This is a genomic window from Nonomuraea cavernae (assembly GCF_014646355.1).
GTDB classification, from domain to species: Bacteria; Actinomycetota; Actinomycetes; order Streptosporangiales; family Streptosporangiaceae; genus Nonomuraea; species Nonomuraea cavernae.
Genome location: NZ_BMNH01000029.1, coordinates 1 through 54,679 on the forward strand (window position 1 = coordinate 1; position 54,679 = coordinate 54,679).

The window sequence follows — 54,679 nt, forward strand, 5'->3', positions numbered from 1 at the left end:
TGGCATGGCCACCCGCTATGACAAGCTCGCCGTCCGCTACGAGGCCACACTCACCATCGCCGCCATCAACCAGTGGCTCCGCGCCTTATGAAACACGGCCTAGGCGCTGGGCCCGCCGCACACAGCGGGGAGGAGGACAGCAATGAACGTTGGCGCAGGTAACGGCGCTGACCGAGGAAATGTTCCGAGTGTCGTACACCTCATTTCCGCATTCTGAAGTCTCGGAATTCGGCGAGGACGTCGAACCCGGCCAGACCGACCCGGCCCAGACCTTGTGGGTCGACTCCGGGCACCTCACGCTGGGACACCTGTCGGCCGTCCACATGGAAGGTGTAGGTCGAGCCCTTCCTGGTCACCTTGAGCGTGTGGAAGTCATCGGGGTCGAAGCCGAAGGGCCATGGGATGCGCTCCGCGCTGAACGCCCCCTTCTCCATCACCAGGACGGTGAGCTTGCCCCCTGCGGTGAGCGGTTCGACGTAGTAGCCGATGTCGTTGCCCGGCTCCGTGTTGGAGAACAGCAAGCCGTACTTCGGAGTCTCGTCCCGGCGGCCGTACTCGAGCAAGCGCGCGCGGACCGAGAGCGTGAAGCTGGTGCTCATCGGCCGCTTCGTCCACATCAGGAGCCCCCAGCCGGGGCCTGTGGGTCCTTCGGGGTACCGGATCAACTTGGCGCTGTGTGGACCGGTGATGTCCCACTCTGACACGTCACCCTTCGTATCCCAGCGTCCAGACACTGCAGGGCGTCGTGTGGGGGTTGTCGTCGGGGTGGGGGTTGGAGTGGTGGCCGACGAAGGGGTCGGGCTTGTGCTCGGAGTGGCCTTCCGGGCGGAGGCCGGCGGGGTCGTGCCGGTTGGCGTGGCAGACGTTGGCGTGGCAGACATTGGCGTGGGAGGAGCCGGCGTGGCTGAGGCCGGCTGGCCGAGCGTGGTGGTGACCGCTGGGTCTGCGACTGCGGGCGGGCTGGTTGAGGGCGCGGGCCACAGGATGTAGGCCGCACTCACCGTCACCACCGCCACCGCCACCGCCACCGCCACCGCAGGCCGTCCCCACGAGGAGGTACGGCGGGCAGCATGCTCTCGTCCAGGCGACGCCGGTGTGGTGTCACGGCGAGCCTCAGCAGGTCCGTTGTCCCTGCGAGAGTCGCCGCCGGGCACGCTGTCCGGGGGAGGTGTCACGGGTACGGCGGCTGGGGAGCCATCCATCAGCGCGTTCCAGGCCGTCTGGGCGTCAGGGCGCAGCGCGGGATCCTTCTGAAGACACGCCGCCAGCACGTCATGCAGCGGCTCACCGATGGCCCGGAGGTCAGGCTCGATGTTGAGCACCCGATGCATGACCGCAGGGATGGAGTCAAGGCCGAACGCGGGCGAACCGGTGGCGGCATAGACCATCGTCCCGGCCCACGAGAACAGATCCGAGGCGGACCCGATCCGCTCGCCCCGAATCTGCTCGGGCGACATGTAGCCGGGCGAGCCCACCACACTGCTGGCGGTGACGGAGGAGGCGTCCAGCGCCCTGGCGATGCCGAAGTCGATCGTCCTAGGCCCGTCAGCGGCCAGTAACACGTTGGAAGGCTTGAAATCGCGGTGTACGATGCCCGCCCGGTGGATGGAGATCAGAGCGGTCATGGTCCCCACCGCGAGCCGTACCAGATCGTCGCCGGTCAAGGGGCCACGCGTGCGTACGGCCTGCTGGAGGGAGACGCCCTCGACCAGTTCGGAGACGATGTACGGCACGGCGCCCGCGAATCCGACGTCGAGCACGCGTGCCGTACAGAATTGGGCCACCCGGCGGGCCAGCTCGACCTCACGCTGGAAGCGCTGTACGGCGGCGGTGTCACCGGCGAAGCGGGCGTGCAGGACCTTGGCCGCGATCGCGGTGCCGTCGGGTGCCCGCCCGGCGAAGACGGCGCCCTGCCCGCCCTCACCGAGGAAACCGAGAAGAATGTAGGGGCCCAGCGCTGTCGGATCCCCGGGGCGCAGTGGCTGCATGAAGGGGATCTTAGGGTGATCCAGGCGCGAACCAGCACCCGAATCCCTGACGGAACCGACATTTCCAGCAGATCACGCAACTCGTCGGGATAGTCGGTGACGATTCAGGTCACGCGACAGTACTCTCTATCGACACACCACCGGTTCCTGTCAATCCCCTCAAAGTGTGGAGACGTCCTACGCCACAGCGGTCCTCAGCAGGACCGTTGGTGCTTGCCGCTTCTCGATCATCTGACGCTCGAATGTGACAGGCGGCAGTGCGCCGCTGGCACTGTGCCTGCGCTTGCTGTTGCAGAAGTCCGCGATCCAGGTCGCGATCTTCAGTCGTGCCTCGGCGCGGGTACGGAAGCGCTGCCGATGTACGAACTCGACCTTCAGGGTGCTGTTGAACGCCTCCGAAGCGGCGTTGTCGAGCGCGCACCCGACCCGGCCCATCGACTGCACCACCCCGTGCTTGCGGCATTCAGCCTGATAGCGGGCAGCTGTATATTCCGAGCCGCGATCGGAGTGGAAGATCACGCCGTCCACGTCACCACCACGCGCGACCACGGCCATCTGCAGCGAGGCGACCGTCAGCGCCGCGTCATGGTGTTCCGACACGGAAACAGATCTTGTGGGGGGACGCCGAACTCGGTCCTCTGGGACTCGATGAACTCCACCACGGTTATCGGTTCAGCGAGTCCTTGACCCATAGGACCACGGATCGTTTGAGGACGTCATCACGCTCGTCCTCCAGCTCCGCGCGCTCCTTCTCCCAGGCGGCCTTCTCTTTGGCGTGCTGCTTGACCAGTTCGGCCTTCTCCCGCCGCAGCCGCTCCAGCTCCTCCTGCTCGGACTCCTTCAGCTTGCCGCCTCCGTTGCCGTCACGCCCGGCCTGCCCCGTTGCGTGCCGGTCCATCTGCACCGAGTTGTACAGCGGTACTCGTTGATACCCAGGTCCCGCGCGAGGTGCGCGACGGGTTTGCCGGTCTCCTTGACGATACGCACGCCCCAGCCCGGAACTCCGGATCAAAGCGCCGCCTCGTGGCTCCTGCCACGACCAAACCTCTCCTGGTTCAGTCTCCACGTTACGAGGGGAAGCTCAGTGACGGATCATCCCGGGGGTCAGATCGGGGTCAGACGATCAAAAAGGCCGAGCCCCGATCTCGGAGCTCGGCCTCTGACCTGCTACAACGTGGTGGGCGATACTGGGATCGAACCAGTGACCTCTTCGGTGTGAACGAAGCGCTCTCCCGCTGAGCTAATCGCCCGCCCTGCGGCTCCGTGCGGCGCCGACGGGAAAACCATACCGCACTCTGGCACCCTCTGGCGAAGCGCGATCGCCCTCGAGTGAGGCGGCGGGCGGCGGAGGGTAGGGATTCGAGTGAAAGGCGGTGGTTGCCCATCGGCGTAGGGGCTCGTTGGCATACCATCGAGCTGTTCCGGTAGGCACCCATCGTGATCCTTTCTCCAGAAACGTTCACGAAGGGGCCGCCCGGGACTGGCTCGACAACTCGCAAAACCCTCGCAAATACAACCCGATTGATGCCGTTTAGCCAGGTAGATGCCTAAATGTCCAGCTGTGATATGCGTTACAGAAGGCCTCAGTAGCGGAATCTTTCCTACGGGTTTCTTCGTTCCGCGTCATAGCTCAGGACGAAGTCCGTCAGAGCAGTGAAAGCCCCGAAGAGGGGACCTTCGACGAAAAGGTTTGGCTGACGATGAACAGCACCACCGTCTCCGCCGAGCTTGGCCTTCGGCTTGTGGTCCCCGACCGTACAACCGTCCCCCTGCTCGCCGGACTGAGTTACACAGCCGACGACCCGTACGCCATCCGCATGGCCTTCCACGTAGGGAACGACGAACCGGTCGAGTGGATCTTCGCCCGCGAGCTCCTCACCGTGGGCATCGTGCGACGCGTAGGCGACGGCGACGTGCAGGTCTGGCCCGCACGCGCCGACGGCGAGCGCACCCTGCACATCAGCCTGACGTCACCGTTCGGCCAGGCGCTCTTCGAGGTGCCGCTCGCCCCCCTCACCGAGTTCCTGCATCGCACGTACGAGAAGGTGCCGGCGGGGCGCGAGGTCGACTTCATGGACCTCGACGCCGAGCTGACGAACATGCTCTGGCCGTCCTGACGGCCTATCCCGGAAGCGCGTCCAGCACCCTGCGCATCCGGGCGATCTCGATGCTCTGACCCGAGGAGACGTCTGCGGCCAGCCGCCGCATGTCCGGGTCGCGGCCGCCGGTCAGCTGCTCCCCCGCCATCTTCAGCGCGCCCTCGTGGTGCCTGATCATGAGCTCCAGGAACATCCGGTCGAAGGCCGTGCCCCGGGCCGCACGCAGCGCGTTCATCTCCTCCAGCGTGGCCATGCCGTATCCGGCCGGGCCGTGCGCGTGCTCGGCGGGGATCGGGCGGCCGAGGGCCGACAGCCAGGACGACATGAGGCTGATCTCGGGACGCTGGGCCATCGCGATCTGCTCGGCGAAGCGCCGCACGCCGGCGTCGGTCGTCCGCTCGGCCACCAGGCCGGTCATCTCCAGCGCCTGACGATGATGCGGGATCATGCCTTCGGCGAAGCGGACATCGGCCGCCTCCGGCCGCGCGTCCCCCTGCCCGATGCGTTCGCCGGGCGTGGCCGTGCGTGCCGGAGTTCCCGGACCCTGTGGGACGATCACCGGTGCGTCGGTGCCGATGGGGGACGGCTGGTCCGGCTCCTCAGCGCAACCGGCCAGTACGAAAGCCGCCACAATCGTGACAATCAACGTGCGCGAGCGGAATCGTACTGACATAGCTTCCATACTGAGTCACAAGACTAGGGGTGCGGGCGTGATCTCTGTGAGGGTACGGGGGGCGGCGTTGTGCGCGGTCTTCCTGTTGGTGGCGGCATGTGGCGCGGGGCCGGGCACGGCCGGGCCCGAGTCGCCGGGCCCGGGCCGGGCACCTGAGACGAGCGCTCCCCCGTCGGGCGACGTGCTGACGAGCGACAACGTCAAGCTGGTCGCCAACGTGCCGCGCACCGCCCCGCTCGACAAGGAGATGGACTGGAACACCGACCTCGCGTTCCAGGGCGACTACGCGTTCGTGGGCAACTTCGGCGGGTTCTCGATCTACGACATCAGCGACCCGACGGCGCCCAAGACGGTCAGCCAGGTCGCCTGTCCGGCGCAGCAGAACGACATCTCGGTCCACGGTGACCTGCTGATCCTGTCGGTCGACCAGCCGCGCAGCGGTGAGAGCTGCGACTCGGACGACAGGACGCGGACCTGGGAAGGGCTGCGCATCTTCGACATCAGCGACAAGAAGAACCCGCAGTACGTCTCGGCGGTGCGTACCGACTGCGGTTCGCACACCCACACGATGGTCCCGCAGGGCGAGACGCTCTACGTGTACGTGTCCTCCCCCGGCCCCGAGCCGGACTCGACGACCTGCCCCGAGCCGCACGAGGTCATTCAGGTCGTGAAGATCCCGACGGACGATCCCAAGTCGGCGGCGATCGTGTCCAAGCCGGACATCTTCCCCGATCGGCAGCTGGGCGCGGGCGGCTGTCACGACATCACCGCCTACCCGGAGAAGAAGCTGGCCGCGGCCGCCTGCTTCGGTGACGGCGTGCTGCTCGACATCTCCGATCCGGTCAGCCCCAAGGTGCTGCAGCAGATCCGCGACGAGGCCAACTTCCAGATCTGGCACTCGGCGACGTTCAACAACGACGCGACCAAGGTGGTCTTCGGCGACGAGCTGGGCGGCGGTTCGATGCCGACCTGCGACGGCGACACGCCGCAGACCAAGGGCGCCAACGCGATCTACGACATCGTCGACGGCAAGCTGGAGCGGCGCGGCTACTTCAAGATGCCCCGCCAGCAGCAGAAGACCGAGAACTGCGTGGCCCACAACGGCTCGCTGATCCCGGTGCCCGGCAAGGACGTCATGGTCCAGGCGTGGTACCAGGGAGGCGTGTCGATCTGGGACTTCACCGACTCGTCCGCGCCCAAGGAGATCGGCTACTTCGAGCGCGGGCCCTTCGAGGAGGAGGGTGTGGCCGGATCCTGGTCGGCCTACTACTACAACGGCTACATCTACTCCGCCGACATCCGTAAGGGCCTGGACGTCATCTCCATCGACGATCCCCTGACGGATCCCGCCAAGAAGGTCACGATGAAGGACTTCAACGTGCAGACGCAGCGGGCCTACTGAGGCGCCTCGATCGTCCCCGGCCGCCACTTGCCGTAGGTGGTCGTGAACGACGAGGTGACGCGGGTGTTGGAGTTGAGCGCACGCCAGGCGAAGTCGAACCGGACCGGCCTGTCGTGCGCGTCCAGCCGCAGCTTCCAGGTGATCTGGCTGTCGCCGAGCTCCTCCGAGGTCCACCCGCCGGTGATCTCGGACAGCTTGTCCCGCACGACCGCGGGCGCTTTGTCGGCGACCAGGGACCCGGAGTAGTCGCGCCCCGCTCCGTTCACCCGGGGCGTGAGGTTGACCAGGTCCAGCAGGACGCCGATCCCGCCGGTCACCGGCACCATGGTGGCGAAGGCGAGCGCGGCCGAGTCCGGCTCCCCGGTCACCCGCCGTCCGTTGAGGTAGGTCAGGTCGTCCTCCTCCGTCCTGATGAACACCACCTGGGCGGTCTCGCCTTCGGAGGAGGCCCGCATGCTGAAGTCGGTCGCGCTCCCGCCCAGGGTCCCGTAGGCGAGCCGGCCCTTGGCCGTGCCGTAGAAGGCGCTCTGGCTCAGCCCGCCGTCGTAGGAGAAGTCGGCCATGGAGGTCACGGTGACCGCGGCCTCCACCGCGGCGACCAGCTCCGACGATCGGGTGGGCGGCGGGCCGGCGGACGGTTGTCGCGACTCGGTCGCGGATGGGCGTGACGTCCGCGCGGAGGAACTCGACGTGGTCGAGGGCGGCTGGCTGGTCGCGGTGCCCGCCGGGGAGCCGTCGGAGGCGCCGGCGACGATCCGGCGCCACAGCAGCCCGCCGGTCACCGCCGTCGCCGCGGTGACGGCGCCGGCGCCGAGAAGCACGTGCCGGCGCGAGAGGCGCGGCGAGCCGGCCGCCACCGCGCCCTGCTCGAGCACGTCCATCTCGCCGGCCGGCCGCCTCTCGCCGAGCAGGTCGAGCAGCAGGTCACGGGCCGTGGGCCGGGCCGCCGGGTCCTTGGCCAGGGTGCGCGCGACGACCTCGCGCAGGGGCTGGGCGAGCCCGGTCAGGTCGGGTTCGGCGCTCATGATCCGGTAGGCCACCGCCGCGATCGTGTCGGCGAGGAACGGCGGGCGGCCGGTGGCGGCGAACACCATGGTCGAGCCCCAGGCGAACACGTCGGCGGCCGGGCCGGTCGGCCCGTCGCCGAACTGCTCCGGAGCCATGTACGGCGGCGTGCCGGCGAGCGCGCCTCGGGTGGCGGTGAGCCCGGTCAGCCGGGCGATGCCGAAGTCGATGACGCGCGGCCCGCCGGGCGCCATCAGCACATTGGCGGGCTTGAAGTCCCGGTGCACCACGCCCGCACCGTGGATCGCGGTGAGCGCGGTGGCCGTGCCGATGGCCAGCCGGGTCAGGGCCGCGCCGCCCAGCGGGGCGACGTCTGACAGCGGCGGGCCGTCGACGTACTCGCTGACGATGTACGGAGGGTCGTGGTCGAGGTCGGCGGCGATCACCCGGGCGGTGCAGAACTCGGCGACCTGGCGGGCCGCGGCGAGCTCCCGGGCGAAGGAGCGGTCGATGCCGCCCGTCATGACCTTGATCGCCACCCGCTCGCCGCCGGGAGCCTCAGCCAGGTAGACCACGCCCTGGCCGCCCTCACCGAGCCTGCCCACGATGGCGTGCTCGCCTAAGCGCTCGGGATCTCCCGGGCGCAGCGCACCAGCGACCACCCAGACCTCACCTCTCGCACGAGTGCTGCCACGCTATCTCAGGGGTTGAGGTCGGCGGCGGCGCGTTCGGCGAAGATCCGCATCGCCTTGGCGGTGATCGGGCCGGGCGCGATCGGCAGCTCGGTCTCGTCGACCAGCCTGATCGGCTGGACGTCGCGGGTGGTGGAGGTGAGGAACGCCTCCTCGGCGGTGTAGAGCTCGGCCAGGGGCACGTCGACCTCCTCGCCGCCGCACCATTCGAGCACCAGGGCCCTCGTCACGCCGGCCAGGCAGCCGGACGCGAGCGTCGGGGTGAGCAGCCGCCCGCCGCGGACGACGAAGATGTTGGAGCCGGTGCCCTCGCAGAGGTCGCCCGCCAGGTTGCCGAAGATCGCCTCGCCGCCGCCGCGCGCCTTGGCGTGGGCCAGGGCCTTGGCGTTGTCGCCGTAGGAGGTGCTCTTGACGCCGGACAGGGCGCCGCGCTCGTTGCGCGGCCAGGGGACCACGGTGACGGCGGCCGCGGCGGGGAACGGCTTCTGTTCGTCGACGATCACCACGGAGGTGGTGCCCTGGTCGCCCCGGTCGGAGCCGAGCGGGCCCGGGCCGCTGGTGTAGGTGATGCGGATGCGGCCGAGCGGCCAGTCGGGCGCTGCGGCCAGGCACTGGTCGATGCCGTCGGCGATGGCCTCGACGTCGGGCTCGGGCAGGTCCATGCGCTGGGCCGACAGCTTGAGCCGGTCGAGATGCCGGGTGAGCGCGAACGACCGGCCGTGAACGATCTTCACGGTCTCGAACACGCCGTCACCGACCATCAGTCCGTGATCGAACACCGAGACGGTGGCCCGCGAGGGGTCGATCAGGTCCCCGTTGACCCAGACAGGGATAGTCATCAAGTGCCTCCTGAGGATGCCAATGAGATGAGCCTGGACGCTTTCAGCTCGGTCTCCAGCCATTCACGCGCGGGATCGCTGCCCCACGTGATGCCCGCGCCCGTGCCGAACCGGATCTCGCTCGCGGAGATCCAGAACGTGCGGATGCCCACGGCCAGCGCCGCCCGGCGACGGTCGGCGTCGACCCAGCCCACCGCACCACAGTACGGCCCCCGGGGCTCGGCTTCGAGCCGGTTGATGATGCGCGACGCGGACGACCTGGGCGCGCCGGTGACCGAGCCCGGCGGGAACGTGGCCGCGAACAGCTCAGGCCAGCCCACTCCCGGCGCCGGCTTCGCGCGCACCGTCGAGACGAGGTGGACCAGGCCCGGATGCTCCTCCACCACGCACAGCTCCGGCACCTCGACGGAGCCGACGGCCGCGACCCTGCCGAGGTCGTTGCGGACCAGGTCGACGATCATGACGTTCTCGGCGTAGTCCTTGTCCAGCAGGTCGGCCGCGGTGACGCCGGTGCCCTTGATCGGCCTGGATTCGACCACGTCGCCGTCGCGTGACAGGTAGAGCTCGGGCGAGGCCGACACCACGCTGAGCCCCGGCACCTGGATCACGGCGGAGTAGGGGGCCGGGTTGCCGGTGGCCAGGCGGGCGGCGAGCGCCAGCGGGTCGGCGTCGCCGGGGACGGGCGCGGTCAGCACGCGGCACAGGTTGGCCTGGTAGACCTCGCCTCGCTCGATCTCGTCGCGGATGGCCTGGACGCCGCGCTCGTAGGCGGCCCGGTCGAGCGAGCTGCGCCACTGCTCGGGGCGGGGGCCGTGCCAGGGCCGCCGGGGCGCGGGCAGCGGCGCGGGACGTACGCGATCGAAGCGGGCGCAGGTCGCCTTGCCCTCGAAGTCGACCACGACAGCCCACCAGCCCTCGCCGTCGAGGGCGGCGAGGTCGGTCGTGACGTCGCGCAGGCCCGTGGCGAGAAGACCGGCTACGTGGGCGAAACCATCGTGCACGTCTCCCATTCTCCCAGCAACCGGACGAACTCCAGCGCCGCCGGAAGCGGGGTCCGGGGCAGGGCCGCGTAGACCCGGCGGGCGGGCGCCTGCCCCCGCAGTGGCCGCAGCACCAGGTCGGCGGGCACGGCCCGCGCCGCCAGCTCGGGGACCAGCGTCACCCCGAGCCCGGCGGCGACGAACCCGAACTTGCCCGTCCACTCGGCCACCCGCAGCCCGCTGCGCGGCGTGAACCCGGCGGCGGCGCACGCGGTCAGCAGGAGGGTCGGCTGCCCGCCCGGCGCGGCCTCGATCCAGGTCTCCTGGGCCAGGTCGCGCAGGTCGACGGTGTCGTCACCGGCCAGCCGGTGCGTACGCGGCAGCGCGACCAGGAGCCGGTCGTCGCGCAGCGGCACGATCTCGCCGCCCTCGACGGGCAGGCCCGACGGGTAGTCGCTGATCACCGCGACGTCGAGGGCGCCGGCGTCCAGCCGGTCCATCAGCCGCCCGGTCAGCCCTTCGACCAGCCGCAGCTCGACGCCCGGATGCGTTTCGGCGAAGCGCCGCAGCGCGCCCGGCACCAGATCGACGTTGGCCGTGGCGAACGCGCCGATCCGCAGGGTGCCGGCGTTGCCGCCATGGATGGCGGCCAGCTCCTCTCCCGCGCGTTCGAGCCGGTCGAGGACGGCCACGGCATGCCGGTGCAGCGACACCCCGGCGGGTGTCAGGCGTACGCCTCGGGCCAGGCGCTCGAAGAGCGGACCTCCGGCGGCGCGCTCCAGCGCGGCGATGCGCCGGGAGACCGCCGACTGGGTGTAGCCGAGCAGCTCGGCGGCGGCGGTGAACGATCCGCTCCTGGCGACCTCGTCGAAGAGGCGGAGCGCGGTGGCGTCAAAGGCATGCGTGTTCATCATGGCTGGCATGCAATCTAGTCGTTGGTGGAATACTTCGCATCCCTGTTCAATGAGCCACGTGATTGCATTTCTTGGACAGGGACGCATGGGCGTCCCCATGGCCCGGCGGCTCCACGAAGCCGGGCACGAGGTGACGGTGTGGCGGCGCGGCACGGGGGTCTCCGCCGCCGAGGCGGTGGACGGGGCCGAGCTGGTGATCACCATGCTGCGCGATCCGGCCGCGGTGCGCGAGGTGCTGGCGGCGGCGCGGCCGGGGCTGCGGCCGGGGGCGACGGTGGTGGAGATGTCGACGATCGGCCCCGAGGCCGTGCGCGAGCTGCGCGAGCTGCTGCCCGCCGAGGTCGGGCTGGTCGACGCGCCGGTGCTGGGCAGCGTCGGGCCGGCCGCCGACGGCACCCTGACCGTGCTGGCCGGAGGCGACCTGACGGAGTGCCGGAAGGTGCTGTCGGTGTTCGGCACGGTACGCGAGACGGGTCCGGTCGGGTCGGGCGCGGCACTGAAACTCGCCGTCATGAGCGCGCTCGTCCCGGCCCAGGTGCTGCTCGCGGAGACCTTCGCGTACGGCGAGGCCCACGGCGTGTCCCCTGAGGCGCTGGCGGACGTGCTCTCGGGCACCCCGCTGGGCGGCCTGGCGGACCGGCTGCGGGCTCCCGCGGCGGAGACCCGCTACGCGCTCGGCCTGGCGGCCAAGGACCTCGCGCTCGCCGCGTGGGACGGCGCGTCGCTGGCCACGGCCGCCAGGAAGCGGCTGCGGGAGGCCGAGACGGCCGGGCTGGGCGACCGCGACCTGACGGCGATCGCCCGCCACGTCATGGACCGGCCCGCGCGCCGGACCGTGCCGCTCAACCCGGCGACCGTGCCCGCGACCAACGGCGCCTACTCCCACGCCGTGCGGGTCGGCGACATGCTCTACGTCGCCGGGCAGGCCGCGATCGGCGAGCGGGGGGAGGTGGTCGGCGAGGGCGACATGGCCGCCCAGTCGGAGCACATCTTCCAGAACCTCTCGCGGATCCTCGCCGACCAAGGGGCGACGTTCGAGGACATCGCCTTCGTCCGGACGTACATCACGGACATGGACCGGTTGATGGAGTACGGCGCGGTGCGCCGGAGGTATCTCACCGGCACTCCCCCGGCCAGCACCACCGTGGAGGTGTCGCGGCTGTTCCGGCCGGGGCTGCTGCTGGAGGTGGACCTGATCGTGGCCCTGCGCTGACCCCCCGGGACGGGAGATCGGGGCCGGCGGGTCAGGCGAGCGGGCCGGTGACCGACTCGGCCGCCGCGACCACCGAGCCGTCCGCGACCAGACGGACGGCCGACTCGATCTCCGGGGCGAGGAACCGGTCGGGCCCCGGGCCGGGGACCGCCTCACGCAGCGCCCTCACCACCGCCGCCGTCGCCGGGGCGGCCTGCAGCGGGGCGCGCAGGTCGAGCGCCCGGGCGGCGGTGAGCACCTCGACGGCCAGCACGCGGGTCAGCCCGTCGACCGATCTGCGCAGCTTGCGGGCCGCCGACCAGCCCATCGACACGTGGTCCTCCTGCATCGCCGAGCTGGGGATCGAGTCGACGCTGGCCGGCACGGCCAGCCGCTTCATCTCGGAGACGATGGCCGCCTGGGTGTACTGGGCGATCATGTGGCCGGAGTCGACTCCGGGGTCGTCGGCCAGGAAGGCGGGGAGCCCGTGGTTGCGGGCCACGTCGAGGAAGCGGTCGGTGCGGCGCTCGGACATCGAGGCGACGTCGGCGGCCACGATCGCGAGGAAGTCCAGCACGTACGCGAGGGGAGCGCCGTGGAAGTTGCCGTTGGACTCGACGCGGCCGTCGGCGAGCACCGCCGGGTTGTCGACGGCGCTGGCGAGCTCCCAGCGGGCGACGTTCGCGGCGTGCGCGATCGTGTCGCGGGCGGCGCCGGCCACCTGGGGCGCGCAGCGCAGGGAGTAGGCGTCCTGGACGCGGGTGCACGCCTCGGGGTCGCGATGGCTCTCCATCACGCCGGAGTTTTGCAGAATTTTCACCATGTTGGCGGCCGACAGGGCCTGGCCCGGCTGCGGCCTGAGCGCCTGTAGCTCAGGGGCGAACACCCGGTCGGTGCCGAGCAGGGCCTCGACGCTCATCGCGGCGCTGACGTCGGCGGTCCGGATGAGCCCGGTCAGGTCGTCGATGGCCAGGATGAGCATGCCCAGCATGCCGTCCGTGCCGTTGATCAGCGCCAGGCCCTCCTTGGCGGCCAGCTCGACGGGCTCGATCCCGGCCTGTTTGAGCGCCTCGGCCGCCGAGGTGAGCTCTCCGGAGGCGTCGCGGACGACGCCCTCACCCATCAGGGCGAGCGCCGCGTGCGCCAGTGGCGCCAGGTCACCGGAGCAGCCCAGGCTCCCGTACTCGTGGACGACCGGCGTGATCCCCGCGCTGATCAGCGCGGCCAGGGTCTTGGCGGTGACCGGCCGGATGCCGGTGTGGCCGGTCGCGAGCGTGTGCAGGCGCAGCAGCATGAGCGCGCGGATCACCTCGGTCTCGACCTCCGGCCCGTTGCCGGCCGCGTGCGAGCGCACCAGCGAGCGCTGCAACTGGGCGCGCAGCGCCGGGTCGATGTGCCGGGTGGCGAGCGCGCCGAACCCGGTGGAGATGCCGTAGGCGGGCGTATCGCTCTCGGCCAGCTCGTCGACCCGCTGGCGCGCCGCCGAGACCGCCGCCATGGCGTCGTCGGTCAGCCGCACGGCGGCGCCGTGGCGGGCCACCCGGATGACGTCGTCGAAGGTGAGGGGTTCCGGACCGACGTTCACGACCTCGTTGTCGCCCATGAGCTTCACTCCTGCTTAGGTAACTGGCGTATGCGATGTTAGCTCCTTACCGGAGAACAACTCCGCCAGCCCTCCCCTGCCCGCGTCGGTCAGGACCACCGCTCTCGGCACCGTCCCCCTGACGTACCAGCCGCGTTCGAGGAACACGCTGGTCAGCGCGGCGCCGAGGGCTCCGCCGAGATGGGCCCGGCGTTCGGTCCAGTCGAGGCATTCGGGCGCGAAGCGCCGTCTGGCCGCGCGGGCCGCCGCCACGTCCACGCCGATCCCGGACAGCGACCGCTCCCCTTCGGGGGTCAACTCGCCGTCCCGCCAGTGGCCGCCCTCCCTGAGCCGGTCGAGCAGCAGCACGCCGGCCCGCCCGGCCAGGTGGTCGTAGCAGGTGCGGGCCTCCTCCAGCAGCCGCGCCTGCCGCGACTGGCGCAGGGACCGTACGGGAGGCCGGGCGCTCATCCGGGCCAGCACCTCCAGCACCTCGGCGACCTCGTGCCCGGCCAGCCGGTAGTAGCGATGGCGGCCCTGCCGTACGACGTCCACGAGCCGTCCGTCGAGCAGGCGGGACAGGTGGGCGCTGGCGGTGGCGGCGCTGACGCCGGCGAGCCTGGCGAGCTCACCGGCGGCGAGCGCCCGGCCGCCGAGCAGGGCGGTCAGGATGGCGGCCCTGGTGGGGTCGGCGATGAGCGCGGCCACCGGGGCGATGTCGGCGTCGCGTGCGACGTGCTCGGCTCCCATGCTCCGACGCTAGCCCACGGACGTTTCGCCACGTGTCTAAGCATTTCTTGACACGCAACCAAAAGGTTGCTTATATGTCGACATGCATCCGTACGGTTGCCTGAGGCGGTGAGAGACATGGACGCGGTGTTCAAGGCCCTGGCCGACGCCAGCCGCCGAGAGCTGCTCGACAGCCTCAACCGGCGCAACGGCCAGACCCTGCGCGAGCTGTGCGCGGGGCTCGACATGACCCGGCAGGCCGTGACCAAGCACCTGTCCGTGCTGGAGGCGGCCGGGCTGGTGGCGACGGCCAGGCGCGGCAGGGAGAAGCTCCACTACCTCAACTCCGCGCCCATCAACGAGATCGCCGAGCGATGGATCGACCGCTACGACCGCGAGCGGGCGCGCGCGCTCGCGGACCTGAAACACGCACTGGAGGGCACGGCCATGTCCGAGACCACGTTCGTCTACGTCACCTACATCAAGACCACCCCCGACCGGCTGTGGGAGGCGCTGACCACCCCGGCCTTCATCAGCCGCTACTTCGACGACTCGGGCCCGCGCTCCGAGTGGACGCCGGGCGCCCCGATCGCCTGGAAGGCCGACACGGGCCGCGAGTTCAGGGACTGGGGCCAGCGGGTGCTGGAGGCCGAGCCCGGCAAGCGCCTCTCCTACACCTGGCACAACTACGAGCAGGAGCTGGCCGACATGTTCGGCTGGAGCGACGAGAAGCTCGCCGAGCTCAGGAAGGAGCCGATCTCGACGGTCACCTTCGAGATCGAGCCGGCCGGCGAGGGCACGGTCAAGCTGACCGTGACCCACGACGGCTTCGCCCCGGGCAGCGAGATGCTGAAGGGCGTCAGCCAGGGCTGGCCGGCCATCCTGTCCAACCTCAAGACTCTGCTGGAGTCGGACCAGACCCTGGCCTTCGGCTAGAGGAACGGATCAGTTGGGTCCGCGGGGCCCGGTGCTGGTGGTCAGGACTGCGACGCCGCAGTGAGCTTTGCGAAATCAGGGGCGTAGACAGTCATCCAGTGCGGATGCAGCCGGTAGTAGACGACCTCGTCGTCCCAGTCGAAGGCGTCATCGCCATAGAAGTCCTTGAAGTAGGCGAGCAGGTCTGGCCAGTCTGGGGCCGGCACGCCGCCCTGAGGGTTGAGGATCTCCACCGTGCCGTGCGTGAACACGCCCAGATCCTCCCCGCGCATGTGCGCGACGCTGGCGGCGGGGCGAGCGGCGAGGTGGCGGGCCTTGGCGGCGCTGCGCGCCGTGCCGAAGTACCACTTTCCGTGCAGGAAGTGTCCGTCCACACCGCTGATCCGCGGCTCGCCCTTCGCCGTCACGGTGGACAGGGCAAGAGTGCACATCCCGGTCAGAATCTGGGTGAGTTGCTCCGCGGTCAGGGTGCGCTCGGTGACGATCGAGCGGAGGTGCGAGGTGGAGCGGGAGAGGGAGGCGTCGAGGAGGGCTTGGAGCTCTCTGAGCTCTTCTGGCGTGTCACGCATGTAGATCCTTATCTATCCGTAGGCCCGGCCCAGGTCCGTCAACGTTCGCAACCTGACCAGACCTTCCGGGAAGACGATCTGCGGCTACGGCGAAGTACGGGGGACAGGCAATTCTCCCGGACAGCGACTGAACGGTCGATGTTCTTCGTCGACGCTGAGAACGATCGCCGCCGCTCGTTCCGGATCAAGATCGTTCGTCCTCCGCTCGACGTCACCACCTGCGGGGGATTCCAGGCGCTAGGCTCCCTGGGCGACAGGGCGATCGAGCGGAGGTCTTCCGATGGCAGCAGACGGCGTGGCCCTCGTGACCGGCGCGTCCCGCGGCCTGGGCGCCGTGATCGCGCGGCGACTGGCGGCCGACGGGTGGGCCGTGGCGGTCAACTACCACTCCGACGTCGAGGGCGCCCAGCGCGTGGTCGCGGACATCCGTGAGGCCGGCGGCACCGCCGAGGCGTTCGGCGCCGACGTCACCGACGAGGCCGCGACGACCGAGCTGGTCGCTCAGGTCGCCGCCCGGCTCGGGCCGGTGAAGGCGCTGGTGCTCAACGCGACCGGCCCGCAACCGGCCATCGCGGTCGAGGACGTCAGCTGGGACGACCACCTCGACCAGCTGCGTTTCTTCGTCAAGAGCCCCACCTTGCTGGTTCAGGCCGCCCTGCCCGGGATGAAGGCACTCGGCGGCGGCCGGGTGATCCAGATCGGCTCCGACATCGTCGACCGGCTCGTGCCCGGCATGTCGGCCTACGTCGCGGCCAAGGCGGCGCAGTTCGGGCTCACCCGGTCGTGGTCGCGCGAGCTCGGCCCGCACGGCATCACCGTCAACCTCGTCGCCCCGGGCTGGATCCCCGTCGAACGGCACGCCGGCGCCGCCCAGGACGAGCTCGACGTCTACCGGTCCGAGGTGCCGCTGCGCCGGATGGGCACCCCGGACGACATCGCCGCCACCGTCTCGTTCGTCGCCTCCGACGCGGCCGCCTTCATCACCGGCGAACGCATCACCGTCAACGGCGGCCACAGCTAGAACGCCTGACCGCACCGCCATGCTTCGACGCTCGCCCGAACGTTTCGGGGCCACCATCGGCACATGACAGACAATCCCGCACACCTCATCACCGAAGCCATCGACCGCTGCCTCGCGCTCGCCGCCACCTGGCCGGCCTGGGACGGCAGGCCGATCATGACCGACGGGGCCAACGTGTGGACCCCGTCGAAGGCGGCCCGTCGCGTCCAGGACCACCTGGTCGACCACCTGGCCGAGGTGGAGGCGCTGCTCGCCGGCGCCGTCCCGCAGCCCGACGCCTGGCACGGCCGGATGGTGACGCTGGAGTCCGACTGGGCCCGCTTCACCGAGCTCGACCTCGACGAGGCCCGCTCCCGCTGGACCCGGCTCGGCCAGGCGTACCTGAACCGCTACGCGACGGCGCCCGACGCGTGGGACGTGCCCCGCGATCCCAACTGGACCCTGCGCCAGATCGCCGAGCACGTCGCCGGGATCACCTGGTACGCCGAACAGGTCGGCGAACTCCGGTTTGGGGACTCGGCCAGGATTCGCTAGAGTTCTCTCGTCACCACAATCTCGGTGGCGACGCGGAAGTGGCTCAGTGGTAGAGCATCACCTTGCCAAGGTGAGGGTCGCGGGTTCGAATCCCGTCTTCCGCTCGGAGCTTCCGGCACGGTGGAGTGGCCGAGAGGCGAGGCAGCGGCCTGCAAAGCCGTCTACACGGGTTCAAATCCCGTCTCCACCTCCAAGGACGATTAGCTCAGCGGGAGAGCGCTTCCCTGACACGGAAGAGGTCACTGGTTCAATCCCAGTATCGTCCACCATGGTGTCTCACCAGGACCTTTGGCCGCAGAGCGCATGTTCCTGGTCGCCTTCTTCGCGGGCTTCCCTTACTGATCATCTGGACGGTCCGCTACACCACGGCCGTCAACGACGGCAGCGCGTACGGCCGATCAGGGCGCTGGATGGCGCCCTGGTTCGTCATCCTCGGCGTCGTGGTGGCACTCGTGTGGGACGCGCCTTTCTGGCTCCGGTTCACGATCTCGAAACCGAGCATGGAAGCCTTCGCCCGGACGGTGACGGCAGAGGCACCGCGAGACTTCTCCTGCCGCTGGGTCGGGTTGTACCGGATCTGCGATGACTTTCCCTACTCCGGATTGAGGAATCCCGCGTACGTCCCTGGCAGCGTCTGCCTCATCGGCGAAGAATGGGCCATTCACAGCAATACGAACTTCGTCCTGCTCCCCACAGGCGAGCCGGAGGAGACAGCGGACGACACCTACCGACATCTCACCGGGTCCTGGTACGGCTGGCACGGTTGGGACCAATGGTGATGGGCAGCGCCTTGGATTACGCGGCTCCGCGCTCGCGGCCGCCTGTGAGCCCGTAGCATTCGGCTTTCCGGACGAGGAAGGGGCGCGGATGAGCGTGCAGCTGGGCGTGTGGCCGCAGGACGTGCCACTCACCCTGGAAGCGCTGGCCCAGGACCTGGCCGCGGGTGCGACGCCGAGCGACGAGCTGGTCCTCGGATTCGGCCCGGACCTGGAGATGATCGAGACGCCGGAGGCCGGCGCGCCCCCCGAGGAGCCACATCCGGCGACGGCGGCGTTCTACGCCGACCTGACCGCCCGCTTTCCCGACCTGGCCGAGGACAACTACCTCGACTCCCCCTGGTCGGAGCCGCTGACGGTCGGCAGGCACACGGTGTTGATGAGCGTCGTCTTCGCACGCGCGGGAGAGGTCTGCCGCCTGGTCAACGATCTGGCCATCGAGCACGAACTGCTCTGCTTCGCCCCCCGTGACCTGCCGCCCCGCCCCAACGGCTAGAAACCGTGCGGCGACCGCAAACCCGCTTGGCCGCCCTGTTCGGGAGGCGCGAGACTACCTGAACGACATCCGGGAGGTAAGCGGCCGTGATCGACGAGCAGCGGGTGGTGCGGGTCTCGAAGTACCTGGCCAAGCACCTTCGGCACCAGCCCGAGCGGATCGGGATCACCCTCGACCCGCACGGCTGGGTCGAGGTGGACGTGCTGCTGGAGGCCGCCGCGGCGCATGGCTTCCCGATCTCCCGCGCGGAGCTGGAGCAGGCCGTCGCCGACAACGACAAGCGCCGGTACGCGATCGAGGGCGGGCGGATCCGGGCCAGCCAGGGCCATTCGGTGCGCGTCGACCTCGATCTGCCGGTGGTGGAGCCGCCGCCGGTGCTGTTCCACGGCACCGTGGCCCGGAACATGGCCTCGATCATGGCCGAGGGGCTGCGGCCGATGCGCCGCCACCACGTGCACCTGTCCCCCGACCAGGAGACCGCGACCCGGGTGGGCGCGCGGCGTGGCAAACCCGTCGTGCTCGTCGTCGACGCCGGGGCGATGCACGTCTCGGGACACCGGTTCCGGCGCAGCTCCAACGGAGTCTGGCTGGTCGACCACGTCCCGCCCGCCTTCCTCCATGCGATGGAAGACGGGTGACGGGCGGATGCGGCTCGCGGACGGCCGGGAGACCCGTGATCGGGCCGCCCGGCCACTTCGCGGCCGGGTCTAGGGGGAATCCCGTGGCCTGCCACGCTCGTGCCTGGCGATCAGGGTGTCGATCTGGACGCTGAGCCGCGCGCCGAGCGGCCAGCCGACGTAGTGGGTGAGGAAGATGGCGATCTCGCGGAGCTCGTCCGGGGTCAGCTCGCCGTTGCCCAGCGCGGCCGGGAGCTGGATGTCGAGGACGTCGTTGAGGCCACGGCCGGCCAGCACGCCGATGAGGAGCAGGCGGCGGTCGCGCAGGGACAGGCCGGGCCGGGTCCAGATGTCGGCGAAGAGGTGGTCGGCGGTGATGCCGAAGAAGTCGCCGGGGGCGTCGTCGAGCTCCCAGCCGTAGACCTGGCGCATCATGTCCAGCCCGCGCCGCCGCCGTTCGTCGGTCATCTCCGGCTGCCCTTCCCGTCCCAGATCGGTCATCTCCGGCTGCCCTTCCCGTCCCAGATCGGTCATCTCCGGCTGCCCTTCCCGTCCCAGATCGGTCATCTCCGGCCGCCTTCCCGTCCCAGATCGGTCATCTCCGGCCGCCTTCCCGTCCCGGATCGGTCGGGTCCGGCTGCTTCAGGCCCAGGCCGGTGGCGAGGCGGGCGCGGGCGAGCGTGGCGAGCGGGGTGTCGACGCCCAGCTCGGCCGCGAGCTCCAGGGCGAGGTCGAGGTCCTTGTGGCCGAGGGCGAGGACGTTGCGCATGATCTCGTACAGCGGGTCGTCGGGGTCGAGGGGCGCGGTGGTGGGGCGGAGCATGATCGCGCCGGGGCCGCCCGTGACGGCGTCGGAGTGCCTGACCACCCGGCCGAGCTTGCGCAGTGAGACGCCGGCGGCCTCAGCCAGCCGCTGCGCTTCGGCGGCGGCGGCGAAGGAGGCGAAGTGCAGCAGGTTGCGGGCCAGCTTGGCGCGGGTGCCCGCGCCGACGGGGCCCATGTGCAGGACCAGGCCGGCCCAGGCGGCGAAGGGCCGCTCGCAGCGGGCGAAGGCGGCGTCGGTGCCGCCCGCCATGACGGCCAACGTGCCTTCCTGGGCGCCCATGAAGCCGCCGCTGACGGGCGCGTCGACGATCTCGATCCCGTACGGCAGCGCCCGCCCGGCGAGGTCGGCGGCGGTGCCGGCCCGGATCGTGGAGTGGATCGCGACGACCGTGCCGGGAGCGGCGACGGGCAGCAGCCCGGTGACCACCTCGCGGACCTGGTCGTCGTCACGCACCATGACGGAGACGTGCGTGCTGGCGGCGGCCACCTCGGCCGGGCTCGCCGCCGCGCGGGCGCCCGCCTCGACGAGCGGCGCCATGGCCTCCGCACGGGTGTCGTGGACGGTGAGGCCGAAACCGGCCAGGTGGCGGGCCATGGGGGCGCCCATCTGGCCGAGGCCGACGAAGCCGTAGGTCATGACCGGAACACCTCGCCGCCGTCGACGTTGAAGATCTGCCCGGTGATCCAGGCGGCCTCGTCGGAGAGCAGGAACAGGCACATGCCGGCCAGGTCGTCCGGGGTGCCCACGCGCTTGAGCGCCAGCTTGTCGCGGACGATCCGGTCGACCATGCCGGCGGGCACGACCGTCCGGTTGGCCTCGGTGTCGATGGGGCCGGGGGCGATGGCGTTGACCCTGATGCCCAGGCCGCCGAGCTCGTGCGCGAGCTGCTGGGTGAGGGCGTTGACCCCTGCCTTGGCCAGGCCGTAGAAGCCGGAGTACTGCCAGGCGGCGGTGGAGGACTGGTTGACGATCGCCCCTCCCCCGCGCTCGGCCATGTGGGCGTGCACGGCGCGGGCGCACAGGAGCGCGCCGTCCAGGTTCACCGCCATGAAGCTCTTGTAGTAGTCCCAGTCGACGGTGAACAGGAAGTCGAGCCGCATGGTGCCGAAGACGGCGGCGTTGTTGACCAGGTAGTCGATGCCGCCGAAGCGCTCGGCGGCGGCGTCGGCCATGGCGGCGACGGAGCCGGGGTCGGACACGTCGGTGCGCACGTACAGGCCCTTGATCTCGTCGGCGACGGCGGCGCCGCGCTCGCTGAGGTCGGCGACCACGACGGCGGCGCCCTCGGCGGCGAGCGCCCGCGCGTACGCCCTGCCGATGCCCTGCGCGGCGCCGGTGACGATGGCCACCTTGCCGTCGAACCGGTTCATCGGACCCCCTCCGCGATCGCCTTGGTCTCCAGGTACTCCTCGAAGCCGGCCACGCCCATCTCCCTGCCGATGCCCGACTGCTTGTAGCCGCCGAACGGCATGTCGGCGGAGTACCAGATGCCGCCGTTGACGCTGACGGTGCCGGTGCGCAGCCGGCGGGCGACGGCGCGGGCCCGTTCGGGGCTGCCGTGGACGGCGCCGGACAGGCCGTAGGGCGAGTCGTTGGCCAGGCGGACGGCGTCGTCGTCGCCGTCGTGCGGCAGGATCACCAGCACGGGGCCGAAGATCTCCTCGGTGGCCGTGCGGGAGCCGGGGGCGAGCCCCGCGACCAGGGTCGGCTCGATCCAGAAGCCGCGGTCCCTGCCCTCGGGCCGGCCGCCGCCGGTGACGAACTCGCCGCCCTCCTCGGCGGCGAGCCTCAGGTACGCCTCGACGCGGTCGCGCTGGCGGGCGGAGATGACCGGCCCGCAGACGGTGCGCTCGTCGCGCGGGTCTCCGGTGCCCAGCTTGCGCATGGTGGCGGCGGTGAGATCGGCGGCTTCGGCGTACCTGTCGCGCGGGACGAGCAGGCGGGTGGTGATGGCGCAGCCCTGACCGGCGTGGGTGACGGCGGCGAAGGCGGCGTAGCCGCAGGCGGCGGCGAGGTCGGCGTCGTCGAGCACGACGAACGCGGACTTGCCGCCGAGCTCCAGGAAGACCTTCTTGACGGTGCCGGCGGCGGCGCTCATCACCGTGCGACCGGTCGCGGTCGAGCCGGTGAAGGAGAGCAGGTCGACGCGGGGGTCGGCGCAGAGCCGGGCGCCGAGGGCGTGGTCGGCGCCGGTGACGATGTTGACGACGCCCGGCGGGAGGTCGGTCTCCTCGCGGATGAGCAGGGCGAGCGCGGCGGCGCACCAGGGTGTGTCGGGTGCCGCCTTGAGGACGAGCGTGCAGCCCGCGGCGAGCGCCGGGCCGAGTTTGGCCAGGTTGAGCTGGTGGGGGAAGTTCCACGGGGTGATGGCGCCGACGACGCCCGCGGGCTCGCGGACGACGCGGCGCTCGCTGGTCACGCCCATGGGCGCGGCCCGGCCGAGGTCGTGCTCCCAGAGGTAGTCCTCGGCGAGGTCGGCGATCCAGGCCAGGTCGGCGACGGGCGCGTCGAGCTGCGCGCCGTGGGTCAGGAAGCGGGGGGCGCCCGCCTCGGCGATGGTGAGCTCGCGCAGCTCCTCGGCGTGGCGGGTGAGGGCGTCGTGCAGCTGGCGCAGGCAGCGCACCCGGAAGGCGGGGTCGGTGGCCCAGGGGGTGGAGTCGAAGGCGTGGCGGGCGGCGGCGATCGCGTGGTCCAGGTCGGCGGGGGCGGCGTCGGTGGCCTCTCCCAGGGTGTCGCCGGTCGCCGGGTCGAGGGTGCCGAACCGGCGGGGGCCGTAGACGAGCTCCCCGCCGATCAGGAGGGGCGAGAGGTCGCCAAACAAGCGACCGGTTGTTCTGGACACCTGTCCAGACTACAGTTGCCCGCATGACGGAGCGCAAGGACTATTCCGGAGAATTCGATCCGAACTTCCGGTTCGAGGACCTGTCCAAGGAGGCCCTGGTACGGCTCGTCCGCGAGTACGCGCTGATCGTCCACCTGCTCGACCGGTCCGCGCTGATCACCGTCGGCCTGCGGTACGGGCAGCAGGCCGTGGAGGAGATCGCCATCGACGAGTGGCAGGGCGCCAGCCCCGTCTACACCCGGCGGATCCGCGAGATCATGCGGATCGAGGGCGACGGGGTGTCGGCCATCTTCAAGTGCCTGCAGCTCGACCCCGGCTTCGCCCAGCACTACATGGACGTGGAGTACGAGCTCGTCTCGGAGACCCACGGCTTCTTCCAGTTGCGCAGCTGCGGCGCACTGCTGGACGTGGAGCCGTTCGGGGAGCGCGCGACCCGGGGCATGTGCCACCACATCGAGGACGGCACCTTCGACTGGACCGCCCAGGCGGTGAACCCGCGCGCCCGGATCCGGCCGGTGCACCGGCCGCCCCGGACGCCCGCCGGCCGGGTGCCGCACTGCCGCTGGGAGGTGATCATCGACGACGACACCGAGCCCGTCGGCGAGGCCGAGATCACCAGGATGACGCGGGGCACCACGGCCGCGACGTTCAGGTTCCCGCCGATGCGCGACGGCACGCCGCACATCCCCGCCTGACCGGTCCGCCACAGCGCGCCGCGTCTTCCAGCCTGAGCGGCTCACCAGAGCACGCCGCGCATCCCGGTCTGAGCGGCTCACCAGAGCGGGACCGGCGACTCGCCCCGCGGGTGGTAGCCGGGGATCCGCTCCCCGGAGGCGGCCCGGTCCAGGCGGCGCTTCATGCCCTCGGACAGGGTGCCCGCCTTCATCATCTCGACGAACAGCGAGGTGACGTTGCCCAGGTCGAACCAGTCGCGCTGCCACGACCACCGGAAGTCTCCCCCGTAGCGGAACCAGCTGCCGCCGATGCCCGCCACCTCGTACGCGCCGCCACCCGGCCGCTCGGCGTCGGCGATCTGCTTCCAGAACCCGACCACCTCACCGGCGCGGTCGTCGACGAGGACCCGCTGGTACGGGTAGGTCCAGCCGTCCAGGCCGCCCATCTCCGACCCCAGGACCAGGTCGCGGATCTCGTCGCGGCCGACCGCCATGAAGTCCTGGCCGGGGCCGACGTTCCAGCCGTAGGTGGCGTCCTCGGTGTAGAGCTCGGCCAGCGGGCGCCAGTCGCCCGCCTCCTCGCACCGGCGGTTGGCGTCGAGCCAGCGCTGGACCATCTCGTCGAGCTCACTGCGGGGGAAACTGGGCATGGCGCGGTCACTCCTTCGGCTTGAGCAGGATCGCCTGGGTGGGGCAGTAGCGGACGGCGGCCTCGACCCGGTCGCGCAGCGTCTCGGGCGGACGCGGGTCGAGGACCCGCGCCTTGCCCTTCCTCGGCACCTCGAAGACCTCGGGCGCCTCCAGCTCGCACATGGCGTGCCCCTGGCACAGGTCGAGGTCGACGCTCACCCGCAAGGCCGCCTCCTGCGGTAGGTCACCCGGCACGGCCGGGCGAGCTGGACCACCATCTTGGAATGGTCGTCACGGTAGGACGCGGGGTCCTGGGCCAGGGCGAACTCCCAGTCACGCAGCAGCACCGAGAAGATCGCCTTGAGCTGGATCATCGCGAAGTTGGCGCCCACGCAGCGGTGCCGCCCGGCGCCGAACGGCACCCAGGTCCACCGGTGCAGCAGGTCCTCCTCGCGCGGCTTGGCGTAGCGCGACGGGTCGAAGGCGTCCGGGTCGGGGAAGTCCTCGGCGATCCGGTTGGACACGGCCAGGGAGCAGCCGACCATGGTCCCCTCGGGGATGCGGTGGCCGAGCACCCGCTGCTCCGACCGGGCCACCCGGAGCAGCAGGATGAGCGGCGGGTGCAGGCGCAGCGCCTCCTTGACGGCCGATTCGAGCAGCGGGATCTCGCGCAACGCCTGGAAGCTGACCTCCGAGCCGTCGGCGTACAGCTCGTCCAGCTCGGCGACCACCGCGCGCATGATCTCGGGGTGGCGCAGCAGCTCGATCAGCGTCCAGGCCGCGGTGCCGGAGGTCGTGTGGTGCCCGGCGAACATCATCGAGATGAACATCCCGGTGATCTGGTCGGCGGAGAACCTGCCGAGGGACATGAGCACGTCGAGCAGGTCGCGATCCTCGCGGGCGGGCGCGGTGCGGGTGGCCATGATCTCCTCGACGAGGCCGACGAGCTGGACGCGGGCCGCGTCGCGCCGCCGGAAGCTGTCGATGTCGGCGTACGGGTCGACGTAGGCGATCGCGTCGGTGCCGCGCTCCAGGTCGTGGTAGAGCTCGGCGAAGCGCCGGTCGAGCTGCTCGCGGAAGCGCCTGCCGATCAGGCAGGCGGAGGAGGTGTAGATGGTCAGCTCGGCGAACCAGTCGAGCAGGTCGATCTCCCCCTCGCTCTCCCAGCCGGCGACCATCCGGTCAACCTCGGCGGCGATCGTGGCGGCGTGCCCCTTGAGGTAGGAACCTTTGAGCGCCTGGTTGTGCAGCGCCTCCCTGCGCTGCTCGGGAGTGGCGTCGAAGACGACCCCCTCGCCGAAGATCGGGGTCATGAACGGGTACGCGCCGGCCTGGTCGAGCTCCTCGTCGGGGGCGCGGAAGAAGAACTCGTTGGCCTCGGCGCCCGACAGCAGCACGACCGGCCGCCCCGCCAGCCGGAACTCCCCGACCGCGCCGCACTCCTCGCGCACCCGCCGCATCAGGCCGATGGGGTCGGCCCGCAGCTCCTCCAGATGGTCGGGGCCGCCGGAGACGAGTCTGGGCTGCGTCATCGGCTCCTCGCCTCCGGCTGGACCTCGACCAGGGTCAGGTGGGTGCCGCGCGGCGTCTCGACGACGGCGGCGATCACCGCGGCGACGTTCTCCGGCTTGAGGAAGTACGGGTGGCGGGCGAGGCCCCACCTGACCCAGTCCTCCAGGACCTCTCCGGTCGTCTGGGGGTCCCAGTCCATCCCCATGCCGGTCATCGTGGGACCGGGCCGGACGATCGAGACCCGCACGCCGGTGCCCTCCAGCTCCATCTGCATCGTCCGGGCCATGCCCTCCAGGCCGTTCTTGGCCGCCACGTAGGCGCCCATGCGGGGGCGCGGTGCCCGTACGACGTCGGAGGAGACGAGGACGACGTCGCCCCGGCCGTTCCGCACCATGCCGGGCACCACCTGGGAGACCAGACGGTGCGCGCCCACCAGGTGCACCTGGAGCTGGGCGGCGAATCCGGCGGAGTCGAGCTCGTGGACGCGTTCGGCGCTCACGTCGCCCGCGCCGGAGACGACGATCTCGGGGGCGCCGAGCGCGGCGGCCGAGGCGGCCACGAACCGTTCGACGGAGCCGGAGTCGGCGACGTCCAGAACGTGCGCGAACACCTCGGCGCCGTCCTTGGCCAGGGTCTCGGCGAGCTCGCGGCACCGTTCGACCCGGCGGGCGCCCAGGGCGACGGGATGCCCTCGGGCGGCGAGCAGGGTGGCGGTGGCGGCGCCGATGCCGGAGGAGGCTCCGGTGACCAGCGCGGGACGGCGTGAGGGGTGTGGTTCGAAGCGCGGCATGGCAGCTCGATCCTCAGGCGGGGGTGACGGAGATGGGCAGTCGGGCGAAACCACGGACGTTGACGGAGTGCACGCGCACGGCCTGGCCGGCGTCGAGCTCGAAGGAGCGGACCTGCCTGACGAACTCGGTCAGCGCGATCCGGGCCTCCAGCCTGGCCAGGTTGGCGCCCAGGCAGAAGTGCCGGCCGCCGCCGAAGCTGATCAGCGCGGAGGTGTCCCGGTCGAGGTCGTAGCGGTCGGGTTCGGAGAACGCCCGCTCGTCACGGTTGGCCGCGCCGATGAGGAGCACCATCCGGCTTTCCGCGGGGACGGCGGTGCCGTACAGCTCGGTGTCGTGCGCGACGGTGCGGGCCAGGATCTGGCTGGACGGGTCGTAGCGGAGCGTCTCCTCCACCCAGTCGGTCACCCGGGCCGGGTCCTTCCAGGGTTTGGCCAGTTCGGCGGGGTTGCGCCGGCCCCAGTAGAGCGCGTTGGCCAGCAGCTTGGTGGTCGTCTCGTTGCCGGCCACCACCATGAGGAACAGGAAGGCGATGATCTCCTCGTCGGTCAGCCGGTCGCCGTCCTCCTCGGCGGCCAGCAACGCGGAGGTGAGATCGGCGCCCGGTCTCGCGCGGCGCTCGGCGACCAGCCCCTCGTAGTAGCCGACGAGGGTGAGCGCCGCCTCCATCCCGGCGGGCGGGACGTCGGTCAGGCCCTCCTCGCGGTGCACGACCAGGTCGGCCAGGCGGCGCAGCTCGTCACGGTCGGCCTCGGGGACGCCCATCAGCTCGGAGATGACGTCCATCGGCAGCTTCCCGGCGAAGTCGGCCACCACGTCGAACCCGCCCGCGGCGACGGCGGGGGTCAGGTGGCGGCGGGTCAGCCGCAGGATGTCGCCCTCCAGCTCGCGCACCCGGCGCGGGGTGAACCCTTTGGCGACCAGGGCGCGCATCCGGGTGTGCGAGGGCGGGTCCATGGCCAGGAAGGACATCGTCCGGTGCGCGGCGGGACCCCACGCGCTGGGGTCGAGCGAGACGCCGTTGACGTTGGAGAAGCGCTGGTGGTCGCGGAACGCGGCGGCCACGTCGGCGTGGCGGGAGACGGCCCAGAAGTCGAGGTCGTCGTTGCGGTAGAGGGGGGCCTCCCGCCGCAGCCGGGCGTAGACGGGATAGGGGTCGTCGTGCACGGCGTAGTCGTACGGGCTGTAGGAGACCGGGTCCACGCGGGCTACCTCACGATCAGCTCGGCGACTTCGGCCAGGCGGTCGGCCGTCTCGTGGTAGGAGATGTGGCCCATCCCGGCCTGCACCAGGGCGCCCGCGTAGGCCATTTCGAGCGCGTTGAGCACCTTGCGGTCGGCTTCGGGGCCGAGCGCGGCGCGCAGCCTGCGGCGGATGGTCAGGCCGATGCGCAACCGCAGCTCCTGCACGTCGGGGTCGTCGCCGAGCAGCGCGGCGGTGCAGGCGGCGGCGAGCCGCGGCTCGTCGGCGACCAGCAGCGCGATCTCGCGCAGCACCGAGACGGCCTGGACCGGGTCGCCGGCCGGCCTTAGCGGCGGCAGGGCGCTCAGGCGGCGCCAGAACACCTCGGCGACGAGGTGGTTCTTGGAGGAGAAGTAGGTGTAGGCGGTGGCCGGCGCGACACCCGCCCGGCGGGCCACGTTGCGGACGGTCAGCCCGTCGAAGCCCCGCTCGCGCAGCTCCTCGACGGCCGCGTCGGTCAGCCGGCGCACGGTGTCGGCCTGCCGGTGCGTCAGCCGCCGCCGGGTGGGCTCCGTCAGCGCATTGTTGGACACGTGTCCAGACGATAGTTCAGCCAGGGCCACCCGGCAAGGGCTCCCCGTCTGCCACCGGGCTCCAGGACCGCCCTTGTACGCGAAGGGCGGCTCCGGGACGACTGACTGGTCGGCGGTGCGGCTCGGTCTCGGCACGATGAAGTCGCTGCCGATCGTCGGCGCCGTGGCGGACGCCATCGACGCGGAGTCCGCGGTCGAGCAGGCGGAACGCTTCCGCACCTATCTGGCGGGCAAGTTCCCGAACCAGGATGTCCGCCTGCTGCTGTCGCCCACCGAGATGCTGACGCCCTCGTTCCTGGCCGACCTGCGGCGGCTGGCCGCCAGGCGGCCCGTCGCCCTGTTCTTCGACACCTTCGAACGCACCGCGCCGTGGTGCGAGACCTGGCTGCTCGACCTGTTCGGCGGCAGGTACGGCGCGCTCCCGGCGCGTCGCCAGCTGGCACGTCTACGCCTCGGGTCTCACCAGGCTCTCGCTGGGCGATCGGGCGGCTGCCGACGAGGCCTTCCGGCGGGCGTTCGACCTGGGAGCTCGCGAGGTGGCGGGCGGTGACACGGACGGGAACGCCCGGCTCAACCTGGGCGTCCACCTGGCCGCGTTCGGAGACCACAGCGAGGCCTCGAAGATCTTCGGGAGCGAGACCCGTCCCGGCTGCGTGATCGAGGGCGTCGTCCACGCGCTGCGGACCCTGCGCGACCCGCTGCCCGGCCAGGCGGAGGAGATCGACGCCCTGATCGGGACGCTGCGCGAGGTCACCTGACGGTTTGCCCACATTCACACGGGACACGTTCCAGGGAGAGCGAGCACCCGGACACCTGACGATGCCCGGCCCGGCCGCTCACCGAGGAGTTCCGATGACTGATGCGACAACGACCCGGGTCGGCTGGATCGGGACCGGCCGGATGGGAGCCGCCATGGCGGCGCGGCTCGCCGACGCCGGTGTGGACGTGACCGCCTGGAACCGCACCATCGCCAAGGCGGAGCCGCTCAAGGAGCACGGCGCGTCGCTCGCGGAGTCGCTCGGCGCGCTGCGTGACAGGGACGTGGTGTTCACCATGGTCTCCACGGCGTCCGTCCTGGAGAAGGTGTTGTTCGGCGACGACGGGCTGCTCACGGGTGACGAGCTGCCGGGGGTCGTGATCGACTCCTCGACCGTGTCCGTGGAGTCGTCGGCCGAGGTGCGCCGGGCCTGCGCGGAAAGGGGGGTCGCCTACCTGGCCGCGCCGGTCAGCGGCAACCCCAAGGTGGCGCGGGCCGGTGCGCTCAGCCTGGTGGTGTCCGGCGACCGGGAGACCTACGACCAGGTCGCCCCTCTCCTGGAGCGGCTCGGGAGGTCGGTCACCTATGTGGGAGAGGGCGAGACCGCCCGCCTGGTGAAGATCGCGCACAACCTGATGCTGGGCGTGGTCACCCAGACGCTGGCCGAGATCACCGTGCTCGCCGAGAAGGGCGGCGTCCAGCGGCACGCCTTCCTGGAGTTCCTCAACGACAGCGTCATGGGCTCGGCGTTCACCCGCTACAAGTCACCGGCGTTCGTGCACCTCGACTACACGCCGACGTTCACCCCGATCCTGCTGCGCAAGGACTTCGACCTCGGCCTGACCGCCGCCCGCGCCCTGGACGTGCCGATGCCCGTCACCGCGCTCACCGCGCAGCTCATCCAGGCCAGCGTCGGCACGGGCCGGGTGGACGAGGACTTCGCCGTCCTGCTCGACCTGCAGGCCGCCGCCTCGGGGCTGCGCCTCGAACCGGAGGACGTCGCGGTGGACGACGGTCTCGGACGACCTTCATGACCACCCCGCCGCCCGCCGACCCGTACGGAAAGGAAGACACGATCATGCTCACCGAGCTCTACATCGGCGGCCAGGCGGTCCCGGCCGGCGACGGCGGCCGGTTCGACGTGCTGGATCCCGCCACGGGACAGGTCATCGCCGCCGTGGCCGACGGCACCGCCGACGACGCGATCTCCGCCGTCGACGCCGCGCACGCGGCGGCCGCCTCCTGGGCGGCCACGGCCCCCCGGGAGCGGGCTGAGATCCTCCGCGCCGCCTTCGAGCTGATGACCGAACGGGCCGAGGACCTGGCCCGGCTCATCTCGCTGGAGAACGGCAAGGCGCTGCCCGACGCGCGCGGCGAGGTCACGTACGCGGCCGAGTTCTTCCGCTGGTACTCCGAGGAGGCGGTGCGCGGCGCGGGACAGCTCACCACGGCCCCGTCGGGCGCCAACCGGATCGTCGTGTTCCACCAGCCGGTCGGCGTCTGCGTGCTGGTGACGCCGTGGAACTTCCCGGCCGCGATGGCGACCCGCAAGATGGGGCCCGCGCTGGCGGCGGGCTGCACCATGATCCTCAAGCCCGCCAGTGACACGCCGCTCACCGCGCTGGCCATGGCCGAGATCCTGAGCGCGGCCGGGGTGCCGCCGGGCGTGGTCAACGTGCTGCCCGCCCGCCGCTCCGGCGCGGTGGTGTCGGCCATGCTGCACGATCCGCGGGTGCGCAAGCTGTCCTTCACCGGCTCCACCGAGGTGGGCCGGGTGCTGCTGCGCGAGGCGGCCGACCAGGTGGTCAACACCTCGATGGAGCTCGGCGGCAACGCCCCGTTCGTCGTGTTCGCCGACGCCGACCTGGACGCGGCGATCGAGGGCGCGATGATCGCCAAGATGCGCAACGCCGGTGAGGCGTGCACGGCGGCCAACCGGTTCTACGTCGAGGCGCCGGTCGCCGACGAGTTCGCCAGGCGGCTGGCCTCCCGCATGTCGGCGCTGGTGGTCGGCCCCGGCACCGAGGAGGGCACCCAGGTCGGGCCGCTGGTCAACCAGGACGCCGTGGACAAGGTCCACAGCCTGGTGCGCGGCAGCCTCGAGGGCGGCGCGAAGGCCCTGGCAGGCGGTGGCCGGCCCGACCGGCCCGGCTTCTACTACGACCCGACCGTGCTGGTGAACGTCCATCCCGACGCGCCGATCCTGCGCGAGGAGGTGTTCGGGCCGGTGGCGCCGATCGTCTCCTTCGACGATGAGGACGAGGCGGTCCGGATGGCCAACGACACCGAGTTCGGCCTGGTCTCCTACGTCTACACCGGCGACCTGGCGCGCGGCCTGCGGGTCACCGAGCGGCTGGAGGCCGGCATGGTCGGGCTCAACCGCGGCCTGGTCAGCGACCCGGCCGCCCCGTTCGGCGGCGTCAAGCAGAGCGGCATCGGCCGCGAGGGCGGCCACGAGGGGATGCTCGACTACATGGAGACCAAGTACGTCGCCGTCGACTGGTGACCTGTCAGGGTTCTCGTCTGACAACGCAGCGTGTCTGGGCCTCCTGGGGCGGAGTCAACGCGTCTACGCTGGCGGGACGCTCCGTGTCCCTGGAGTCGTCCTCCGTCCCGAGGAGAATCAGTTGAGCGCGCTCGATCGCCGGACCTTTCTCGGCCGTGGCCTCGCCACCGCGGGTGGCGCGCTGGCCAGCGGCATCGCCATCGACACCCTGGGCGCGCACGCCGCCTGGGCCGAGACCGGCCGGACCCCGCCGGATCCGCGCCGGGTGGGTTACGGCCCGCTGCGCCGCACGCCGTCGCGCAACACCGGCGAGGAGCTGCTGGCGCTCCCCGCCGGCTTCTCGTACGTGGTGCTGGGCAGGACCGGTACCCCGATGTCCGACGGGGTGGCCACGCCGATCGCGCACGACGGCATGGCCGCGTTCCCCGGCACCCGCCGCCACACGGTGCGGCTGATCCGCAACCACGAGGTGCGCACCCCTCCGGGCTCGCCGCTGGGCCGGGTGCACGTGCCCGGTTCGGCGAGGTACGACGAGCTGGGCGTGGGCGGCACCACCACGCTGGAGGTGGATCCGCGCAGCGGCGAGGTGGTAAGGCACTTCGTCAGCCTCAACGGCACGATCATCAACTGCGCGGGCGGCCGGATGCTGCACGAGCGCGGCTGGCTGACCTGCGAGGAGACGACGGCGGGGCCGGCTCAGGGCTGGCAGCGCAAGCACGGCTACGTCTTCGAGGTGCCGCTGAACGGGCCGGTGCCCGGCCGCCCGGCCGCCTCGATGCCGCTCACCGCGATGGGCCGCTTCTCGCACGAGGCCGTCGCGGTCGACCCGCGCACCGGCTACGTGTACGAGACGGAGGACGACTCGGGCAAGCCCGACGGGTTCTACCGGTTCCGGCCCAGGGATCCGCGCAACCTGGCGGCCGGCGGGGTGCTGGAGATGCTCAAGATCGAGGGCGTCGACGGCTACGACTGCCGTGAGGGCCAGCGGATGGGCGCCCGGCTGCCGGTCGAGTGGGTGACGATCGACGATCCGGACCCCGACCTGGAGGGCGGCGCGGCGACCTGCACCCAGCAGGGCCTGGCCAAGGGCGGCGCCAAGTTCAACCGCCTGGAGGGCTGCTGGTACGGCGACGGCAGCGTGTTCTTCAACTCGACCAGCGGCGGCGACGCCAAGAACGGTGACGCTCCCGGCGCTGACGGCTACCGGGAGGGCTACGGCCAGGTCTGGCGGTACGTGCCCGGCCGTGGCCGCGGGGGCACGCTGGTGCTGGTGTACGAGTCGCCGGGCCGCAAGGAGCTCGATTCGCCCGACAATCTCACGTTCACGCCGCGCGGCGGCATCGTGCTGTGCGAGGACGACGCCTCCTCGGTGGACGCCGACCCGCACCCGCTGGCGCCGGGCCTGGCCAACGTCAACCGGCTGATCGGCCTGGACCCGCGTGGCGGGCAGCCGTTCGAGCTGGCGGTGAACATCGCCGACGACAGTGAGTTCGCGGGCGCCTGTTTCAGCCCCGACGGCTCCACGCTGTTCGCCAACCAGCTGGGCAGCACCGCCGAGCTGGACCCGCCTGGGCGCACGTACGCCATTCGTGGTCCCTGGTCACGTGGGCCACTCTGATGAAGGACCGAGCGGTAAAGATTTACCTGACCCGGATTCACCGCCGCTGAAGGCGTTTCGGACTCTTACTCCAGACAAAGGGGATAATTACCCTAAAAACACACAAAGCTTCGCGGCATTCTGTGTCGTATGCGTAACCGGAAAGCCCGCCTGACCCTCTGCGCCGGCGCCATCGCCGTGGCCGCCGGGTTCGCGACGCCTGCCCACGCGCAGCCCGCCGGCCCGGCGACCGCGGTCGCCGCCGCCCAGGCGCCCGCACAGGCGCCCGCCGCGAGCGCGCCCGCCGTGTACGGCCGCGCCGCCTACCTGCTCGACGCCGCCACAGGCAGGGAACTGCTCGGCACGAACGCCGACGCCCGCATGCCGATCGCCAGCCTCACCAAGACGATGACCGCCCACGTCGTGCTCCAGTCCGCCAAGCCGACGGACCTGGTGGAGATCGCGCCCGAGGATGTCAGCTACGCCGTGAACGGCGGCGGCACCAGCGCCTACCTGCGCGCCGGCGACCGGCTCCCCGTCGGTGAGCTCCTGTACGGCCTCATGCTGCCCTCCGGCGCCGACGCCGCCCACGCGCTGGCCCGCGCCTACGGTCCGGGCGTCCCCGGGTTCGTGGCCAAGATGAACGACACCGCCCGCCGCCTCGGCATGACCGACACCGAGTACGTCAACGCCGACGGCCTGCCCATGCCCGCCGGCGACGGCCACTCCACCGCGAAGGACCAGGCCCTGCTGGCCGTGAAGGCGCTGGAGAACCCGCTGCTGAGGCAGGTCACCGCCACCCGCGTCCACACGGTGGAGCAGACCGCCGACCACCGCTCCTACACCTGGACCAACACCAACAAGCTGCTCGGCGAGCCCGGAGCCCTCGGCCTGAAGACCGGCTTCACCCGTGCCGCCGGCTACAGTCTGGCCTTCGCCGGCGAGCGCGACGGCCGCCTACTGATCGGCGTGCTGCTCGGCGAGTCGGTCTCCAGCCGCCGCTTCGACACGGCCAGGGCGCTGCTGGACTGGGGAGCGAGCCAGGCGTGAGCCCCTGCCGGGCCCGCCGCTCCACCTGCCGTGCGCCGCGGAGCACGCACCGGCCGAAGGGCCCGGTGCGCCGCTGACGCGGCCTGGCCGCCTAGCATGGCGCCAGGAACGGAGCGGCATGAAGGTGATCATTTTCGGTGCGACCGGCATGGTCGGCCAGGGCGTGCTGCGCGAGTGCCTGGCCGACGACCGGGTCGAGGCGGTGCTGACGGTCGGCCGCGCGCCCACCGGGCAGGCGCACCCCAAACTGCGCGAGATCACCCACGCTGACCTGCTCGACCTCGACCCGATCGAGGGCGACCTGGCCGGCCACGACGCCTGCTTCTTCTGCCTCGGCGTCTCCTCCACCGGCATGAACGAGCGTGACTACCGGCGGATCACCTACGACTTCACCCTGTCCGCCGGCACCACGCTGGCCCGGCTCAGCCCCGGCTCCACCTTCGTGTACGTATCCGGGGCGGGCACCGACGCGGACGGTCGCACGATGTGGGCCCGGGTCAAGGGCGCCACCGAGAACGCCCTGCTGACGCTGCCGCTGGAGGCGTACATGTTCCGCCCGGGCTACATCCAGCCGCTGCACGGCATCACGTCGAGGACGCGGTGGTACCGCCTGGCCTACGTGGTGACGGTGCCCTTCTACCCGGTGCTGCGGCGGCTCCTGCCTTCGGCCGTCACCACCACGGAGCAGATCGGCAGAGCCATGATCACCGTCGCCGAGCACGGCGCCCCCAAGCGCATCCTCGGTCCGGCCGACATCAACGCCCTGTGACCCGCACCACCACCCTCGACGCGACCGCCACCACCGAACAGACCGTCTGCCCGTACGCCGCGAACAGGTCGTCACGGGCGTCGAAGTAGCCGAGATCGGCCAGCACCTGCCCGGACAGGTCGCACGAGGAGCAAGTGGCGCCGTCCCAGTCGATCGCGGTACGGGCGACGGCGTCGAACAACGTCTCGCCGCCGTCGTTGGCGAACGCGCCACCGTCGCGCAGGGAGCCGAGGTCCCCGTAGATCTCGGAGACCGGCACCCAGCGTCCTTCCGTACGGAACTCCGGCCAGGCCAGCACGACCCGCGCCGGGATCAGCGGCCGCGACCGGGGAAAGCGCGGATACCAGAAGCGGCCGTCCACCAGCAGCCCTCTGACCCGCGTCGGGATGCCGGTCGCGCGGGCCACGGCCTCCAGGACCGCGAGCCGCTGGCTGCATGAGCCCCGCCCCAGGGCGAGCGTCGTCGAGACAGGTTGCCGTTCGTCGAGCCCGTAGACGGGACGGACCCGGGCGGCGACCAGGCGGTGGGCTGTGACGAGCGTGGCGCCCGCTTCGGCCGCCAGGGCGAGCACGCGAGGATGGCGCCAGTCCAGGATCCGCGTCGGGGACGAACTGCCGGCCGAGGACGGAAGCGGTCCGGTGGGTGCGGGACGGCGCCAGGGCGCGAGAAGGTGTGCGGGCACAGCATGATTGTGGAATAACCGGGCGCGCTACCGCGCTGAGCTGATTGTCAAAAGTTCAACAGTCAAGGGTGGTGACTATGATGCAGTTCGGGATCTTCAGCGTGGGCGACGTGACCATGGACCCCACCACCGGCAGGACACCGACCGAGCATGAGCGCATCAAGGCCATGGTGGCCATCGCGCTCAAGGCGGAGGAGGTCGGGCTCGACGTGTTCGCGACCGGCGAGCACCACAACCCGCCGTTCGTGCCCTCCTCCCCCACGACCATGCTGGGTTTCATCGCGGCCAGGACCGAGCGCATCACCCTCTCCACGGCCACGACGCTGATCACCACCAACGACCCGGTGAAGATCGCCGAAGACTTCGCCATGCTGCAGCACCTGGCCGACGGCCGGGTGGACCTCATGCTCGGGCGCGGCAACACCGGCCCCGTCTACCCCTGGTTCGGCCAGGACATCCGGCAGGGCATCCCGCTGGCCATCGAGAACTACGCGCTGCTGCACCAGCTGTGGCGCGAGGACGTCGTCGACTGGAAGGGCCGCTTCCGCACTCCGTTGCAGGGCTTCACCTCCACGCCGCGCCCGCTCGACGGGGTGCCGCCGTTCGTGTGGCACGGCTCCATCCGCAGCCCCGAGATCGCCGAGCAGGCCGCCTACTACGGTGACGGCTTCTTCGCCAACAACATCTTCTGGCCGAAGGAGCACTTCATCCGCCTGATCACCCTCTACCGCCGGCGCTACGCCCACTACGGCCACGGCACGCCCGAGCAGGCCATCGTCGGGCTCGGCGGCCAGGTGTTCATGCGCAAGAACTCCCAGGACGCGGTCCGCGAGTTCCGCCCCTACTTCGACAACGCCCCGGTCTACGGCCACGGCCCGTCGCTGGAGGAGTTCGCCGAGGAGACGCCGCTCACGGTCGGCAGCCCGCAGCAGGTCATCGACCGGACACTGACGTTCCGCGAGTCGTTCGGCGACTACCAGCGCCAGCTGTTCCTGATGGACCACGCCGGTCTGCCGCTGAAGACCGTGCTGGAGCAGCTCGACATCCTCGGTGAGGAGGTCGTGCCCGTGCTGCGCCGGGAGTTCGCCGCCGGCCGGCCCGCCGAGGTGCCCGGCGCCCCGACCCACGCCTCCCTGCTGACCGCCCGCCCCTCCGAGCCCGCCGCCGGCTGAGCCCGTACCGACCGGAAGGAGAGACCTTCATGAACCTCGTCGTCGTCACGGCGGGACTGACCCAGCCGTCCTCGACCCGCCTGCTCGCCGACCGGCTCGCGGAGGCGACCGCGCGGCGGATCGAGGAGGCGGGCGGCGCCGTCGAGGTACGCGTGATCGAGCTGCGCGACCTGGCCGGCGACATCGCCAACACCTTCGTCACCGGCTTCGCCGGCGCCCGGCTGCGCGACGTGATCGACGCGGCGACGTCGGCCGACGGCCTCATCGCGGTCACGCCGATCTTCACCGCCTCCTACAGCGGCCTGTTCAAGTCGTTCTTCGACGTCATCGGCAACGACGCGCTGGTGGGCAAGCCGGTGCTGATCGCCGCGACCGGAGGCACCGCCCGCCACTCGCTCGCGCTGGAGCACGCGATGCGCCCGCTCTTCGCCTACCTGCGCGCCATCGTGACGCCCACCGCCGTCTACGCGGCCTCCGAAGACTGGGGCGGAGACGGCGACGCCACCGGCGTCCTGTCGGACCGCGTCGCCCGCGCCGCCGGCGAGCTGGCCGGCCTGCTGACACGCCGGCACCCCGCGCAGAACGCGCCGGAGGCGTTCGAGGACGTCATACCGTTCGAGCAGCAACTCGCCGCCCTGCGCCCCTGACCGGCGCGCGACGTCTTCGCCGATCAGGACCGCCGCCCGGCCTGCCCGAAGCGAGCCGGTCAAATCCGCCCTTTCTCCAGGAGGTCGGCCAGGGCGTCGGCGACCGCGTCCTCCTGCTCGGCGATCCAGGCCCACTGGCCGTTGGGATTGCACTCCAGGAACACCCACGCGCCGGCGGCGGTGAGGGCGAAGTCGAACGCGCCGAACATCAACCCGAAGCCCGCCATGTAGCGATGGATGGCCGCTTCGACCTCGGCCGGGCAACCGATCCGGGTGTAGGCGAGGGCGTCGTAGTCGGCCCGCCAGTCGAGGAGCCCGCCGTCGATGCGCACCGCGAAGAGCCACCGGCCGACGACCGTGACCCGCACGTCGGCGACCTTGTCCACCTGAGCCTGGAACATGTGGGCCGTGCCCGCCACCGAGTCGTCGAGCGACGCGGAGACGACCGGGCCGACCCAGATCATCCCGGCGCGGCCGTCGGCGGCCGGCAGCACGGCATGCCGGAGCGGTTTGTAGACGACCGGCGCGTACCCGTCGGCGAAGGCCCGCGCCTCGTCCACCTCGTTGGTGACCAGGGTCTCGGGCACGGTGAAGCCGCACGCCGCCGCGGTGACGAGCTGGGCGGGCTTGTGCTCGGCGGCGTGATTGCGCCACGGATGGTTGACCCAGAGGCAGTCGGGCAGGGCGGCCAGCACGCCGCCGAACCCGATGCCGGCCTCGTTCACGGCGAACCTGGCGATCGGCTCCGGCCGGCCGGCGCGCTCCCGGTAGGGGGTGGGACGGCGCCACCACACCGCCCGCACCCCACACAGCTCCACCTCCCGGCTCGCGGTGCGAATCCGGCCGGACATCCCGTGGCTGCCGAACCTGGCCGACATCCTGGCCTCGGCACCGAGGAAGTCGGCCGGATCGAGACGCGCCACGGGCACCCCGCGCTCGAACAACCGCTGGGCGACCGGATCGGCCGTGGCGTCGTCGACACTGGTGACGACCAGGACGGGAGCGTCGGTCATCGGTCAGTCGCTGGCGTAGTCGAGGGTGCTGTCGTCGTCCCTGGCGCGCTTGTCGCCGCCGGGCGCGGCCGTCTTGGTGGGTCTGCTGGTCACCTTGCCGCTCCCGTGCCTGCCCGCCTCGATCGGCCGGCCGGCCGGGTCGAAGTAGCGGCCGGTCTGGGACACCGGGTCCAGCTCGACATGCGGCACGTCCACGGGGGCGGACGGGTCGAACGCCGTCACCCGGGTGACTCCCCATGGGACGGGGTGCGTCGCGACGCTCATGGCATCAGGCTCCTTGGCTCGGGGGTTGACCAGAACCCCTGGGTTCGTTGCCGAACGAACAACAAACGTTTGGCGTTTCATAGAGTGATCGTACGAACACGCCAAGTCAATAGGCCGCGGTGTCCCGATGTTTCCGGCACGACGGCCGAGGAGAGACAGGGAGTGTGATAGACCGGCTCGGCAAGCCGAACTTCCGCCAGATCGCCCACCACCTGCGTCGAGACATCCTTGACGGGCGACATCCGCCGGGGACCCTGCTGCCGCCCGAGCCCGAGCTGGCCCAACGCTTCGGGGTGTCGCGGAGTCTGGTCAACCGGGCCCTCCAGCTCCTGGCCGCCGAAGGCAAGGTGACCGCCAGGCAGGGCCGGGGCACGATGGTCACCTGGCTCCCCCCGTTGTTACACTCGCCGGCCCGCTACCCCCGTGAGATCCGCGAGGGCCAGGAGGCCCGCGGCGCCTTCGACGCCGAGATCCGGGCCCTCGGCCTCGAACCCCAGCACGAGATCACCACCGAACGCGCCGAGCCTCCCGAGCACATAGCCGAGGTTCTCCGACTGCCGCGCGGCCGGCCCAACTGCCTGGTGCGCCGCCGCAGACTGCTCGCCTCCCGCATCCCGGTCCGGCTCAACGCCTCCTGGATCCCCCTGGAGATCGCCGGCGGCAGCACCCTGGAGGACCCGTCAGCCGTCCTGGTCGGCGGCATCAAGTCGGCCCTCGCCGACCTCGGATTCAAGCAGGTGGCGGCCACCGAACGTCTCATGGTCCGGCCCCCCAGCGACGCCGAGGCCATCGCCCTGGAGATCAGCCCGGAGCGCAGCGTGCTCGACATCTTCCACGTCGGCAGGACCGCCTCCGGCCGCGCCGTCGAGGTCACGACGACGGTGACCCCCGCCGACAACCAGATCGTCGAGCACGAGTTCCGCCTGTCCTGACGGCCCGCGCGAGCCCGTCAGCGTCCGGGCCGGATGGCGACCACGTCGTAGGGGGTGTCCGGGGTGGGCGGGGTGGTGAAACGGGCGTTGGGCAGGTAGAGGCGGCTGCCGAAGGCGGCGACCGTGGTGGGCACGTCGAAGCGCGGGTCGGTCAGCCGGTCGACGACCATCCCAGAGGAGCCGTCCCGGCCGAGTTTGATCACCGCGACCGTGTTGAGCCGGTTCTGCACCGCGTACAGGGTCCGGCCGTCCAGCAGCAGCCCGTCGCCGTTGGTGAGCACCTCGCCGCCCAGGTCGATCTCCGTGGTGACCCCCGTGGCCGGGTCGACCTCGAACAGTTTGCCGGTGTTGGACTGCACGATGATGAGCGACCTGCGGTCGGGGCTCGCCACGATGCCGTTGGCGTTGGTGCCGGTGGCGTACTGGATGGCGCCGGTGAGCGGGATCCTGACCGCCTCGGCGGGCAGCGCCCCCTTGCGGCCGAGGGGCAGCTTGTACAGGACGGGGGCGGCGGAGTCGGTGAACCAGGCGGCGTCCCGGGTCAGGATCACGTCGTTGACGAACGTGGGCGCGGTCGCCAGCGCGTACGACCTGATCACCGCGCCGGTGCGGGTGTCGATCACGCGGGCGTTGCCGCCGGTGCCTCCGGCCACGAACAGCCGTCCCCGGCCGTCGGTCTTGAGCCCGAGCGAGGGGGTGCCCGGCCCCTGGCTGAAGACGGCTCCCTTACCGGTACGCAGGTCGGCCCGGTAGATGTCGCCGGTGCCGCGCGACCCGAAGTAGGCGACGGGACCGGGACCGATCGCTATCCCCTCCGGCTGGAACCCGCCCGGCAGCGCGAACGTGTCAGGGAGCGTGGCCGCCTGCGCGGGCATGCCGATGAGAGTGACGAGCAGCGCGCAGAGCGCGGTCTTGAGGATCGCTGATCTCATGCGGCCCACGATCCCCCCGGACGCCGCGGCGGCAAAGACCCAGAGACCCCCTTCACAGGGACCTTGGAGGAAGCTCGGACGAGGGCCGGCCGCCGCGACGAACCGTCTCTCACCAGGAGGGCGTGGTCGCCCGGCGGAGGGCTCGGCGGCAGGCCTCGACGGCGGGGTGGCGGCTGCGGCCACGGCGTACGGCGGTGAAGAGGCGGCGCGCGCTCCGGCCGCCCGGCAGCGGCCGCAGGGTGACGGTGGGCGGCCGGCCGTTCCACACGAGATCGGGCAGCAGGGCGGCGGCGTGCCCCTGCTCGACGAGCCGCACGTGCAGCAGCAGATCGGTGGATTCGAACCGGACGTCGGGCTCGAACCCCGCGTCGCGGCAGAGCGTCATCGCCCATCGGCCCGCGGCCGTGTCCGGGGGTTCCATGGCGAACGGATGGCCCGCCAGCGCGGAAAGACCGGCGACGTCCGGCCCGGCGGGCACGGCGAGCCGGAGCGGGTCGTCGCACAGGTCCTCGGCCTCCAGCCCGTCGGGCAGCGGGTTGGGGTCGCCCGGATACTCCTCGCCGATGACCAGGTCGAAGTCGCGGGCCAGCAGCGCGGGCAGCGCCCTCTCGGGCTCGGCCTGGGTGAGGTGCACGCGCAGCCGGGGGTGAGCGTCGCGGAGCAGGGTCAGGGCGGCCGGCACCAGGGCGAGGGAGGCGGTCTGGAAGGCCGCGACGCGGAGGGTGCCGGTGAGGTCGGTGAGCGAGGTGGCGATGTCGGATTCGGCCTGTTCGAGGCGTTCGAGCACCGCCTCGGTGTGGGCGACGAGGATCTCGGCCTGCTCGGTGAGCCGGACCCGCCGGCCCACCGGCTCCAGCAGCGGCACGCCGACCTCGGATTCGAGCAGCGAGAGCTGCTGGGAGACGGAGGACGGGCTGTAGGACAGGGCGGTCGCGACCGCCGCCAGGGTGCCCCGGTGCTTCAGCTCGCGCAGCAGTCGAAGCCGGTGCAGATCGAACATCGGTCGGCTTTCGTGACGATTATCGTTCGGAAACATTCGCTGGACCGATGATAGGCGGAGCCAGAAGCATGGCTCTTCGTGAGCCCTTCCACCGGTCACTGGTACGCGAGACCTTCCGCCCGCGCCTGGACCTGCGCGCCGGCCCCCGCCGAGGTGCGGGAGTTCCACGCCTCGCTCGACGGCTACGCTCCCACGCGGCTGACCGAGTCGCCGGCCCTTGCCTCGGAGCTGGGGGTGGGGCGGGTGTTCGTCAAGGACGAGTCGTCCCGGCTGGGCCTGCCCGCCTTCAAGGCGCTCGGCGCGTCGTGGGCGGTTCACCGGATCCTGTCGCGGCGGGCGCCGGGGTCCGCACCCGTGCTGCTGGTCACCGCGACCGATGGCAACCATGGCCGGGCCGTGGCCCGGATGGCACGGCTGTCGGGGCAGCGGGCCCACGTGTTCGTCGCCGAGGGCGTGCATCCGGCCGCCGTGGACGCGATCTCCGGCGAGGGGGCGCGGGTCACGGTGGTCGCCGGCAGCTACGACGAGGCCGTGAGCCGGGCCGCCTCGGCCGCGGCCGAGGCGGGGGCCGTGCTGGTCCAGGACACGTCCTGGCCCGGCTACGAGGAGGTGCCCGGCTGGATCGTGCAGGGCTACTCCACGCTGTTCGCCGAGGTCGACGCGCAGCTGAGCGCCGCGGGCGCCGAGCCTCCGGGGCTGGTCGCCGTACCGGTGGGGGTGGGGTCGCTCGCGCAGGCCGCCGTGACGCACCATCGCGCCCGCCCGGACACCTCCGACGGGACGGCACGGCGGGACCGCACGAACGGCGCGACGCGGCACGACCGCCCAGAGCGCCCGGCGGCGCTGCTGGCCGTGGAGCCCGACGTGGCGGCGTGCGTCCTGGCGAGTCTCACCGAGGGGCGGCCGGTCACCGTGGCGACCCGGCCCACCTCCATGGCCGGCCTGAACTGCGGCACGCCGTCCGGCCTGGCCTGGCCGTACCTGCTCGGCGGCCTGGACGCCGCGATCGCCGTCACCGACGCCGACAGCGCCCGCGCGGCCCGCGACCTCGCCGCGCTCGGCGTCTCCTCCGGGCCGTGCGGCGCCGCGTCCCTGGCGGGCGTGCGCGCCGCCCTGACCGGTGACGCGGCCGGTGAACGCCGGGCCGCGCTGGGGATCGGGCCGGCGTCGACCGTGGTCCTGCTGAGCACCGAGGGCGCCGACGCCAACCCCCACGGTGGGGAGCCGTGACCGTGCGCGCCGACGACCGCGTCACCGTGAACGGCGAGCGCCTGTGGCGGTCGCTGATGGAGCTCGCCGAGATCGGCGCGTACCACGACGAGCGCACCGGCCTGCGCGGCGTCAACCGGCTGGCGCTGACCGACGCCGACGCGGCCGGCCGGCGGCTGGTCATCGGCTGGATGGAACAGGCCGGCCTGGCGGTCCGCGTCGACCGAGCTGCGCGCGGACGCCGGGCTGTCCGCCGCCCGGATCGTCACCCACCTGCGCGCCATGGTCGACTCCGGCGCGTACGGGGAGCTGCGCGCCACCGTCGGGCACCTGGCCGTCCACCCGGATCTGACCAACATCGTCCCGGCCCGCGCGGAGCTGACCGTCGACCTGCGCAACCCCGACGACGGGCTGATGGCCCGCGCCGAGGAGGACCTCGCGGCCTTCCTGCGCACGCTGGAGGAGGGGCAGCCCGGTCTGAGCGTCGCCACTCGCCGGATGGCCCGGACCTCCCACGTCCCGTTCGACGACGACGTGCGCGCGGTCATCGCCCAGGCCGCCGACGACCACGGCCTGGCCCACCTCTCCCTGCTGTCCGGCGCGGGCCACGACGCCCAGGAGATCGCCGCCCTCTGCCCCACCGCCATGATCTTCGTACGGGGCGAGTACGACGGCATCAGCCACACCCCCCCCGCGAATACTCCACCCCCGAGGCCTGCGCGCACGGCATCGACGTCCTGGCCACCGCCCTGCTCCGGCTGGCGGGCCATGGCTGAGCCCCGCACAGGCGTCACCGGAGGCGGACCCCGATTCCGGACGCGACCACGGCCCGCCAGGAAGGACCCCGATGACCTCCGAGCGTCAGGACGAACCGGTGGAGCTGCTCGCCCGGCTGGTCGCCATCGACTCCGTCAACCCCGCCCTGGTGCCCGGCGGGGCGGGTGAGGCGGCGATCGCCGATTTCTGCGGTGAGTGGCTGGCCGCGCGCGGGTTCGAGGTGCACCGGCTGGAGAAGCGGCCGGGACGCCCCTCGCTGGTCGCGGTCGCGCGCGGCGCCGGCGGCGGCCGTTCGCTGATGCTGAACGGCCATCTGGACACCGTCGGCCTGGCCGGTTACGACGGCGACCCGCTCCAGCCGGTGCTCCGCGGCGGCAGGCTGCACGGCCGGGGCGCGTACGACATGAAGAGCGGCCTGGCGGCCATGATGATCGCCGCCGCCCGCGCCACGGAGGGCGGCACGCTGCGCGGCGACGTGCTCGTGGCCTGCGTCGCCGACGAGGAGTACGCCAGCGCGGGCACGGAGGAGGTGCTGGAGACGTTCACCGCCGACGCGGCCATCGTCAGCGAGCCGAGCGATCTGGAGGTGACGCTGGCGCACAAGGGGTTCGCCTGGTTCGAGGTGCGGATCGAGGGCAGGGCCGCGCACGGGTCACGGCCCGAGCTGGGCGTCGACGCCATCGCCAAGGCCGGTCACTTCCTGGTCGCCCTGGAGGAGCACGGCGAACGCCTGGCCCGGGGTGCGGCGCATCCGCTGCTCGGCACCGGCACCGTGCACGCCTCGGTCATCCGGGGCGGCGAGGAGGCCTCGACCTATCCGGCGTCGTGCCGGATCACCCTGGAGCGACGCACCGTGCCCGGCGAGAGCGCCGGCGGCGTCCACGCGGAGCTGACCGCGATCCTGGACCGGCTCGCCGCCACGGTCCCGGACTTCTCGTACAGCCTGCACCGCGGCCTGCACCGGGAACCGTTCGAGGCCGACCGGGAGGCGCCGATCGTGCGGACCGTGCTCCAGCACGCCGAGCGGGCGCTCGGCCGGCCGCCCGTGATCCGCGCCGAACCGTTCTGGACCGACTGCGCCCTGCTGGACCAGGCAGGCATCCCATGCCTGCTCATCGGGGTCGACGGCGGAGGAGCCCACGCCGCCACGGAGTGGGCCGACGTCGCCTCCCTGCACCGCCTGACCGGCCTCCTCACCGCCACCGTCGCCGACTTCTGCTCGTGAGGACCCGTACGGTCGGCGTATGAACATCGAAGATCGGAAGGCGCGCGTCGCGGAGAGGCGCCCCCGTCGCGTCGACCGGTGGCGTGGGGGCGGGCCGGGACGGACGTTCTGGACACGCGGGCGGGTCCTCGCGTCGGTCGCCGTGCTGGTGGCGGGGCTGCTGGCGTTTCCCGGCCTCGTGCCCAACACCGTGGGCAACCTCGGCAGCCTGCTGGAGACCTTCCTGCCCTGGGCCGGCCTGGCCGTCCCCGTGCTGATGGTCCTGGCACTGCTGCGCCGCTCGGCCACCGCGATGGTGTCCCTGGTGTTACCCGCGGCGGTCTGGGCGGCCGTCTTCGGTGATCGGACGCTTCCGGCTGACCGTGGGGCGGCTCACGACCTGACCGTGCTTCAGCACAACGTCAGCGACGAGAACCCCGACCCCGGCGCAACCGCGCGAGCCCTGGCCGGCGCCGGAGCCGACCTCATCGGCTTGCAGGAGCTGACGCCCGGCGCCCGGCCCGTCTACGAGGCCGTCCTCATGTCCGGCCATCCGCACCACGCGGTCGTGGGGACCGTCGGACTGTGGTCCAGACATCCCCTGACGGACGCCCGGCCGGTGGACATCAGGCCCGCCGGGGTCGGCGGAGACTGGAGCCGAGGGCTGCGGGCCACCGCGCGGACGCCGTCCGGCGACATCGCCGTGTACGTCGCTCACCTGCCCTCGGTCCGCATCCGGCCGCCGGACGGCTTCGGCACCGGCTGGAGGGACGAGAGCGCCGCCGCACTGGGCACGGCCATCGCCGCGGAACGGCTGGACCAGGTCGTGCTGCTGGGCGACCTCAACAGCACCCTCGAAGACCGGGGCCTGGCTCCGGTCACCTCCCGGATGACCCCGGCGGAGGAGGGGTTCGGCTTCAGCTGGCCCGCCGCTTTCCCCATCGCCCGGATCGACCATGTCATGACGCGCGCCGCGACGCCCGTCAGCACCTGGACCCTGCCCGCCACCGGCAGCGACCACCTGCCGGTGGCGGCCCGCGTCAAGCTCTGACGGTCACCGGCGGCCGGCACGCCGAGCGGACGCCGGGTCTGGGCGCCGAACGCGGCCATATCCAGAAAAGGTCAGGAATAGATGGTTTGGGAGAGGGAGGATCCCTGCTTCTGCAGGAATTCGCGCATGGCCATGCTCAGGCGCCGGCCACGTTGCTCCAGCTCGGACGCGGGCACGACGACGCCGGAAAGGCTCACGGCGTAGTAGTCACCGTTGAACACGAATGCCGCGCCGGTGCACCCGTAGCCCGGCTGCCACTCCTCCTGCTCGATGCTGAAGCCGCGCTCCGCGCATCGGGCGACATCCGCGGCGAGCCAGTCGATGTCGGTGATGGTGTCGCGAGTGAATCGGGTGAGGGGCGGCTTGACACCGGCTTCGGCGAGGCGGTCCGGCCAGAAGAGAGCGAGAATCGCCTTGCCCATCCCGCTGCAGTGCATGGGCATCCGGGTGCCCAGCAGCGAATAGCGAACGAATCCATCGGGTGAGTCGATTTTGTCGATGACCGTGATCATCCCGTCACGGAGCAACCCGATGTGCGCGGTCACCCTGAATTCCTCGGTGAGGCCGCGGACCAGCGGCCGGATCAGGGACACGATATCGATCCGCCCGAGCGCCAGAGTGCCGAGCTCCGCGAGCCGGAGGCCGAGCAGATAATGTCTGCCGTCCGGGGAACGCCGGACGAATCCATTGCGCTCCATCACGCGCATCGTCCGCAGGCAGGTCGTCGAATTGATGTCACATACGTCGCACACCTCGCTCAGAGTCGCCTGCTCGACAGTGGCGAGGTATCCCAGGATTTCGAGGGCCCGTTCCAAGCTGCGTAGCTCGTATGCCATGTACTTCAGCCCCTCATCCACCGGTTGCCGCATCGACGATTATGTCAAAGTTGACCTCAGAGCCGCTGTAATCCCGGACAAGATGCCCGGCGCGCAGGACGACGACCCGGTCCGCGATCTCGCAGGCGAGCCGCAGCTCCTGCTCCACCAGCAGCACCGTCGTCTCGGCCGCGGCCGACATCCGCGCGATGGTCGCGTAGAGCTGAGCCACGATCGACGGGGCGAGGCCCAGCGACGGTTCGTCGATCACCAGCAGCCGAGCGGGGCGAAGCATGGTGCGGCCCAGCGCGACCATCTGCTGCTCGCCGCCGGACAGGTTGGTGACCGGCTGGTCCCGCCGCTCGGCCAGGACCGGGAAGGCGTCGAAGACGTCATCGAGCCGGCGCAATGCCGCGGGTTCGACGCCGAGAGTGAGATTGTCGAGCACGCTCAGCGCGGTGATCAGGCCACGTCCCTCGTGCACGACGGCTATGCCTCCGTCACGCACCCGCCGGTGGCAGGGCGTCGCGTCGATGCGCCGGCCCTCCCAGTGGATCTCCCCACGGGACTTCACCAGGCCCAGCACCGAGCGGAGCAGCGTCGTCTTGCCGGCGCCGTTGGTGCCCGCGATCGCGAGCTTCTGGCCCGCCGGAACGGTGAGATCGATGTCGAACAGGACCTGCGTGGAGCCGTACCAGGCACTCACCGATTGAAGATCAAGCATCGCTACGTCCGAAGTAGGCGCGGAGAACGGCGGGATCGGCGAGCACCTCGGCGGGAGTACCGCGGGCGAGGACCTCTCCGTTGCTGAGGACGACGGACTCCCCGCACGCCCTCCTGACCATGTCGACGTCGTGCTCGACGAGCATCACGGTGGCTCCGGTGGTGCTTTGCGCCCGTTTGATCGCCTCGAGCAGCAACCGGCGGCTGGTGACGTCCAGTCCGGCCGCGGGTTCGTCGAGCAGAAGCAGGTCGGGTTCGGCGGCGAACGCCCGGCCCACGTCGACCAGTCGCCGCACCCCGAAGGGCAGGTCCTGGACGTCCCGGTGCAACAGGTCGGACAGTCCGAGGACCGCCGCCACCTCCTCGACCACCGCCAGGTCGCGACGTGCCTGGCGGCGGCCGGTACGGCTGCCGCCGATCTGGCGCAGCAGCCCGACGACTCGGAAGCGCTCACGGCCGAGCAGCAGGTTGTCGAGCACGGACATGCCTTCGAGCAGGCGCACCTGCTGGAAGCTGCGCAGAATGCCCGCCCGTACCCGCGCCACGGTTCCCGTGCCGGTCAGCTCCTCGCCCCGGAAGCGCACCGAGCCCTGCTGGGGTGTGATCACCGCTGAGATGACGTTCATGATCGTCGTCTTGCCCGCCCCGTTGGGCCCGATCAGGCCGAACAGCGAGCCTTCGGGCACGTCGAACGACACACCGCCCAGTGCCCGCACGCCGTTCACCGTGACACGGACGTCACGTACTTCCAGCACGGCCGGGGGCCGGCCGGCCTGGTCGGTGGCCATCACGACGAGCTCCGTTCAGGAACCGGGGTCAGAGGGGGTGGGGGTGCGGCACCGCTGCGCCGCACCCGATCGCGGATCCCGTCCAGCACACCGGCGATGCCGCCGGGCATCACGACCAGCAGCAGCATCAGCACCGCCCCGTTGACGATGGGGTAGGCGTTGGGGATGCCCAGGCGGGCGAACAGCTCAGGCATGAGTACGACATAGGCGGCTCCCAGCCACGCGCCGTGCACCCGCCCTGTGCCGCCCAGGATGAGCGCGACGAGCAGATTGAGGGAGGAGAACACGGTGAAACCGGCGGGCGTGACGCTCCCGGACACGTGCGCGAGCACGACGCCGGCGAGCCCGCCCAGCATCCCGCTCAGCATGAAGGCGGTCAGCTTGGTGCGAACCGTCGACACCCCGGCTGATTCCGCGAGCAGGTTCGAGTTCTTCACCGCCGCCATCGAGCGGCCGATGGGATTGCGTTGCAGGCGGATCACGAGCCAGGTCGCCAGCAGCGCGATCACGGCGGCGAGCCCGTATCCGACCAGCGGGTCGGCGGTGGTGACCGTCCCGAACCCGCCGGGGTTCACCAGGAGCCCCTGAGTCCCGCCGGTGATCGAGGCGAAGGTCGTCACGACCCACTGGAAGAGCTCGACGAACGCGAACGTCAGGATCGCCAGGCGCAGCCCGGAGACGCGCAGCGCCGGCAGCCCCACCAGGATGGCGGCGAGGCCGGCGATCACGGCGGCGGCGATCAGTTCGACCCCGATCGACACCGTGGTGGTGCGCGACATCCAGGCCGCCGTGTACGCGCCGATGCCGATGAAGACCGCCTGGGCGACCGACAGCACGCCCGCGCGCCCGAACACGATGTCCAATCCGATGATCGCGGTCACGTAGATCAGGATCATCGTCGCCTGGTACAGGCTGAAGGAGTCGAGCAGCAGCGGGAGCACCACCAGCGGCGCGAGCAGGAGGACCGGGCGCAGCCGTCGGGCAGGTGATCGTCGGTCAGGCACGGGCTTCCCGCCCTTCGGAGAGATAGCTCCGCGGCGCGAACGCGAGCACCACGATGATCAGTGTGAACACGGCCGGGGTCACGGCCTGCGCGCCGAGCAGGTAGACGACGAACGACTCGTAGATGCCGAGTCCGAAGGCGAACGCCAACGGGAGCCCGAACCGGTTGAGCCCGCCGAGGATCCCGGCGATGAACGCCTTCATCGCGAAAGGCGTCATGTAGTACGCGTCGACGCTGGTCCGGCTGGCCACCAGGATCCCCGCGACGGAGGCGAGGATCGCGGCGAGCGCCCAGGTGGCCACCCGCACGCGGGCGGACGGAATGCCCAGCGACTCCGCGACGGCCCGGTTCTCGGCGACGGCGTTCAGCATCGCGCCGATCCGCGTGCGACGGCGCACGAGCGACAGGCCCAGCACCGACAGCAGCGCCACGACGATCGTCACCAGGTCGCTCAGGTTCAGGGCCAGCCCGCCGAGGTCGAAGACCGTCCGGCTGCCGAGAGTCAGATAGGACTGGGTCCGGCCCCCGAGCACGCTCTCGGCGATGGCCGTGGCCAGCAGGAGCAGGCCGAGCGTCGCCACCAGGTCGGACCCGACCTGCCGGTCCGACGCCCGCTGCAGCACGAGCGCGTCGAACAGGACGGCGACGACCACCGCCGTGAGGACGGACAGCAGGATCGCGACCACCGGGTTCAGGCCCAGTTGCTGGTAGAGGTACCAGCTGAAGAAGGCCGCGATCATGCCGAACTGGCCGTGCCCGAAGTTGACGGCCTTGCTCACCTGGTAGATCACCAGGATGCCCGCGAGGAGGAGGGCGTAGACCCCTCCGGTGGCGGCCCCGCCGATCAGCAGCGACAGTTCGGACATCAGCGTCCGACCGTCCGGGAAGCCGGCCTGACCGGGCGGCGCGCCCGGTCAGGCCGATCAGCGACGCGCATGTCAGTTTCCGATCGCCGTGAACGGCTGCTCGGTCACCGTGCCGGTGTCCTTGATCCCCTCGATTCCGGCGGCCCGGACGCCCTGGCGTTCCTGGGGGCCGAAGGTGATGGGCGGAATGACGCCGGTCTCGAAGTCCGTCATCTTCTGCAGCGACGCCTCGAAGCACGACCGCGTGAGCGCCTCCGCCTGCTTCAGGGCCTCGGCCGTCACCAACGCCTGGACGTACCCGACGGTGTTCCAGCTCGTCGGGGCCTTCCCGCTGTGGGCGGAGGTCCAGTCGGCCACGAACTGCTTCACCTTCGGATCGTCGGACTTCTCCAGGTTCGCCAGCTTGCTGGGGGCGACGAGCCCCTGGGCCACCGACCCGAACGCCTCGATCCATCCGGAGTCGAGCATGTCTGACTGCGCACCGATGCCGGGCTTGTAGCCGATCTTCTGCATGGCCGTGATCGCGTTGCCGACGTCGGGCGGGGTCGCGAGGAACAGGACGTAGTCGGCGCCCGCCTGCTTGAGCTGCTCGGCGATCGGGCGGTAGTCGGTGGTGTTCGGCTCGCTGCGCACCACCGTCTTGAACTCCATCCCCGCGGCGTCGAGCACCTTCTTCGCACCCGCCAGGGCGTCGTCGCCGACATCGCCGTTCATCGCCAGGATCGAGAAGCTCTTCACGTTCCGCTTCTCGATCAGGAACCGGGTCAACGCCTCGAACTCGTCGGAGAAGTTCGTCCAGAGCATGTAGACATAGGGGTTCTGCATCGTGCCGATCTGGTTGGACGGCGCGTACGGCGCGACGGCGGGGATCTTCGCCTGGTTGATGTAGGGCAGTCCACCGACGAAGTTCTGGGTCCCGACCCCGCCCGTGATGGCGAACACGTTCTCCTGATCGACCAGCCGCCGCACATTCTGCAGCGCGACGTTGGGCTGGTACTGGTCGTCGAGGACGGTCAGTTTGATCTTCCGGCCCTGGATCCCGCCCGCAGCGTTGATCTTGTCGAAGTACCACTGCTGGCCGTCCAGCGCGGGCTTCGCGGCCGAGGCGCTCGGCCCGCTCAGGCCGGACGTGACCCCGAGTTTGATCTCGGATTCGGTCACCCCCGGGCTCTCCTCTTTCGTGTCGCAGGTGCTCGGCGCCGCGCTGGCGGCGGTGCCGCCCGCCTCATCGCGCTGTACGCCGCAGCCGGTCGCCAGCAGCATCAGCGACGCCGCGGTGACCGTGAACCCGGTCAGGCGTCGGTCTCGTCGGGGCACGATTCCTCCTCGAATCTGGTTGTACTCGGCCGGGTTGGCGTGGCCTGCGGCCTCCGAGCGGCCGTCACAGGGTGATCTCGCTCCCGTGGATCGGGGCGGGCTGGGGGAGCCATCCGAAGCGCCGCTCGTAGGTCTCGGCGATGCCGATCAGCCGGTGGTCGCTGAAGTGCGGGCCGACCAGCATGACGCCGACGGGCAGTCCGTCGGCCTCGGCCGCGGGAATCGACAACGCCGGATGGCCGGTGGCGTTGTGCAGCGGGGTGTTGTCCAGCATCGTCCAGCCGCGCAGCGCCTTGGCGAAGTCGTCGGCCCCGGGATCGACGCGATGCGCGTAGTGGCTCGCCGTCGGCATGGCGAGCACGTCGACCTGGGCCAGGGCGTGGTCGTAGGCCGTCCGCAGAGCGGGGATGCTGCTCTGCGCGGTCGCGTAGATCGCCCCGAAGTAGCGATCGCGCAGATACTCGCCTATCGCCGCGACGGCTTTGAAGGACCCGGGCATCTCGTCGCCGTAGGCCGCCACCCCCTTGCCGAACGCCTCGCGCTGCTCGGGCGCGTAGCGACCGGAGAAGTGGTATCCCTCCCCGTTTCCGTAGACGGTGGCCGCGACGCCTTCCAGCAGGGCGGCGAACATGATCGACCCGGCCACCTCGTGCTCGGGAACGGAGATCTCGACGAGTTCGGCGCCGAGTTCGGCGAACCGTTCCCACACCTGCTCCATCGCTGCGAGGGTCTCGGCCCTGCCCTCGTGACCGTCGTCGGGAAACCGCGTCCCCTCCGTGAGGAGGCCGATCCGCAGGCCACGAAGGTCGTCGCCGGCCGTCCTGACCGTCTCGACGAACGGCAGATCCGGCACTGGCGCGGCCTGCCGGGGGTCGGACGGATGGGCGCCCGACACGGCGGCCATCGCGATCGCCATGTCCGCTGCCGTCCGGGTGAGCGGGCCGACATGATCGAACGTGCGGTCCAGGGAGGCGAGGCCGGTGTAGGGCACCAGCGAGAAGGTCGGCTTGAGACCGAGCACGCCGCACCAGGACGCCGGAAGTCGGATCGACCCTCCCTGGTCGGTGCCGAACGCGATGTCGACGTGGGGGTGGAAGAGCACCGACGCCGAGCCGCCCGAGGATCCCGATGCCGTCCGGCCGAGGTCGAACGGGTTGCGGATCGGGCCGAACGAACTGGTCTCACCGCCGCCGGAGAACGCCAGCGCCTCCAGGTTGGTCATCGCCACGATGCGCCCTCCGGCGCGCAGCACCCGCTCGGTGAGCACGGCGTCGGACTGTGGCGTGCTGTTCTGCATCACACGTGAGCCCACCGTCATGGGCACTCCCGCGACGGCGACGAGGTCCTTGAGCGCGATGCGCTTCCCGGCGAGCAGGTCGCTGGTGCGCTCGGCCTCGTCGGCGCGGACATCGACCCAGCGCAGCACCGCGTTGCACGGGTCCTCCTCGGGAAGAGGGGGGCGGCCGGCGTTCCGCGGCCCGGCGACCACGCTGGGCCGCGGAACCAGGGGGCCGACCAGTTGCTGGAACCGTTCCACTCGCGAGAGAACGTCGCGGGCCAGTGCGTGGAACCCGTCCAGTTCTTCCTCGCCCACGGTGAAACCGACACGTTCGGCATACCGGTTGATCTCTTCGCGCCGAATGTCTCGAATCATCGCCTCGGCCTTCACATTGTGAAACTCGCATTCGATTGATGGCATTGAAGGGGTGCCGGTCACCGACTGTCAAGAGGGAGAACGCGAGAACCTTTCCTTGCAGGTCCCCGCGCTGAGCGGCGAAGGCGGCGGTCAAGGAGCCCACTTTCGGGCACTGAGCGATTGCTGTCGGCTACACCCTTGACGCGATCTGAGCCGGTCCCCCATTCTTTACTCACTCATTTTGAATCGACATTTCACATAGCGAAAGTAGGGCGAGATGAGCGTCGATACCCCGACCGACGAAGGGGGCCGGCCGAGCAACGGCAGCCTTGAGGGGTTGCGGGTCGTGGAGGTCGCCACGATGCTGGCGGCGCCGTTCTCCGGGATGCTGCTCGCTGATCACGGCGCCGACGTGGTGAAGGTGGAGATGCCCGAGGTCGGCGACGGCATCCGGCAGTGGGGGCACAGGAAGGGCGACGTCGCCCTGTACTGGAAGGTCCTGGCGCGGAACAAGCGCACGGTGACCCTCGACCTGCACGAGGAAGCGGGCCGCGAGCGGCTCAGGCACCTCCTCGCCGACGCCGACGTCCTCATCGAGAACTTCCGGCCCGGCACGCTCGAGCGCTGGGGCCTATCGCCCAACGGACTGCGGGCCGCGAACGAACGACTGGTGGTGCTGCGGGTCTCAGGATGGGGCCAGGACGGGCCCTACGCCGACCGTCCCGGGTTCGGCACGCTCGTCGAGGCGTTCAGCGGATTCGCCCACATCAACGGCTGGCCGGACCGGCCCCCCACCCTGCCGCCGTTCGGCCTCGCCGACTCCATGGCCGGCATGATCGGCGCGTTCGGCATCCTGTGCGCCCTGCGGGAACGGGACCGGAGCGGCCGCGGACAGGTGATCGACCTCGCCCTCTACGAGCCGATGCTCGCCGCCCTCGGCTCGCTGGTCATCGACTACGACCAGCAGGGCATCGTGCAGGACCGGATGGGCAATCGCACGCCCTTCAGCGCCCCGCGCAACGCCTACCAGGGCAGCGACGGCGGCTGGTTCGCGATCTCGGCGAGCAACCAGAACACCGCCACCCGGCTGCTCACCACGATCGGCCGCCCCGAACTGCTCGACGATCCCCGCTTCGCCACCAACACGGTGCGGACGGCGCATCAGGACGAACTCGACCAGGTGATCTCGGCGTGGGCCGCGCTCCGTACCCGCGACGAGGCCATCGCGGACCTCAACGCCGGCGGGGTGCCGGTCGCGCCGGTGAACTCGGTCGCGGACATCGTCGGCAACGAGCACGTCGTGGCGCGCGGCTCGCTGATCCGGGTCGCCGACGACGAACTCGGCGAGGCACTGGTGCAGGCGCCCGTGCCCCGGCTGTGTGACACGCCCGGCCAGGTGCGGTTCCTCGGCCGCCCGCTGGGCTCCGACGACGACCAGTGGACCGGCGGCCTGTGGAGATGACCCGCCGGATCTTCGTCACCCGCCCCGTCCCTGACCACCTCGCCGACTCTCTGCGTGCCCGGGGCGTGACCCTGGAGACCTACAGTGGCGAACTGCCGGTGCCCCGGACGGACCTGGTACGAGCGGTTCGCACCTTCGACGCGGTGATCGTCACCATCTCCGAGCGGGTCGACGCCGACATCATCTCCCAGGCGCCGGCGGACGGGCCGCTGCGCGTGCTCGGCACCGTCTCGACCGGCACCGACCACATCGACCTCGGCGCCGCCGCCCTCAAGGGCCTGCAGGTACGGCGCGTCCCCCCAGCCATCACCGCACCCGCGACCGCGGAGCTCACCCTGGCCCTGATGCTGGTCACCGCACGCCGGCTGATCGAGGCGTGGAACGACCTGCGCGCCGGGTCCTGGAAATCGTGGATG

Annotated in this window: 59 protein-coding genes and 4 tRNA genes (1 of these 63 cut by a window edge); 29 read left to right on the top strand and 34 right to left on the bottom strand. The window is 71.2% G+C overall.

Annotated features, from left to right (window positions below):
• Window positions 1–200: 200 nt before the first annotated feature.
• The 4 genes from IEY82_RS31690 to IEY82_RS31705 form a co-directional block, all read right to left on the bottom strand.
• Window positions 201–1,988 carry a protein kinase domain-containing protein gene (locus tag IEY82_RS31690; RefSeq protein ID WP_189127951.1) on the bottom strand — a complete coding sequence of 596 codons (1,788 nt, stop codon included), beginning with the start codon at window positions 1,986–1,988 and terminating at the stop codon, window positions 201–203.
• Window positions 1,989–2,165: 177 nt separating this feature from the next.
• Window positions 2,166–2,588, bottom strand: coding sequence for an integrase core domain-containing protein (locus tag IEY82_RS31695; protein ID WP_189127952.1), 423 nt, complete (start codon window positions 2,586–2,588; stop codon window positions 2,166–2,168).
• A 64-nt stretch (window positions 2,589–2,652) separates the two neighbouring features.
• The gene (locus IEY82_RS31700) at window positions 2,653–2,886 is read right to left on the bottom strand and encodes a hypothetical protein (protein WP_189127953.1); all 234 of its coding nucleotides are present in this window, start codon (window positions 2,884–2,886) and stop codon (window positions 2,653–2,655) included.
• A 277-nt stretch (window positions 2,887–3,163) separates the two neighbouring features.
• Window positions 3,164–3,238 (bottom strand) — tRNA-Val (locus IEY82_RS31705).
• Between the two features lie 450 nt (window positions 3,239–3,688).
• Between IEY82_RS31705 and IEY82_RS31710 the strand changes: the two genes are divergently transcribed.
• Window positions 3,689–4,105, top strand: a complete 417-nt coding sequence (locus tag IEY82_RS31710; protein ID WP_189127954.1) for an SsgA family sporulation/cell division regulator — start codon at window positions 3,689–3,691, stop codon at window positions 4,103–4,105.
• Window positions 4,106–4,109: 4 nt separating this feature from the next.
• On the opposite strand, the gene IEY82_RS31715 is transcribed toward IEY82_RS31710, so the two are convergent.
• On the bottom strand, window positions 4,110–4,718 hold the full coding sequence (locus tag IEY82_RS31715) for a DUF305 domain-containing protein (RefSeq protein WP_225264215.1): 609 nt from the start codon (window positions 4,716–4,718) through the stop codon (window positions 4,110–4,112).
• Window positions 4,719–4,797: 79 nt separating this feature from the next.
• On the opposite strand from IEY82_RS31715, the gene IEY82_RS31720 reads away from it, so the two are divergent.
• Complete coding sequence (locus IEY82_RS31720) at window positions 4,798–6,162, top strand: LVIVD repeat-containing protein (RefSeq protein ID WP_225264214.1); 1,365 nt, start codon at window positions 4,798–4,800, stop codon at window positions 6,160–6,162.
• Here the strand turns inward: IEY82_RS31720 and IEY82_RS39565 are convergent.
• From IEY82_RS39565 to IEY82_RS31740, 4 genes are read right to left on the bottom strand one after another with little or no spacing between them, the layout of a single operon-like run.
• The gene (locus IEY82_RS39565) at window positions 6,156–7,829 is read right to left on the bottom strand and encodes a serine/threonine-protein kinase (RefSeq protein WP_225264213.1); all 1,674 of its coding nucleotides are present in this window, start codon (window positions 7,827–7,829) and stop codon (window positions 6,156–6,158) included. The two genes, IEY82_RS31720 and IEY82_RS39565, sit on opposite strands and share 7 nt — an antisense overlap.
• A gap of 38 nt (window positions 7,830–7,867) precedes the next feature.
• Window positions 7,868–8,698 (bottom strand): aminotransferase class IV, encoded by an 831-nt coding sequence (locus IEY82_RS31730; protein ID WP_189127957.1) that lies wholly within the window; start codon window positions 8,696–8,698, stop codon window positions 7,868–7,870.
• On the bottom strand, window positions 8,698–9,708 hold the full coding sequence (locus IEY82_RS31735; protein ID WP_189127958.1) for a chorismate-binding protein: 1,011 nt from the start codon (window positions 9,706–9,708) through the stop codon (window positions 8,698–8,700). Before IEY82_RS31735 ends, IEY82_RS31730 begins: the two co-directional genes overlap by 1 nt.
• A complete protein-coding gene (locus IEY82_RS31740; protein WP_225264211.1) occupies window positions 9,675–10,592 on the bottom strand; it encodes a LysR family transcriptional regulator in 918 nt (305 codons plus the stop codon). The genes IEY82_RS31735 and IEY82_RS31740 overlap by 34 nt, the downstream gene beginning before the upstream one ends.
• Before the next feature lie 58 nt (window positions 10,593–10,650).
• Here IEY82_RS31740 and IEY82_RS31745 point away from each other — a divergent pair, with 58 nt between their 5' ends.
• Complete coding sequence (locus IEY82_RS31745) at window positions 10,651–11,805, top strand: Rid family hydrolase (RefSeq protein ID WP_225264210.1); 1,155 nt, start codon at window positions 10,651–10,653, stop codon at window positions 11,803–11,805.
• Window positions 11,806–11,836: 31 nt separating this feature from the next.
• Here IEY82_RS31745 and hutH read toward each other — a convergent pair whose 3' ends face one another.
• The gene (gene hutH, locus IEY82_RS31750) at window positions 11,837–13,387 is read right to left on the bottom strand and encodes a histidine ammonia-lyase (RefSeq protein ID WP_189127961.1); all 1,551 of its coding nucleotides are present in this window, start codon (window positions 13,385–13,387) and stop codon (window positions 11,837–11,839) included.
• Window positions 13,388–13,402: 15 nt separating this feature from the next.
• On the bottom strand, window positions 13,403–14,116 hold the full coding sequence (locus tag IEY82_RS31755) for an ArsR/SmtB family transcription factor (protein ID WP_189127962.1): 714 nt from the start codon (window positions 14,114–14,116) through the stop codon (window positions 13,403–13,405).
• Between the two features lie 117 nt (window positions 14,117–14,233).
• On the opposite strand from IEY82_RS31755, the gene IEY82_RS31760 reads away from it, so the two are divergent.
• Window positions 14,234–15,031 (top strand): ArsR/SmtB family transcription factor, encoded by a 798-nt coding sequence (locus IEY82_RS31760; protein WP_189128033.1) that lies wholly within the window; start codon window positions 14,234–14,236, stop codon window positions 15,029–15,031.
• A 41-nt stretch (window positions 15,032–15,072) separates the two neighbouring features.
• Here IEY82_RS31760 and IEY82_RS31765 read toward each other — a convergent pair whose 3' ends face one another.
• On the bottom strand, window positions 15,073–15,600 hold the full coding sequence (locus IEY82_RS31765; RefSeq protein WP_189127963.1) for a pyridoxamine 5'-phosphate oxidase family protein: 528 nt from the start codon (window positions 15,598–15,600) through the stop codon (window positions 15,073–15,075).
• A gap of 280 nt (window positions 15,601–15,880) precedes the next feature.
• Between IEY82_RS31765 and IEY82_RS31770 the strand changes: the two genes are divergently transcribed.
• From IEY82_RS31770 to IEY82_RS31805, 8 genes are all read left to right on the top strand, one after another.
• Window positions 15,881–16,621 (top strand): SDR family oxidoreductase, encoded by a 741-nt coding sequence (locus tag IEY82_RS31770; protein WP_189127964.1) that lies wholly within the window; start codon window positions 15,881–15,883, stop codon window positions 16,619–16,621.
• Between the two features lie 63 nt (window positions 16,622–16,684).
• Complete coding sequence (locus tag IEY82_RS31775) at window positions 16,685–17,155, top strand: hypothetical protein (RefSeq protein WP_189127965.1); 471 nt, start codon at window positions 16,685–16,687, stop codon at window positions 17,153–17,155.
• A 32-nt stretch (window positions 17,156–17,187) separates the two neighbouring features.
• Window positions 17,188–17,259: transfer RNA gene (locus IEY82_RS31780), tRNA-Gly, on the top strand.
• 15 nt (window positions 17,260–17,274) lie between these two features.
• Window positions 17,275–17,348, top strand: a tRNA-Cys gene (locus IEY82_RS31785).
• 1 nt (window position 17,349) lies between these two features.
• A tRNA-Val gene (locus IEY82_RS31790) sits at window positions 17,350–17,424 on the top strand.
• Between the two features lie 141 nt (window positions 17,425–17,565).
• On the top strand, window positions 17,566–17,934 hold the full coding sequence (locus tag IEY82_RS31795) for a hypothetical protein (protein ID WP_189127966.1): 369 nt from the start codon (window positions 17,566–17,568) through the stop codon (window positions 17,932–17,934).
• A gap of 88 nt (window positions 17,935–18,022) precedes the next feature.
• Window positions 18,023–18,427, top strand: a complete 405-nt coding sequence (locus IEY82_RS31800; protein ID WP_189127967.1) for a hypothetical protein — start codon at window positions 18,023–18,025, stop codon at window positions 18,425–18,427.
• Window positions 18,428–18,513: 86 nt separating this feature from the next.
• Complete coding sequence (locus IEY82_RS31805; protein ID WP_443686547.1) at window positions 18,514–19,065, top strand: RNA 2'-phosphotransferase; 552 nt, start codon at window positions 18,514–18,516, stop codon at window positions 19,063–19,065.
• 69 nt (window positions 19,066–19,134) lie between these two features.
• Here IEY82_RS31805 and IEY82_RS31810 read toward each other — a convergent pair whose 3' ends face one another.
• From IEY82_RS31810 to IEY82_RS31825, 4 genes are read right to left on the bottom strand one after another with little or no spacing between them, the layout of a single operon-like run.
• A complete protein-coding gene (locus tag IEY82_RS31810) occupies window positions 19,135–19,611 on the bottom strand; it encodes a carboxymuconolactone decarboxylase family protein (protein WP_229697746.1) in 477 nt (158 codons plus the stop codon).
• A 28-nt stretch (window positions 19,612–19,639) separates the two neighbouring features.
• Window positions 19,640–20,506: an NAD(P)-dependent oxidoreductase gene (locus IEY82_RS31815; protein ID WP_189127968.1), complete on the bottom strand. Its 867-nt coding sequence runs from the start codon at window positions 20,504–20,506 to the stop codon at window positions 19,640–19,642.
• Window positions 20,503–21,240: an SDR family oxidoreductase gene (locus IEY82_RS31820; RefSeq protein WP_189127969.1), complete on the bottom strand. Its 738-nt coding sequence runs from the start codon at window positions 21,238–21,240 to the stop codon at window positions 20,503–20,505. The genes IEY82_RS31815 and IEY82_RS31820 overlap by 4 nt, the downstream gene beginning before the upstream one ends.
• Window positions 21,237–22,691: an aldehyde dehydrogenase gene (locus IEY82_RS31825; RefSeq protein ID WP_189127970.1), complete on the bottom strand. Its 1,455-nt coding sequence runs from the start codon at window positions 22,689–22,691 to the stop codon at window positions 21,237–21,239. Before IEY82_RS31825 ends, IEY82_RS31820 begins: the two co-directional genes overlap by 4 nt.
• A 44-nt stretch (window positions 22,692–22,735) precedes the next feature.
• Here IEY82_RS31825 and IEY82_RS31830 point away from each other — a divergent pair, with 44 nt between their 5' ends.
• Window positions 22,736–23,407 (top strand): hypothetical protein, encoded by a 672-nt coding sequence (locus IEY82_RS31830; RefSeq protein ID WP_189127971.1) that lies wholly within the window; start codon window positions 22,736–22,738, stop codon window positions 23,405–23,407.
• Window positions 23,408–23,484: 77 nt separating this feature from the next.
• On the opposite strand, the gene IEY82_RS31835 is transcribed toward IEY82_RS31830, so the two are convergent.
• Genes IEY82_RS31835 through IEY82_RS31860 form a run of 6 tightly spaced genes read right to left on the bottom strand, consistent with a single transcriptional unit; the run spans window position 23,485 to window position 28,091 of the window.
• Window positions 23,485–24,036 carry a nuclear transport factor 2 family protein gene (locus tag IEY82_RS31835; RefSeq protein ID WP_189127972.1) on the bottom strand — a complete coding sequence of 184 codons (552 nt, stop codon included), beginning with the start codon at window positions 24,034–24,036 and terminating at the stop codon, window positions 23,485–23,487.
• Window positions 24,037–24,043: 7 nt separating this feature from the next.
• Window positions 24,044–24,235: a ferredoxin gene (locus IEY82_RS31840; RefSeq protein ID WP_225264207.1), complete on the bottom strand. Its 192-nt coding sequence runs from the start codon at window positions 24,233–24,235 to the stop codon at window positions 24,044–24,046.
• Complete coding sequence (locus IEY82_RS31845; RefSeq protein ID WP_189127974.1) at window positions 24,232–25,548, bottom strand: cytochrome P450; 1,317 nt, start codon at window positions 25,546–25,548, stop codon at window positions 24,232–24,234. Before IEY82_RS31845 ends, IEY82_RS31840 begins: the two co-directional genes overlap by 4 nt.
• Complete coding sequence (locus tag IEY82_RS31850; RefSeq protein WP_189127975.1) at window positions 25,545–26,318, bottom strand: SDR family oxidoreductase; 774 nt, start codon at window positions 26,316–26,318, stop codon at window positions 25,545–25,547. The genes IEY82_RS31845 and IEY82_RS31850 overlap by 4 nt, the downstream gene beginning before the upstream one ends.
• 13 nt (window positions 26,319–26,331) lie before the next feature.
• Entirely contained in the window at window positions 26,332–27,519 is a 1,188-nt protein-coding gene (locus IEY82_RS31855; RefSeq protein WP_189127976.1) for a cytochrome P450, read from the bottom strand.
• A 5-nt stretch (window positions 27,520–27,524) separates the two neighbouring features.
• Window positions 27,525–28,091: a TetR/AcrR family transcriptional regulator gene (locus IEY82_RS31860; RefSeq protein ID WP_225264205.1), complete on the bottom strand. Its 567-nt coding sequence runs from the start codon at window positions 28,089–28,091 to the stop codon at window positions 27,525–27,527.
• A 73-nt stretch (window positions 28,092–28,164) separates the two neighbouring features.
• On the opposite strand from IEY82_RS31860, the gene IEY82_RS31865 reads away from it, so the two are divergent.
• From IEY82_RS31865 to IEY82_RS31895, 7 genes are all read left to right on the top strand, one after another.
• On the top strand, window positions 28,165–28,641 hold the full coding sequence (locus tag IEY82_RS31865; RefSeq protein WP_189128045.1) for a hypothetical protein: 477 nt from the start codon (window positions 28,165–28,167) through the stop codon (window positions 28,639–28,641).
• Window positions 28,628–28,849 carry a hypothetical protein gene (locus IEY82_RS31870; protein WP_189127978.1) on the top strand — a complete coding sequence of 74 codons (222 nt, stop codon included), beginning with the start codon at window positions 28,628–28,630 and terminating at the stop codon, window positions 28,847–28,849. Before IEY82_RS31865 ends, IEY82_RS31870 begins: the two co-directional genes overlap by 14 nt.
• 94 nt (window positions 28,850–28,943) lie before the next feature.
• The gene (locus tag IEY82_RS31875) at window positions 28,944–29,882 is read left to right on the top strand and encodes an NAD(P)-dependent oxidoreductase (protein ID WP_189127979.1); all 939 of its coding nucleotides are present in this window, start codon (window positions 28,944–28,946) and stop codon (window positions 29,880–29,882) included.
• Entirely contained in the window at window positions 29,879–31,354 is a 1,476-nt protein-coding gene (locus tag IEY82_RS31880; protein ID WP_372459758.1) for an NAD-dependent succinate-semialdehyde dehydrogenase, read from the top strand. The genes IEY82_RS31875 and IEY82_RS31880 overlap by 4 nt, the downstream gene beginning before the upstream one ends.
• 121 nt (window positions 31,355–31,475) lie before the next feature.
• On the top strand, window positions 31,476–32,972 hold the full coding sequence (locus tag IEY82_RS31885; protein ID WP_189127980.1) for a PhoX family protein: 1,497 nt from the start codon (window positions 31,476–31,478) through the stop codon (window positions 32,970–32,972).
• 129 nt (window positions 32,973–33,101) lie between these two features.
• Window positions 33,102–34,001: a D-alanyl-D-alanine carboxypeptidase family protein gene (locus IEY82_RS31890; protein ID WP_189127981.1), complete on the top strand. Its 900-nt coding sequence runs from the start codon at window positions 33,102–33,104 to the stop codon at window positions 33,999–34,001.
• A gap of 118 nt (window positions 34,002–34,119) precedes the next feature.
• Window positions 34,120–34,770 carry an NAD(P)H-binding protein gene (locus IEY82_RS31895; RefSeq protein WP_189127982.1) on the top strand — a complete coding sequence of 217 codons (651 nt, stop codon included), beginning with the start codon at window positions 34,120–34,122 and terminating at the stop codon, window positions 34,768–34,770.
• On the opposite strand, the gene IEY82_RS31900 is transcribed toward IEY82_RS31895, so the two are convergent.
• Window positions 34,757–35,452, bottom strand: coding sequence for a transglutaminase domain-containing protein (locus IEY82_RS31900; protein WP_189127983.1), 696 nt, complete (start codon window positions 35,450–35,452; stop codon window positions 34,757–34,759). The two genes, IEY82_RS31895 and IEY82_RS31900, sit on opposite strands and share 14 nt — an antisense overlap.
• Window positions 35,453–35,532: 80 nt before the next feature.
• Here IEY82_RS31900 and IEY82_RS31905 point away from each other — a divergent pair, with 80 nt between their 5' ends.
• A complete protein-coding gene (locus IEY82_RS31905; RefSeq protein WP_189128037.1) occupies window positions 35,533–36,624 on the top strand; it encodes an LLM class flavin-dependent oxidoreductase in 1,092 nt (363 codons plus the stop codon).
• Window positions 36,625–36,653: 29 nt separating this feature from the next.
• Entirely contained in the window at window positions 36,654–37,271 is a 618-nt protein-coding gene (locus IEY82_RS31910; protein ID WP_189127984.1) for an FMN reductase, read from the top strand.
• A gap of 59 nt (window positions 37,272–37,330) precedes the next feature.
• Here the strand turns inward: IEY82_RS31910 and tgmB are convergent, their stop codons facing one another.
• The gene (tgmB, locus tag IEY82_RS31915) at window positions 37,331–38,284 is read right to left on the bottom strand and encodes an ATP-grasp ribosomal peptide maturase (protein WP_189127985.1); all 954 of its coding nucleotides are present in this window, start codon (window positions 38,282–38,284) and stop codon (window positions 37,331–37,333) included.
• A 3-nt stretch (window positions 38,285–38,287) separates the two neighbouring features.
• Window positions 38,288–38,548 carry a putative ATP-grasp-modified RiPP gene (tgmA, locus tag IEY82_RS31920; protein ID WP_189127986.1) on the bottom strand — a complete coding sequence of 87 codons (261 nt, stop codon included), beginning with the start codon at window positions 38,546–38,548 and terminating at the stop codon, window positions 38,288–38,290.
• 164 nt (window positions 38,549–38,712) lie between these two features.
• On the opposite strand from tgmA, the gene IEY82_RS31925 reads away from it, so the two are divergent.
• The gene (locus IEY82_RS31925) at window positions 38,713–39,480 is read left to right on the top strand and encodes a GntR family transcriptional regulator (protein ID WP_189127987.1); all 768 of its coding nucleotides are present in this window, start codon (window positions 38,713–38,715) and stop codon (window positions 39,478–39,480) included.
• Window positions 39,481–39,497: 17 nt separating this feature from the next.
• Here the strand turns inward: IEY82_RS31925 and IEY82_RS31930 are convergent, their stop codons facing one another.
• Entirely contained in the window at window positions 39,498–40,412 is a 915-nt protein-coding gene (locus IEY82_RS31930; RefSeq protein ID WP_189127988.1) for an NHL repeat-containing protein, read from the bottom strand.
• Window positions 40,413–40,521: 109 nt separating this feature from the next.
• Window positions 40,522–41,412 carry a LysR family transcriptional regulator gene (locus IEY82_RS31935; protein ID WP_189127989.1) on the bottom strand — a complete coding sequence of 297 codons (891 nt, stop codon included), beginning with the start codon at window positions 41,410–41,412 and terminating at the stop codon, window positions 40,522–40,524.
• A 78-nt stretch (window positions 41,413–41,490) separates the two neighbouring features.
• Between IEY82_RS31935 and IEY82_RS31940 the strand changes: the two genes are divergently transcribed.
• The 4 genes from IEY82_RS31940 (at window position 41,491) to IEY82_RS31955 (ending at window position 45,653) form a co-directional block, all read left to right on the top strand.
• Window positions 41,491–42,642 carry a pyridoxal-phosphate dependent enzyme gene (locus IEY82_RS31940; protein ID WP_225264203.1) on the top strand — a complete coding sequence of 384 codons (1,152 nt, stop codon included), beginning with the start codon at window positions 41,491–41,493 and terminating at the stop codon, window positions 42,640–42,642.
• A 261-nt stretch (window positions 42,643–42,903) separates the two neighbouring features.
• Window positions 42,904–43,566 carry a zinc-binding metallopeptidase family protein gene (locus IEY82_RS31945; protein WP_225264201.1) on the top strand — a complete coding sequence of 221 codons (663 nt, stop codon included), beginning with the start codon at window positions 42,904–42,906 and terminating at the stop codon, window positions 43,564–43,566.
• Window positions 43,469–44,623 carry a M20/M25/M40 family metallo-hydrolase gene (locus tag IEY82_RS31950; RefSeq protein WP_189127990.1) on the top strand — a complete coding sequence of 385 codons (1,155 nt, stop codon included), beginning with the start codon at window positions 43,469–43,471 and terminating at the stop codon, window positions 44,621–44,623. Before IEY82_RS31945 ends, IEY82_RS31950 begins: the two co-directional genes overlap by 98 nt.
• Before the next feature lie 19 nt (window positions 44,624–44,642).
• Window positions 44,643–45,653 (top strand): endonuclease/exonuclease/phosphatase family protein, encoded by a 1,011-nt coding sequence (locus tag IEY82_RS31955; protein WP_189127991.1) that lies wholly within the window; start codon window positions 44,643–44,645, stop codon window positions 45,651–45,653.
• A 71-nt stretch (window positions 45,654–45,724) separates the two neighbouring features.
• Here IEY82_RS31955 and IEY82_RS31960 read toward each other — a convergent pair whose 3' ends face one another.
• The 7 genes from IEY82_RS31960 to IEY82_RS31990 all read right to left on the bottom strand — a co-directional run bounded on the left by IEY82_RS31960 (window position 45,725) and on the right by IEY82_RS31990 (window position 52,819).
• A complete protein-coding gene (locus IEY82_RS31960) occupies window positions 45,725–46,522 on the bottom strand; it encodes an IclR family transcriptional regulator (RefSeq protein ID WP_189127992.1) in 798 nt (265 codons plus the stop codon).
• A complete protein-coding gene (locus IEY82_RS31965; RefSeq protein WP_189127993.1) occupies window positions 46,503–47,174 on the bottom strand; it encodes an ABC transporter ATP-binding protein in 672 nt (223 codons plus the stop codon). Before IEY82_RS31965 ends, IEY82_RS31960 begins: the two co-directional genes overlap by 20 nt.
• A gap of 10 nt (window positions 47,175–47,184) precedes the next feature.
• The gene (locus tag IEY82_RS31970) at window positions 47,185–47,979 is read right to left on the bottom strand and encodes an ABC transporter ATP-binding protein (protein ID WP_225264218.1); all 795 of its coding nucleotides are present in this window, start codon (window positions 47,977–47,979) and stop codon (window positions 47,185–47,187) included.
• Complete coding sequence (locus IEY82_RS31975) at window positions 47,979–48,983, bottom strand: branched-chain amino acid ABC transporter permease (protein ID WP_189127995.1); 1,005 nt, start codon at window positions 48,981–48,983, stop codon at window positions 47,979–47,981. Before IEY82_RS31975 ends, IEY82_RS31970 begins: the two co-directional genes overlap by 1 nt.
• On the bottom strand, window positions 48,976–49,848 hold the full coding sequence (locus IEY82_RS31980; RefSeq protein ID WP_189127996.1) for a branched-chain amino acid ABC transporter permease: 873 nt from the start codon (window positions 49,846–49,848) through the stop codon (window positions 48,976–48,978). Before IEY82_RS31980 ends, IEY82_RS31975 begins: the two co-directional genes overlap by 8 nt.
• A gap of 72 nt (window positions 49,849–49,920) precedes the next feature.
• A complete protein-coding gene (locus tag IEY82_RS31985; RefSeq protein ID WP_189127997.1) occupies window positions 49,921–51,165 on the bottom strand; it encodes an ABC transporter substrate-binding protein in 1,245 nt (414 codons plus the stop codon).
• Between the two features lie 64 nt (window positions 51,166–51,229).
• Window positions 51,230–52,819: an amidase family protein gene (locus tag IEY82_RS31990; protein WP_189127998.1), complete on the bottom strand. Its 1,590-nt coding sequence runs from the start codon at window positions 52,817–52,819 to the stop codon at window positions 51,230–51,232.
• A 259-nt stretch (window positions 52,820–53,078) separates the two neighbouring features.
• On the opposite strand from IEY82_RS31990, the gene IEY82_RS31995 reads away from it, so the two are divergent.
• Both IEY82_RS31995 and IEY82_RS32000 read left to right on the top strand, forming a co-directional pair.
• A complete protein-coding gene (locus IEY82_RS31995) occupies window positions 53,079–54,263 on the top strand; it encodes a CaiB/BaiF CoA transferase family protein (protein ID WP_189127999.1) in 1,185 nt (394 codons plus the stop codon).
• Window positions 54,260–54,679, top strand: the 5' end (the start) of a protein-coding gene (locus IEY82_RS32000) for an NAD(P)-dependent oxidoreductase (protein ID WP_189128000.1). Its footprint extends 591 nt past the window's final position; 420 of the gene's 1,011 nt are visible here — the first part of the coding sequence; the start codon lies at window positions 54,260–54,262; its stop codon lies beyond the right edge, outside the window. The genes IEY82_RS31995 and IEY82_RS32000 overlap by 4 nt, the downstream gene beginning before the upstream one ends.

Bases quoted from the DNA above. Each gene is read 5' to 3' on its own strand.
- IEY82_RS31690 (WP_189127951.1), bottom strand. From the start codon at position 1,988: ATGCAGCCACTGCGCCCCGGGGATCCGACAGCGCTGGGCCCCTACATT.
- IEY82_RS31700 (WP_189127953.1), bottom strand. From the start codon at position 2,886: ATGGACCGGCACGCAACGGGGCAGGCCGGGCGTGACGGCAACGGAGGC.
- IEY82_RS31710 (WP_189127954.1), top strand. From the start codon at position 3,689: ATGAACAGCACCACCGTCTCCGCCGAGCTTGGCCTTCGGCTTGTGGTC.
- IEY82_RS31730 (WP_189127957.1), bottom strand. From the start codon at position 8,698: ATGACTATCCCTGTCTGGGTCAACGGGGACCTGATCGACCCCTCGCGG.
- IEY82_RS31735 (WP_189127958.1), bottom strand. From the start codon at position 9,708: ATGGGAGACGTGCACGATGGTTTCGCCCACGTAGCCGGTCTTCTCGCC.
- IEY82_RS31740 (WP_225264211.1), bottom strand. From the start codon at position 10,592: ATGATGAACACGCATGCCTTTGACGCCACCGCGCTCCGCCTCTTCGAC.
- hutH (WP_189127961.1), bottom strand. From the start codon at position 13,387: ATGGGCGACAACGAGGTCGTGAACGTCGGTCCGGAACCCCTCACCTTC.
- IEY82_RS31755 (WP_189127962.1), bottom strand. From the start codon at position 14,116: ATGGGAGCCGAGCACGTCGCACGCGACGCCGACATCGCCCCGGTGGCC.
- IEY82_RS31760 (WP_189128033.1), top strand. From the start codon at position 14,234: ATGGACGCGGTGTTCAAGGCCCTGGCCGACGCCAGCCGCCGAGAGCTG.
- IEY82_RS31765 (WP_189127963.1), bottom strand. From the start codon at position 15,600: ATGCGTGACACGCCAGAAGAGCTCAGAGAGCTCCAAGCCCTCCTCGAC.
- IEY82_RS31770 (WP_189127964.1), top strand. From the start codon at position 15,881: ATGGCAGCAGACGGCGTGGCCCTCGTGACCGGCGCGTCCCGCGGCCTG.
- IEY82_RS31775 (WP_189127965.1), top strand. From the start codon at position 16,685: ATGACAGACAATCCCGCACACCTCATCACCGAAGCCATCGACCGCTGC.
- IEY82_RS31795 (WP_189127966.1), top strand. From the start codon at position 17,566: ATGGCGCCCTGGTTCGTCATCCTCGGCGTCGTGGTGGCACTCGTGTGG.
- IEY82_RS31800 (WP_189127967.1), top strand. From the start codon at position 18,023: ATGAGCGTGCAGCTGGGCGTGTGGCCGCAGGACGTGCCACTCACCCTG.
- IEY82_RS31810 (WP_229697746.1), bottom strand. From the start codon at position 19,611: ATGACCGATCTGGGACGGGAAGGGCAGCCGGAGATGACCGATCTGGGA.
- IEY82_RS31815 (WP_189127968.1), bottom strand. From the start codon at position 20,506: ATGACCTACGGCTTCGTCGGCCTCGGCCAGATGGGCGCCCCCATGGCC.
- IEY82_RS31820 (WP_189127969.1), bottom strand. From the start codon at position 21,240: ATGAACCGGTTCGACGGCAAGGTGGCCATCGTCACCGGCGCCGCGCAG.
- IEY82_RS31830 (WP_189127971.1), top strand. From the start codon at position 22,736: ATGACGGAGCGCAAGGACTATTCCGGAGAATTCGATCCGAACTTCCGG.
- IEY82_RS31835 (WP_189127972.1), bottom strand. From the start codon at position 24,036: ATGCCCAGTTTCCCCCGCAGTGAGCTCGACGAGATGGTCCAGCGCTGG.
- IEY82_RS31845 (WP_189127974.1), bottom strand. From the start codon at position 25,548: ATGACGCAGCCCAGACTCGTCTCCGGCGGCCCCGACCATCTGGAGGAG.
- IEY82_RS31850 (WP_189127975.1), bottom strand. From the start codon at position 26,318: ATGCCGCGCTTCGAACCACACCCCTCACGCCGTCCCGCGCTGGTCACC.
- IEY82_RS31875 (WP_189127979.1), top strand. From the start codon at position 28,944: ATGACTGATGCGACAACGACCCGGGTCGGCTGGATCGGGACCGGCCGG.
- IEY82_RS31880 (WP_372459758.1), top strand. From the start codon at position 29,879: ATGACCACCCCGCCGCCCGCCGACCCGTACGGAAAGGAAGACACGATC.
- IEY82_RS31890 (WP_189127981.1), top strand. From the start codon at position 33,102: ATGCGTAACCGGAAAGCCCGCCTGACCCTCTGCGCCGGCGCCATCGCC.
- IEY82_RS31895 (WP_189127982.1), top strand. From the start codon at position 34,120: ATGAAGGTGATCATTTTCGGTGCGACCGGCATGGTCGGCCAGGGCGTG.
- IEY82_RS31905 (WP_189128037.1), top strand. From the start codon at position 35,533: ATGCAGTTCGGGATCTTCAGCGTGGGCGACGTGACCATGGACCCCACC.
- IEY82_RS31910 (WP_189127984.1), top strand. From the start codon at position 36,654: ATGAACCTCGTCGTCGTCACGGCGGGACTGACCCAGCCGTCCTCGACC.
- tgmB (WP_189127985.1), bottom strand. From the start codon at position 38,284: ATGACCGACGCTCCCGTCCTGGTCGTCACCAGTGTCGACGACGCCACG.
- tgmA (WP_189127986.1), bottom strand. From the start codon at position 38,548: ATGAGCGTCGCGACGCACCCCGTCCCATGGGGAGTCACCCGGGTGACG.
- IEY82_RS31930 (WP_189127988.1), bottom strand. From the start codon at position 40,412: ATGAGATCAGCGATCCTCAAGACCGCGCTCTGCGCGCTGCTCGTCACT.
- IEY82_RS31935 (WP_189127989.1), bottom strand. From the start codon at position 41,412: ATGTTCGATCTGCACCGGCTTCGACTGCTGCGCGAGCTGAAGCACCGG.
- IEY82_RS31945 (WP_225264201.1), top strand. From the start codon at position 42,904: ATGGTCGACTCCGGCGCGTACGGGGAGCTGCGCGCCACCGTCGGGCAC.
- IEY82_RS31950 (WP_189127990.1), top strand. From the start codon at position 43,469: ATGACCTCCGAGCGTCAGGACGAACCGGTGGAGCTGCTCGCCCGGCTG.
- IEY82_RS31955 (WP_189127991.1), top strand. From the start codon at position 44,643: ATGAACATCGAAGATCGGAAGGCGCGCGTCGCGGAGAGGCGCCCCCGT.
- IEY82_RS31960 (WP_189127992.1), bottom strand. From the start codon at position 46,522: ATGCGGCAACCGGTGGATGAGGGGCTGAAGTACATGGCATACGAGCTA.
- IEY82_RS31970 (WP_225264218.1), bottom strand. From the start codon at position 47,979: ATGGCCACCGACCAGGCCGGCCGGCCCCCGGCCGTGCTGGAAGTACGT.
- IEY82_RS31980 (WP_189127996.1), bottom strand. From the start codon at position 49,848: ATGTCCGAACTGTCGCTGCTGATCGGCGGGGCCGCCACCGGAGGGGTC.
- IEY82_RS31990 (WP_189127998.1), bottom strand. From the start codon at position 52,819: ATGATTCGAGACATTCGGCGCGAAGAGATCAACCGGTATGCCGAACGT.
- IEY82_RS31995 (WP_189127999.1), top strand. From the start codon at position 53,079: ATGAGCGTCGATACCCCGACCGACGAAGGGGGCCGGCCGAGCAACGGC.